This window comes from Rhodococcus sp. D-6, from assembly GCF_040256695.1.
Lineage (GTDB): Bacteria > Actinomycetota > Actinomycetes > Mycobacteriales > Mycobacteriaceae > Rhodococcus > Rhodococcus pyridinivorans.
This window is the reverse complement of the sequence record NZ_CP132970.1, coordinates 4,645,505-4,703,175: the sequence shown is the minus strand read 5'-3', so window position 1 is coordinate 4,703,175 and position 57,671 is coordinate 4,645,505. Positions and strand designations below refer to the sequence as shown.

Below are 57,671 nucleotides of genomic sequence, written 5' to 3'. Positions count from 1 at the left end.
GGACAGCAGCCGGTGTCAGTTGGGTGCAGTGGCGCGGCAGTTGGGTCGACACATACAAACTCACCCGCATCCAATTCTCCGCTGACGGCTACAGCCGTGTTCTTCGGTTGAAAGATGCCCACGGCAACGAAATCCACTCGTTCAAGATCAGCGAGATCCAGCGCAACCCCGACCTGTGGGACCTCGTCTACAACGGCATCCTCCACTCCGTCGCGTCCGGCAACTGCGACATCGACGCCAAAACCCGCCACATCCTGAAGATCCCCTACGAACTCGGGCCACGCCCCACCCGAAGCGAACGCATCAGAGGACGACGCCGCAGATGGTGAACCCCATCGATCTACCACCGATGCCGGATTCGATCACAGGCGAACCCCGCCCACCCCGGGCGCCCCGCATCTACCACGGCACGGAATACACACCGCTCGACCGCAACCCACGGAACCCACCAGATGCACCGGAGCATCTCGGCCCCGTTCTCGAATGGCTCCAGCCCACCGTGCGCGACCGATACATCGGCGCATTCCTCATAGCGGCAATCTTGGTCGTGTACCTCACCGTCATCAATGGAGACTTTCGCTGGATCCACTGGTGGATCATGTGGGTCATCATCCCTGGAAGTTCACTATTGTTGTTCTTCGGCAAGGGAAACCACTGGACTGCAGCCGGTGCCGCCTGGGTCCAATGGCACGACAGCTGGGTCGATACCTACCATCTCACTCGCATCCGCTTCTCCGCTGATGGGCCCAGTCGTGTCCTGCGACTGAAAGACGCCCACGGCAACAAAATCCAATCGTTCAAGATCAGCGAGATCCAGCGCAACCCTGACCTGTGGGATCTGGTCTACAACGGCATCCTCCACTCCGTCGCGTCGGGCAACTGCGACATCGATGCCAAGACCCGCCACATCCTGAAGATCCCCTACGAACTCGGGCCGCGCCCCACCCGAAGCGAACGCACCAGAGGGCGACGCCGCAGATGATGAGCCCGCCGTACCTACGGCAGTCGTGAGGCCAGCAACTCCGCCAGATGCGTGCCGCGCCGCGTCGTGAGGTCGCTCAGCTGGGTACGGCACGAGTAGCCGTCGGCGAGGATCACCGCGTCGTCGGATGCCGCCTCGACCGCCGGCAGCAGTTGGGTTCGCGCGACCGCCACCGACACGTCGTAGTGCCCGCGTTCGACTCCGAAATTCCCGGCCAGGCCGCAGCAGCCGGCGAGGCGCTGCACGTCGGCACCCGCGCGTCGCAACAGTGCGGCGTCGGCGCCCCATCCCATGACGGCGTGGTGGTGGCAGTGGGGTTGTGCGACGATCCGTGTGCCGTCCAGCGACGGTGGTTCCCAGTCGGCGAGGAGTTCGGCGAGGGTCGTGGTGCTGTCGGCCACGAGACGCGCGGGTGCGGACCCGAGCAGTTCGACTGCGTCGGAACGCAGGACGGCGGTACACGACGGTTCGAGACCGACGATCGGCATGCCGCTGCGGAAGAGTTCGGCGACGGTGCGGCCCAGGATCTTCCGGGCCTGGTCGAGCTGGCCGGTGGTGATCCACGTCAGGCCGCAGCAGCGGGGTTCGTCGGTGAGGTGCACGCTGTGTCCGGCGGCTTCGAGCACGCGCACGGCGGCAACCCCGATCTCCGGGGTGAAGTACTCGGTGAAAGTGTCGACGAACAGCAGCACCGGATCGCCCGTGCGGGATCGTCGCGAGAGGGTGTCGGCGAACCACTTCCGGAAGGTGCGGGGCGCGAACCTCGGTACACGGCGGCGGCGGTCGAGACCGGCGACGGTCAACCCGAGCGGGGCGACCCCCGGAGCGCGGACAAGGGCGTTGACGGCGCGTGGCGCACGGGAGGCGATCGCCGCCCACTGCGGCAGCCTGCCGAGACCGTAGTGACTGACGGGCCGTCGCCGTCCCCGGTAGGTCTGGTGCAGCACTTCGGATTTGAGGGTTGCCATGTCGACCCCGGTCGGACAGTCCGACAGACATCCCTTGCACGACAAGCACAGATCGAGCGTCTCGTGCACTTCCGGCGACTGCCACGACTCGTCGACGAGGTGCCCGTTGAGCATCTCCTGCAGCGCCCGTGCTCGTCCGCGCGTGGAGTCCTTCTCCTCGCGGGTCGCGAGGAAGGACGGGCACATCACTCCGCCGGTGCCGGTATTGTCGGCGCGGCACTTGCCGATCCCGGTACACCGGTGCACTGCCTGCGTGAAGTCGCCGCCGTCCTCGAGATAGCGGAAGGCCAGGCCCTCCCGGATCTTCCCGGCCGCCGGGACGCGCAGGTCGGCGTCGACGGGCCGCGGGTCGACGAGCACGCCGGGGTTGAGGACGTTCTCCGGATCGAAGACCGACTTCACAGCCCCGAACAGTGCGAGCGCGTCGGGTGAGTACATCACGGGCAGCAGTTCGCTCCGGGCACGCCCGTCGCCGTGCTCCCCCGACATCGACCCGCCGTATTCGGCGACGAGTTCAGCTGCCTCGAAAAGGAATTCGCGGAACAGACCCGGAACCTCGAGGGGGATGTCGAGGCGGATGTGGATGCAGCCGTCGGCGAAGTGCCCGTAGGGATAGCCGGTGACGTCGTATCCGGCAAGCAGTTCCTCGAAGTCGCGGAGATAGTCGCCGACGCGGTGGGCAGGGACGGCGGCGTCCTCCCATCCCGCGTGCGCGGGCAGTCCCTTCGGACTTCTCGCCGACAGGCCGGCTCCCTCCTCCCGGATACGCCACAGCGCAGCGGCACGCGCCTGGTCCTCGACGTGCAGGGCGTCGGTCGCGGCGGCGGCCTGCGCGAGTGCCTTCGCCCGGCCGCGCACCTCGTCGGCGTCGTCACCGGCCAGTTCGACGAACAGCCAGGCCGCACCCGACGGCAGGGGCGGTACCGCCTGCGGTCCGCGCCGGTGCCGGACGATGTCGACGATCCGCGAGTCGAGCCCTTCGCACGCCGTGGGCCGGAAACCCAGTAGTCCGTGCGCGGCGTTGCCGGCAGCGACGATGTCTGGATAGCCGAGCACGACCATCGTGCGGACGGCAGGGTCGGCGACCAGCTGCACCGTCGCCTCGGTCGTGATCCCGAGGGTGCCCTCGCTACCGACGAACAGCTTCCGGACGTCGAAACCGTTCTCCGGCAACAGATGCTCGAGTGCATAACCCGACACCTGCCGGCCGAAGCGACCGAATTCGGTGCGGATGGTCGCGAGGTCGCGGGCGACGATCTCCCGCAACGGTTCCAGCACCGGATCCTCGCCGGGCAGCGTCAGCGGGTGCCCGGTGCCGGTGAGCACTTCGAGCGCGACGACGTTGTCGGATGTGCGGCCGTAGCCGAGCGCCCGCGCCCCGCACGCGTTGTTACCGATCATCCCGCCGATCGTGCACCGGTTGTGGGTGGACGGATCGGGGCCGAAGCGCAGACCGTGCGGTGCCGCGGCGCGCTGCAGTTCGGCCTGCACGACACCCGGTTGCACCCGCGCGGTCCGGGTCTCTGGGTCGACGGAGAGCACCCGGTTCAGGTGACGCGAGAAGTCGATGACCACGCCAGGCCCGACAGCGTTGCCCGCGAGCGAGGTGCCGGTGCCGCGGGAGGTGAGGGGGACACCTTCCCGGCGGCACACGTCGAGGGTCGTGGCGACGTCGTCGATCGATCGGGCGCGCACCACGGCCTGTGGCGGGACGCGATAGAGAGAAGCGTCGGACGAGTACAGCGCGCGCGTGGTCGAGTCGTCGCAGACCTCCCCGATGCCCGCCGCGCGCAGAGCGCGCCCGATCGGGGTGGAGGTCCTCATAGACAGCGATGCTAGTGGCGGGAGGCATCGCTCCGGACGTGGTCGGACAGAACCGCGGAGTACCCGCGAGTGGTGCGAGCGGAGCGGCACGCGCCGGCCCCGTGACGGGACTCGCCTAGCATCGACCCTTGTGCCAGCCGATACCGCTTCGCCCGGGAAAACCGATTCGTCCGACCCGACATCGCGCGTCCGCACAGCGCGGATCGTCGCGATCGTGTCGGGACTGCTCGGGTTCGTGCTGGCTCTGACCCTGCCGTTCCTGCCGGTTCGGCAGGAGACCGGCGAACTGGAGTGGCCGCAGAACGGCAGCATCGACAGTGTCGAGGCGCCGCTCGTCACCTACGCCCCGCTCACGCTGCGGGTCAGCGTGCCGTGCGCTGCGGCAGAGCAGGTCGGTTCCGACGGTGGCACGCTCGTCTCGACCATCCCGTCCGGATCCCCCGACGCGACGGCGGAGGGCCTGGTGATCCGCGCGGTACCCGGTGAGGACGGCGCCCCCCGCACCGTCGAGGCCGTCCTGCGCAACTCGGTGCTCGTCTCGGCGCCGCTCGACGAGCCGTGCACAGCGGTGACCGTGGCATCGAACTCCGAACGCACCGCCGCCGAGATCGTGGGCGCGGACCCTCCGGTCGCGATCGAGCTCGAAGGTGACGAGCGGCCGCAGATGGTCGGTGTCTTCAGCGACCTCACCGGCGCCGCGACTGCGTTCGAACCCGACGGTGACGACTCCACCGAGCGGTTGTCGGTGCGCGCCGAGCTCGACTCGCGGTTCACCTCGACCCCCACGGTGCTCAAGCTCCTCGCGATGATCGTGTGCGCGCTCACGACGCTGGTCTCCCTCGTCGCTCTGCATCGACTCGACGGGATCGACGGGCGCCGCGCGCGCCGGTTCCTGCCGGCCCGCTGGTGGCGGTTCACCCTCGTGGACGCGGTGGTCGTGAGCACTCTGCTGCTCTGGCACATCATCGGCGCGAACACCTCGGACGACGGCTACATCCTCAACATGGCGCGGGTGTCCGGCGACGCCGGATACATGGCCAACTACTTCCGCTGGTTCGGTGTGCCCGAGGCGCCGTTCGGCTGGTTCTACGACGTGCTCGTCGTGTTCGCACAGGTCTCGACGTCGAGCGTGTGGATGCGCCTGCCCACGCTCATCGCGGCGATCCTGTGCTGGATGGTCATCAGCCGCGAGGTCATCCCCCGGCTCGGTGTCGCCGTCCGGCACAGCCGGGTGTCGCTGTGGACGGCCGGGCTGGTCTTCCTCGCCTTCTGGCTCCCCTACAACAACGGTCTGCGCCCGGAGCCGATCATCGCGGTCGGTGCGCTGCTGACCTGGTGTTCGATCGAACGCGCCATCGCGACCGGGCGCATGCTGCCCGCCGCGATCGCGGTCCTCATCGCGGCCTTCTCTCTCGCCGCCGGCCCGACCGGCCTGATCGCGGTGGCCGCGCTCGTCGCCGGGATGCGCCCGCTTGTGAAGGTTCTTATCGCGCGCCGACATCTCGTCGGTGTCGTCGCGCCCCTCGCGCCGATCCTGGCGTCGGGCACCGTCGTGCTCATCGCCGTCTTCGCCGACCAGACGCTCGCGTCGGTCCTCGAAGCGACCCGCGTGCGTTCGGCCGTGGGCCCGAACGTGCCGTGGTTCGACGAGCGACTGCGGTGGGACGCACTGCTCACCGTCTCCCCCGACGGTTCGCTGGCCCGCCGGTTCGGCGTGTTCGTGATGCTGTTGTGCCTGGTCGTGTGCGTCATGCTGATCCTGCGCAAGGGCCGCATCCCGGGCACCGCTATCGGACCCTCGCGGCGCATCCTCGGCATCGTCTTCGCGTCGTTGCTGCTCATGATGCTCACGCCGACGAAGTGGACACACCACTTCGGTGTGTACGCGGGCCTGGCCGCGTCGGTGGCTGCGCTCGCCGCGATCGGAGTGGGCTCGGTCGGCATCCGATCGGCCCGCAACCGGGCGCTGTTCACCGCCGGGGTGCTGTTCGTCCTGGCGATGGCCTTCACCGGTTCGAACGGCTGGTGGTACGTCTCGAGCTACGGCATCCCGTGGTGGGACAAGCCGCCGTCGATCTCCGGTTACGCCTTCTCCACGGCACTGCTCGGCCTCACGGTGCTCGCCCTGCTCCTCGCCGCGTGGTTCCACCTGCGCGAGCCGTTCACCACGCCGCGACCCGACCGCAACGGCAGGGTGCGGGCCCTGGCGTCGGCCCCGCTCACGCTGGTCGCGGCGGCGGTGGTGCTGTTCGAGGTGCTGTCGCTGCTCAAGGGCGCGGTCTCGCAGTACCCGGCCTATTCGATCGCCAAGTCGAACGCGGCGGCCCTCACGGGCAACTTCTGCGGACTCGCCGACGAGGTGCTCGTCGAGTCCGAACCGAACGCGACGATGTTGCAGCCTCTCGACGGTGATGCGGGCGAGGCCCTGGGTGCGGGCACGGCCGTCGGTTTCACCCCGAACGGCGTGGCCCTCGACCTCACCGCCGACGCGGAGACCACCACGACCGGTGGCGCCAACACCGTCGACAGCGAGGAGGGCGGCACCACCACATCCACCAGCGCCGGCACCGAGGGCGGTCGCACCAGCGACGAGGGCATCAACGGCAGCACCGTGAAGCTGCCCTTCGGCCTCGACCCGCAGACCACGCCCGTCCTCGGCAGCTACCGCTCCGGCGTGCAGCAGTCCGCCGAACTCGAATCCGGCTGGTACGCGCTGCCGGAGCGCACCGACGAGACACCGCTGCTGGTCGTGACCGCGGCGGGGCGCGTCCGCTACGTCGACCCCGACGGTGTCATCACCCCCGGTCAGGACGTGCTGCTGGAGTTCGGTTCGTCATCCGGGGACGACGTGACGCCGCTGGCCACGCTCGCCCCGATCGACATCGGCCCGTCGCCGTCCTGGCGCAACCTGCGCGTGCCGAGCGACGCGATCCCGGCCGACGCCGACGCCGTGCGGATCGTCGTCGACGACGGTGACCTCTCCCCCGACCAGTGGGTCGCGGTCACGCCGCCGCGGATGCCGCGCATGCAGACCCTGCAGGAGGTCGTCGGATCCGACGCCCCGGTCCTCATCGACTGGTCGGTGGGTCTCGCCTTCCCGTGCCAGCGACCCTTCGGGCACCGCAACGGTGTCGCCGAGGTCCCCGAGTACCGCATCCTCCCGGACCGGGTCGGGGCCGACGCGACGAACGGCTGGCAGGACGACATCGGCGGCGGACCGCTCGGCTGGATCCCGCTTCTGTTGAACGCCGAGGCCGTCCCCACCTATCTGAACCACGACTGGGATCGCGACTGGGGATCGCTCGAGCAGTACCGTCCGATCGACCCGGATGCCTCCCCCGCGGAGGTCACCACCGACGTGACGACCCGCTCCGGCCTGTGGTCGCCGGGCCGCATCCGTGACGGGGTCCCCGTCCTGCTGGAGTAAGGGCGAGTGCCGTCACACCACGTCGCCGGATACCATCGACTCCCGTGCCCGACGACGTGACGACCTCACCCGCGCCCGCTCCGACCGCCCCCCGGTCGATGGGCGAGGACCTTCGCATTCGGTACCGGACTGCGCGACTCGTCGCCGTCGTCGCCGGGTTGCTCGGCATGATTTTGGCGCTGGCCACACCGTTTCTCCCGGTCCGCGTGACCGAGGCGACGATGTCGTGGCCGCAGGACGCGGCGGCGACCGACGTCGAACTGCCGCTGATGTCGCAGGTCCCCCTCCAGCTCCGCGCCACCGTGCCGTGCAGCGCCGTCGCGGAGATGCCCGGCGACGGCGGGATGCTGCTCGCGACCGCCCCCACCAACGGGCAGGACGCCGCCCTCAACGCGATGTTCGTGCGGGTCGGCGCCGAGAACGTCGACGTGCTCGACCGCAACGTGGTGGTCGCGACCGCGCCGCGCGCCGACGTCGAGTCGGGTGCGTGCAGCGAACTGCAGATCTTCTCCGACTCCGAACGCACCACCGCCGAGTTCGTCGGCCTCTCGGACGAGAACGGCAACCCGCGGTCGGGTGAGCTCACCGGCGACCTGCGGCCGCTCGTCGTGGGCGTGTTCAGCGACCTGCCGACCGCGGTTCCCGGCCTCGACGTCACCGTCGATGTCGATTCCCGGTTCACGTCGTCGCCGACGCTGGTCAAGTCCCTCGCGATGGTCCTCGCGGTGCTGTCGACGGCACTCGCGCTCGGCGCGCTGGCCAAGCTCGACGGCACGGACGGTCGCGGTCACCGCCGCTTCCTGCCGTCCCGCTGGTGGAAGTTCACCGGCGTCGACGTCGTCGTGGTCCTCACGCTCGTCGGCTGGCACTTCTTCGGCGCGAACACCTCGGACGACGGCTACCTGCTGACCATGGCCCGGGCGGCGGAGAACTCCGGCTACATGGCCAACTACTTCCGCTGGTTCGGTGTCCCCGAAGCTCCCTTCGGCTGGTACTACGACGTGCTGGCGGCGTTCGCGAAGATCTCCACGGCCAGCCCATGGATGCGCATCCCGGCACTGATCGCCGGAATCCTGTGCTGGATGGTCATCAGCCGTGAGGTGGTGCCGCGTCTCGGCCGGGCCGTGCGGCACAACCGCATCGCACTGTGGACCGGCGGACTGGTCTTCCTCGCCTTCTGGCTGCCCTACAACAACGGTCTGCGGCCCGAGCCGATCGTCGCGCTCGGTGCGCTGCTGACCTGGTGCTCGATCGAACGCGCCATCGCGACCGGTCGTCTGCTGCCCGCCGCGACGGCGGTGTTCATCGGCGCCTTCACCCTCGCCGCTGCACCGACCGGCCTGATGTGTATCGCCGCGCTCATCGCCGGCATCCGGCCGATGACGCGGATCATCGTGCGCCGCCACCGCGAGGTCGGCACCCTGCCACTGCTCGCCCCGATCGGCGCCGCCGGGATGCTCGTGCTCGTCGTGGTGTTCTCCGACCAGACCCTCGCCGCGGTCCTCGAGGCGACCCGCGTGCGCACCATCATCGGCCCCAACGAGGAGTGGTGGAACGACTTCCTCCGCTACTACTACCTGATGGTGCAGACCGTCGACGGGTCGCTGCCGCGCCGCTTCGCGTTCCTCACGATGCTGCTGTGCCTGTTCACGACGCTGTTCGTGCTGCTGCGCCGCCGCCGGATCCCCGGCGTCGCCGTGAGCCCGACCTGGCGTCTGCTCGGCATCGTCTTCGGCACGATCTTCTTCATGATGTTCAACCCCACGAAGTGGACCCACCACTTCGGGGCGTACGCAGGCATCGCCGGATCGCTCGCGACGGTCACCGCCGTCGTGGTCTCCGCGAGCGCATTGCGGTCGCGGCGCAACCGCACGATTTTCCTCGCCGGAGTGCTGTTCGTCCTGGCGGTGTCGTTCGCCGGCATCAACGGCTGGTGGTACGTCTCGAGCTACGGCGTGCCGTGGTTCGACAAGACCGTCTCGCTGAGCGGCTACCAGTCGAGCTCGCTGTTCCTGGTCCTGTTCGGTCTCGCCCTGGTGCTCGTCGCGTGGCAGTACCTCCGCGAGGGCTACGCACCGCCGCCGGAGTCGCCCGAGACGAAGAAGGGCCGGCGGATCCGCGCCCTCGCGGCTGCGCCGCTCACGGTCGTCGCCGCGGTGATGGTGCTGTTCGAGGTGCTGTCGCTGCTCAAGGGCGCGGTGTCGCAATACCCGGCGTACTCGCTCGCTCGCTCCAACATCGGGGCGGTCGCCGGGCAGACCTGCGGTCTCGCGAACGACGTGCTCGTCGAGGCCGACCCCAACGAGGGACGCCTCGAACCGATCATCGACCCCGCCGATCCGCCGGCAAACGACGACCCGCTCGCCGGTGCGGCGCCGCGCGGTTTCACTCCCGACGGCGTGCCGTCCGACCTGACCGCCGACTACGTCGAGGTCAAGCCGGGCCAGGGCAACACCGACAACCAGAGCGTCGGCCCGACCTTCGAGACGGGCGCGGGCGGCGGCACCACGGGTGGTTCCGGTGAGCAGACCGTCAACGGCAGCACCGTGCGTCTGCCCTTCGGGCTCGACCCGTCCGTCACCCCGGTGCTCGGCAGCTACCAGGAGGGTGTGCAGGAACCCGCCGCGCTCACCTCCAGCTGGTACGCCCTTCCCGGGATCACCGACGAGACGCCGCTGGTGATCATCTCCGCGGCCGGTCGCATCTGGTCGTACGACGACACCGGTGCACTGACCTACGGCCAGTCGCTGCTCGTCGAGTACGGCACCCGCCAGGCCGACGGCAGCGTCGAGGCGAAGGGCACCTACCTGCCGCGCGACATCGGCCCCGCACCGTCGTGGCGGAACCTGCGTGTGCCGCTCGCCGACCTGCCCGACGACGTCGACGCCGTCCGCATCGTCGCCAACGACCCCAACCTCACCGGCGACCAGTGGCTGGCGTTCACGCCGCCGCGCGTCCCCACCCTCGAGCGGCTCGACGCCCAGCTCGGTTCCGAGCAGCCGCTCCTGCTGGACTGGGCCGTGGGTCTGCAGTTCCCGTGCCAGCGGCCGTTCGACCACTGGGCCGGTGTGGCCGAGATGCCGAACTACCGGGTCCTCCCCGACCGTCCGCTCGCGGTGTCGTCGACCGACACCTGGCAGTCGGCCGACAACGGTGGCCCGCTCGGCTTCGCGGAGGTCCTGGCGCGACCCGAGCAGGTGCCCACCTACCTCGAGAACGACTGGGGGCGCGACTGGGGTTCGGTGGAGCGGTACGTGCGCTTCTACCCGAATGCGCAGCCGGCCGAACTGACCACCACCGAGGTGACGAGGTCCGGGTTGTGGAAACCCGCGCCGATGCGCGTCTACGAGTGACGGGGGCCGGTCGGATCGTCGCCGTGGTGACCGCCCCCGGCTTCACGTACCTGCCCGGTGTCGGCAGCTGGACGGTTCCCTGATCTTCCGGCCGCGACAGGGTCGGGGCATCCCAGAATCGGGTTTCGGTTATCTAGAATGAGCGGGTGACCACCGAGAATTCAGCTGGGTCGACCCTGTCGCCCCGCGCCTCCGAGGCCGTGAAGCGAAGCCTGACGCCCCGACAGAAGGCCGCGAGCCGCGACGTCGACACCCTGATCCGGTGCGGACGCGAACTGCTCACCCGGGGCGAACCCGCGCGCGTCGCCGACATCGTGGCCGCCGCGGGACTCTCCAACGACGCCTTCTACCGCTACTTCAAGAGCAAGGGCGATTTCGTCGACGCCGTCGTCGAAGAGGGCGGACACCGACTCGTCCGGTATCTGCGTCACAAGATCGACAAGGCCGCCGATCCCGAGGCCGCCCTGCGCGCCGGCATCGCGGCCGTCCTGAACCAGGCCGTCGATCCCGAGATCGCCGCCGCCACCCGCAACGTCGTGTCCTCCGCCGGCGGCCGGTCGCATGCACCGAAGGTGCGCGAGGACCTGGAGAAGGCGGTCGCGGAGGTGCTCACCGGTCCCATCGCCGATCTGGGATCGGCCGACCCGCAACGGGATTCGCTCACCACTTCGATCCTGCTGCTCGCGGTGATGGAACACCTGTTGTGGCGGGACGCGTCCACCTTCGACGCCGACGCAGAGGTCGAGCAGATCGTCGGATACGCGAGACGGGGCCTGCGCACGTCCTAGTGCACAGACCCCGTCGGCGCGGGTTCTCCGGCTGTTCTACAGCGGCAGCAGGTGATGCTTCCGCGGGTTCTTGAACACTTCCTTGTCGCGGAGGAGGGTGAGCGCCTTACGGATCTCGAGGCGGGTCGTCGACGGCTCGATCACCGCGTCGACGTATCCGCGCTCGGCCGCGATGTACGGCGTGGCCACGTGCTCGTTGTAGAAGTTGATGAGCTGCTGGCGCACCGCGGGAGCGTTCTCGCCCGCGGCCTCGATCTGCCGGCGGCCGATCACCGCGACAGCCGATTCGGCACCCATCACGGCGATACGCGCGGTGGGCCACGCGAAGTTGATGTCGGCGCCGAGCTGCTTCGAACCCATCACGGCGTAACCGCCGCCGTAGGCCTTACGCACCACGACGGTCACCTTCGGGACGGATGCCTCGACGTACGAGAACAGGAAGCGGCCACCACGCTTGATGACGCCGATCTTCTCCTGCTCGACACCGGGCAGGAAGCCCGGGGTGTCGACGACGAACACGAGCGGGATGTCGTAGGCGTCGCAGACACGCACGAAGTGCGCGGCCTTGTCGGCAGCGGCCGCGTCGAGCGCACCCGACAGGTACAGCGGCTGGTTCGCCACCACGCCCACCGCCCGGCCGTCGACGCGGGCGTAGCCGGTGATGATGTTCGGCGCGGTCTGTGCGCGGACCTCGAGGAACTCGCCGTCGTCGAAGATCTTCAGCAGGATGTCGTGCATGTCGTAGCCGGAGTTGTCGGCGTCGGGCATGAACGTGTCGAGTTCGAGATCGTCGGGCGTGATCTCCGGTTCGAGACCGGGATTGATGATCGGAGGCTTCTCCTGCGCGTTGGACGGCATGTAGCTCAGGTACTGCCGCACCCACTCGAAAGCGGCCTTCTCATCCGGCGCGACGTGGTGCACGTTGCCGTACTCGGCCTGCTGACGGGCACCGCCGAGCTCCTCGAGGCTCACGTTCTCACCGGTGACCGCCTTGATGACGTCCGGGCCGGTGACGAACATGTGGGCGCCTTCGGTGGCGACCACGACGTCGGTGTTGATCGGCGCGTAGACCGCACCACCGGCGCAGTTGCCGACGATCACCGAGATCTGCGGGCACAGACCCGACAGCGGCTCGTGACGCTTGCCGATCTCGCCGTACCAGGCGAGCGAGGTGACGGCGTCCTGCACGCGGGCACCACCGGAGTCGTTGATGCCGACGACGGGGCAACCGATCTTGAGGGCGAAGTCGAGGACCGCGGCGACCTTGCGGCCGAACATCTCACCGACGCTGCCGCCGAAGACGGTCTGGTCGTGGGAGAACACCGCGACCGGGCGGCCGTCGACCGTGCCGTGCCCGACGACGACGGCGTCGCCGTACATCGCATCGTCGCGGCCCGGCATCTTCATCAGCGCGCCGATTTCGACGAAGCTGCCCCTGTCGAGCAGCATGTCGATGCGCTCGCGAGCGCTCGGGATGCCCTTCTTCGCGCGCTTGGCGATCGCGAGTTCGCCGGCAGGCTCCTTCGCGATCTCCAGCTTCTCGCGCAACTCGGCCAGCTTCTGTGCCGTGGTGCTCACTTCTTCGTTCAGCTCCTCGAGGCCTCGATGTCGGCCAGCTTGCGGGTCAGGTCTTCCCCCACCTTCGAGATGTACGGCTCGTCGACGATCTGCAGGTGATCGCCGCCGACGTGCACGACCTCGAGATCCGCGACGACCTCGCCCCACCCACCGTCGGGCTGCCGGGTCCCGAAGGCCGGCTCGAGATCGATCGCGTCGTCGTGATACTTGTCGGCCATGTACAGCACGACCTTGCCGTCGTAGGGCAGCAGCTCCGCGGTCTGGATGGCGCGGTTGTCGAGCCACGACGTGCGCTGGTGCTCGATGATGCCGCCGGGGATCTGCGCCCCGCTCAGCTCGAGCAGACCCATCAGGATGCCGATCTGCTCCTCGTCGCTGCCGGCCTCGGCCAGCAGGTCGTAGGGCAGCGGCGCGTCGACCCCGTAGGTCTTCTTCGCGAACGCCGAGTAACGCTGCCAGCGCTTGCGGATCTCGTCGGGCGTGTCCTCGACCTTCTCACCGGCCATGACGGTGTCGATGAGGCCGACGAGACGCACGTCCTTGCCCTCCTCGCGGAGCAGACGGGCCACCGCGTAGGCCAGGACACCGCCGAGCGACCAGCCGCACAGCACGTACGGGCCGTCGCCCTGGATCTCCTTGATGAGCGGCAGGTACGCCTGTGCGCGGGTGTCGATCGGGCCCTCGGTGCGCTCGAAACCGAACACCGGGGTGTGCGCGGGCAGGCGGCGCAGCAGCGGCTCGTACGCGACCGTCGAACCACCCGCGGGGTGAAAGACGAAGACCGGCACGGTGTCCGATCCCTCGGCGCGGGGCCGCAGGGTGCGCACGAGTCCGTCGATGCGATCGGCGGATTCGAGATGCTGACGGACGGTCTCGGCGAGCTGCTCGACGGTCGGGGCGGAGAGCACGTCGTCGACGGTGATCTCACCCTCGGCCCGCTCGGTCAGCCGTGCCGCGAGCTTCTCGGCGACATCGCGGTCGAGCTTCGGCAACCGGTTGAAGATGCCCTTGGCCGACTTGCCCGTGACCACGGCCCACGAGGCGAAGGTCAACCGTTCCGCGGCGTCGCGCGGCGGCACGTCGACACCGCTCGACTCCTGCTCGGACTCGGCCGTCTCGGGCGCGGTCTGTGCTTCGGTTTCGGCTTCGGCTTCGGCTTCGGCGAGAATCTGCTCGGCCTCGCCCACCGCGGTGGTGTCCTCGACCTCGGGAAGATCGTCCTGCTCCGCAGCGGCGGCGCGTTCGGCTGCCTTCTCGGCGGCCTGCTGCTCGGCGAGCTGCGCGACCTCCTCGCGGTTCTCGACGGCGTATCGCAGGTACTTCGCGACGTCGCGCAGGCTCGCGTCCTTGACCGCCGACAGCTGCAGCTGCGGGATGTCGAACTCGTACTCGACGCGGTTCTTGATGCGGACCGCCATGAGCGAGTCGAGGCCCAGCTCGATGAGCGGGATCTCGGCGGGCAGATCCTCGGGCGCATAACCCATGGACTCGGCGACGATCAGCGTCAGGCGGTCGTCGAGGCTCTGCGATCCGTTGGGATCCCACTGGTCGCCGAACGACTCGACGACCTCGGGAAGCTCCTCGGCCTGCGCGGCCGGCTTCGCGGCCACCGCGACGGGCGCGGGCAGCGGCTCACCGGAGGTGACGACACCCTCGTGGACGAGCGTGAAACCGTCGCCGGTGTTCGCGTGCACCTGCAGTGACGCGCCACCCGGGTGCCGGGTGAGCGTCGTGGTGAGGGTGCCGGTCGCGGGGACGTCGGTGTGCGGGATGGACGCGGTGAGCGTGACATCGGACAGCACCTGCGAGGCCGCCGCGACGACCAGCTCGGCCGCATCGGTGACGGCGGATGCCTGCACCTCCCACACGTAGCGGCCGTCGGGCAGTGCGACCCGGGCGCCGGGCGCGCGGCCGCTGCCGGAGGTGCCGATGCTGGCGTCGACCCAGTACGGCTTGCGCAGGAAGGCGGTGCGCGGCAGGTCGGCGTAGCCGCCTTCCGGCAGCAGCGTCCTCAGATCGACGGACTGCCCGTGCACGTACAACTGCGCGAGCGCGGTCAGCACACCGAGGGACTCGTCCTCCTTGCGCTTGAGCGTCTGGATGAACTGGCCGTCCTGCACACCGGCGTCGAAGGCCGTCGCCGCGACCGACATGAGCGTCGCGGGGTTGGCGTTGAGCTCGACGAAGGTGGTGTGCCCGTCGGACAGCGCCTGCCGGATCGCCTGCGTGAAGTACACGCTGTGGCGCATGCCCTTGGTCCAGTACTCCACGTCGTGGATGCCCTCGTGACCTGCGCGGTAGAGGGTCTCCTGATCGACCGACGAGTACAGGTCGACCTTCAGGCGGTGCGGTTCGATGCCGGCGAGCTCGGCCGCGAGCTCGCCGAGGATCGGATCGACCTGCGAGGTGTGGCTCGCACCCTTGGTCTGCAGGACCCGGGCGAACTTCTCCTCGGCCTCGGCACGCGCGACGATCGCGTTGACCTGCTCCTGCGGGCCACCGATGACGGTGTGCGTCGGCGCCGCGTAGACGCAGACCTCGAGCTGCGGGAAGTCGGGCAGCACGTCGGTGATCTCGGCGGCGCTGTACTCGACGAGCGCCATGAGGCGGATGTCGTCGCCGGTCAGGCCGGATTCGGCCTCACCCATCAGACGCGAACGCGAGCAGATGACGCGCACGGCGTCCTCGAGCGAGAGTCCGCCCGAGATGTAGGCGCCGGCGGCCTCACCCATCGAGTGGCCGACGACCGCGGCGGGCTCGACACCGTGGTGGCGCAGCAGCGCGGCGAGACCGATCTGGATCGTGAAGATGCCGACTTGCGCCGTCTCGACGTCGTAGTCCTGCGCGTCGTCGAGGAACTTCTCCTTCATGGAGTAGCCCGACTCGTCGTAGATCAGCTCGTCGACCTCGTCGACGGCCGCCGCGAAGACAGGGTTCTCCAGGTACAGCTGCTTGGCCATTTTGCGGTGCTGGGCACCGAAGCCGGAGAGCACCCACACCGCGCCCTTGGAGGCGGGAGCGTCGGCGGTGAACACGCCCTGCGCGGGCTTGCCGGCGGCGACGGCACGCAGACCGGCGATCGCCTCACCGTGGTTGCTCGCCACGACGATCGCGCGGGACCGGCCGTGGTTGCGACGAGCGAGCGTGCGGGCGACGTCGGCGAGCGGCGTCGTGCTGCCCTTCTCGGTCTCGAGCCAGTCGGCGAGATCGGCGGCGGCACGGCGGCGACGCGACGGCATCGCAGCGGAGACGGCGAGCAGGACGGGCAGCTCGCGGGCCTGCTCGGTGGTCTCCGCGGCGGGGATCTCCTCCGGCAGGACCTCGACCTCGGCCTCGGACGCTTCGAGCCCCTCGGGGCCGGTGTACTCGCGCACGACGACGTGCGCGTTCGTGCCACCGAAGCCGAAGCCGGACACACCGGCGACGGCGCGACCGGTGTAGCGCGGCCACTTCGCGCCCTCGGGGATGACCTTCAGGTGCGCGCTGTCGAACGGGATGTACGGGTTGGGCGCGGTGTAGTTGAGCGTCGGGGGCAGCTGATCGTTCTGCATCGCGAGAACGACCTTGATGAGACCGGCCGCACCCGCGGCGGACTCGAGGTGACCGAAGTTGGTCTTGGCCGAACCGAGCAGGACCGGCTTGTCGTCCTCGCGGCCACGACCGACGACGCGGCCGAGCGCGTCGGCCTCGATCGGGTCGCCGAGCACCGTGCCGGTGCCGTGCGCCTCGATGTAGTCGACACCGGACGGCAGGATCTGCGCGTCGCGGTAGGCGCGGCGCAGCACGTCGACCTGCGCTTCGGGGTTGGGAGCGGCCAGGCCGTTGGAGCGGCCGTCCTGGTTGACGGCCGAACCGGCGATCACCGCGAGGATGTCGTCGCCGTCGCGCTCGGCGTCCTCGAGACGCTTGAGAACGACGAGACCCCCGCCCTCGGCGCGGATCATGCCGTCGGCGTCGGCGGAGAACGCCTTGATGCGGCCGTCGGGTGCCATGACGCCGAGTTCGTCGAAGCCGAGGGTGCCGGCCGGGGCCAGCAGCATGTTGACGCCACCGGCGAGGGCGACGTCGGCTTCGCCGTTACGCAGCGCACGTACGGCCTGGTGCACGGCGACCAGCGACGACGAGCACGCCGTGTCGAGCGTGACCGACGGGCCGTGGAAGTCGTAGAAGTACGACACGCGGTTCGCGATGACCGCGGTGGAGGTGCCGGTGAGCGCGTAGGGATGCGCTGCGGACGGATCGCCGACCGCGAGGAGCATGTAGTCGCTCGCCGAGCTGCCGATGAACACACCGACCGAGCCGCCCTTGAGGTCGCTCGGCGGGATGTGCGCGTGCTCGAGTGCTTCCCAGGTCAGCTCCAGCGCGAGGCGCTGTTGCGGGTCGACCATCTCGACTTCGCGCGGCGACATCGCGAAGAACTCGGCGTCGAAGCCCTTGACGTCGTCGAGGTAGCCGCCCCTGGTGTTGGCGTTGCGGATCGACTCCCACACGGCGGGATCGTTCTCGAACTCCGACCAGCGGCCCTCGGGCAGATCGGAGATGCCGTCGCGTCCGGACGCGAGCAGCTCCCACATCTGTTCGGGGGTGTCGACGTGGCCCGGCAAACGGGTGGACAGACCGACGATGGCGACGTCCTTCGAACCCGCCGCGGCACCGACCGTGTACAGGGCGGAGTCGTCCTCGGCGGGTGCCTCGGGCTCACCTTCGATGATGCGCGTCGCGAGCGACGCGATCGTCGGGTGCTGGTAGGCGATCGTCGCGTTGAGGGTGACACCGAGGAGTTCCTCGATCTCACCCGCCATGGCGACCGCGTCCCGGGAGGACAGCCCGAACTCCTCCATCGGACGATCGTCCGAGATCTGGGAGACCGGCTGCCCGGTCGCGTCGGCGATCCAGTTGCGCAGCCATTCGCGCAGCTGCGCAACCGTCATTTCAGTGTCAGACATCAACCCACCACGCTACCCGGGAAAGAGGACATTCGTTCTTACACGCTGTCCGGGAAGGCCTGCTGCTGGTAACCACCACGCAGCGTTCCCTCGACATATGCGGTCTTGCACGCCCGACGCGCGATCTTTCCGCTGGACGTACGGGGGATCGAACCGGCCGGCACGAGCAGCACGTCGCGGGCGGTGACACCGTGCCGGGACGAGATCGCGGCACGTACCGCGTCGGCGATCGGCTGCGGATCGGCCTTGCCGGCGCCGGGAGCGCGCTCGGCGACGATCACGAGTTGCTCCGACGAATCGTCGGCATCGAACTGCAGGCCGGAGGCGTCGTTGTCGAACACCTCGCGCGGCAGCTGGTTGGCCGGCACCGCGAACGCCGCGACGAAGCCGGGACGCAGCGCGGAGCTGGCCTCCTGCGCCGAGAACTCGAGGTCCTGCGGGTAGTGGTTGCGGCCGTCGACGATCACGAGGTCCTTGACGCGACCGGTGATGTAGAGCTCGCCGTCGATGTAGACGCCGTAGTCGCCGGTGCGCAGCCACTTGCTGTCGTCCGGGGTGCCCTCGGCGTGGCTGCCCTCGGCCAGACGCTTGGTGATGCGGTTGTGGAAGGTGTTGTCGGTCTCTTCCTTGCGACCCCAGTAGCCGATGCCCATGTTCTCGCCGTGCAGCCAGATCTCGCCGACCTGCTCGTCGGGCATCTCGGTGCCGGTCTCGGCGTCGACGATCGCGGCCCACTGGCTGCGTGCGACGTAACCGCAGGAGACCTGCGGGATGGCGTTCTCGGCATCGGGCTCGACGCGCATGACCCGGCCCGCGTTGAGTGCGGTGCGGTCGACGTAGATGACCTTCGCCTCGTCGCTGTGACGGGTGGAGGAGACGAACAGGGTGGCCTCGGCCATGCCGTAGGACGGCTTGATCGCCGTGCGAGGCAGACCGTAGGGCCCGAATGCCTCGTTGAACTTGCGCATCGACGACGTGGTGACCGGCTCGCTGCCGTTGATCAGGCCGATGACGTTGCTCAGGTCGAGTTCTTCGCCCGGCTTGGGGACCGCGCGTGCCGCAGCGTGCTCGAACGCGAAGTTCGGGGCGGCGGCGAAGGTGCCGGCACCGTCGGAGACGGCGGCGAGCTCGCGGATCCAGCGGCTCGGCCGGGCCACGAAGGCACGCGGGCTCATGATGGTGATGTACTTGCCGCCGACCGCGGGCAGGATCACCGTGAGCAGGCCCATGTCGTGGAACAGCGGCAGCCAGGTCACGCCGCGCGACGACTCGTCGAGCTCGATGGAGTCGGCCATCTGGATGACGTTGGTGAGCACCGAGCGGTGAGTGATCTCGACGCCGGCGGGAACGCGGGTCGAGCCGGAGGTGTACTGCAGGTACGCGATGTCGTCGGTGCCGATGGGCGGCCGGTTCCAGGACTCGGCGACCGAGTCGGGGATGGCGTCGACGGCGATCACGCGGGGACGCTGCGCAGCGGGGAGCGGGCGGAAGAACTGCCGCACGCCGGCCGCGGACGAGGTGGCGGTGAGGATCGCGCTGGGGGTGCAGTCGCCGAGAACGGCGTGCAGGCGATCGGTGTGGCCGGGCTCGTCGGGATCGAACAGCGGCACGGCGATGGTGCCGGCGTAGATCGCGGCGAAGAAGGACACGACGTAGTCGAGGCCCTGCGGAGCGAGGATCGCGACGCGGTCGCCGGGAGCGGTGACCTGTTGCAGGCGCGCGGCGATGGCCTTGATGCGCACGCCGAACTGATCCCAGGTCAGCTCGTGCACCTCGCCGTCGCGTTCCCGCGAGTAGTCGATGTACCGGTAGGCGAGGTCGTCACCGTTTGAAGCGAAGTTCCCCTCGAGGTGATCGAGCAGGGTCTGCCCTTCAGGCAGCCTGATCCGCCCGTTCTCATCGATGAACTCTTCGAACCCGACGCTCAATTCCTTCTCCCTGTCGAAGCGATCCCACAACCACTCGACATGGTTGCGCCACTAACTTTTCCTCCGCGCCGGCGGATCGTCGTACCGATACCGCCCCCCACGGCTTCCGGCGGTCCGTTCCTCGAACGTGTCCATCGACCCCAGATCACGAATATGTTACAGATCGGCATCACGCGCACCCACGCAAAGTGCGGTCGCCGGGAAGAACGCTTCCCCTCGCACACGGGAAACACAAAGATACGACATGGTCGTCTTCACACACACATTCCGCGCCCGTCGAACGAGACGAGCACACGATCCGATTGTGTGCGAGGGTTTTTCGACGCCGACACCGACCGACGGTGCAACCCGCCGCCCTCTGCTGCCCAGGATCGGCGCCCCGGTACGTACGCCCGACCGAGGCGAGAGCTCGTGACAAGGATCATTCCCGGTCGCGGGCCGTCGCTACGCCCCCGGAGGGGGCCGGCCGTTCGCCGTGCCGTCACTGGCACCATGAACCTCTTCTCCTGTGGCAGTCGTCGTGCGCCACGATCCCGGACGGCCGGGCCGCAGCCGAGGGATGAGTCTAAAGGCAGCCCGTCTTTCGAGTGTACCGGGTGGTGAGATCGGACACTACCGGCGAGTAATATGTGGGAGGGTTCACTCGGGCCCGAACCTCCCCCGCGTGCAGCGACGGCCGCACCTCATTCTTCTGCGGGTTCCGGTGCGGCATCGATCTTCTCCGCCGCCCAGTTCACGATCCACTGCGTCGCGGTCGTGCCGTTCTCGTCCACGACGTAGGTGTTGTACATCGCGTGGATCGGGTTGTTGACGTACTCGAGCAGGCGCGGAGCGGCCGACATCCAGTTGGCGGGATTCAGCGCGTTCGGTGGTGCGTCACAGATACTGTCCGTGGGCGCGCAGATTTGGATCGTGCGGTCGTCGAGCTCCCCGAAGCCACCGGGACGCGCGCCGGTCATCGTGATCCCCGGCAGCCGCAGGCCGTCGAGCGACAATTCGGCGCCCACTCCGGCGACGGGCGCACCGATGTCGGTGCCCGAGACCCCGTCGCGGCGACCGTCGGCAACGAGTGCGACACCGAGCACCCGGTCGGCGGGGACCGGGCCGTTGCCGGCACCGATCTGCGCGGCGACGTCGCCCACGATCACGGCGCCCTGCGAGAAACCGGTGAGCACGTAGGTGGTCAGCGGGCACTCGGCCGAGCGTCGCGCGAGGATGTCGGTGGTGGCCGCGAATCCCTCACTGCGGCTGTTGTTGTAGGACTGCTGGCCGTCCGGCGGGATCGCAATGGGGTTCGAGAACTGCGCGACGTACGGCACCGTGTAGACATCGGCGCGTTGGGCGTCGAAACGCTCCTGCAGCGGCCTCGTCACGTTGAGCATGAGCGAGTACGGGTTCGCGGCCGGAGCGTACGGATCGTCGCCCACCGCGGACTCCCAGGTGCCCGGCACCGCGACGACCTGCACGTCGGGGCACGAGGCCGGCTGCGACTGCGGCTCCTCCGGCCCGGGCGGGGTAGGAATCGGCGACGGGATGTCCAGCCGCCCCGCGAGCATGTACCAGAGCACCAGCACGATCGCCAGGACGAGCAGCGCCCCCACGACCACGATCCTGCGTCCGCGACGCTGCTTCGTCCTGACCATTCGTGCTGTCCCCGCGTTCCCTAGTTGCAGTACGTCTCGCCGGCGACGGCGATGTACGTGTCGGCCGTCGAGGAGGCCTGATCCTCCGACAACTCGACACCACCGGCTGCAGCATCACTACCCACGAGCGCGGTCACGAACACCTTGATCTCCTCCGGCGACCCGCCCTGCGCCTGGGCGCTGCAGATGTAGTCGGCGATGTTCACCGCGCCGGTCTCGTCGCTGGGCTCGACGCCCTCGGCGCGGAGACCGTCGAGGAAGGCCTGTGCGCCGGGCGTGGGAGCGGGTGCCGCGCCCGTGTCCTCTCCGGCATCGTCGTCTCCGGCAGCGGGCGAGGACGGAGCCGGGGACGCCTCGCTCGTCTCGGTCTCGCCCGTGGTCTCGGCCCCGGCCGCGCCGGGGGATGTCTCGGCCGCGGAGGTCGATGTCGACGCCGAGGTTTCCGTGGCGGCAGACGTCGTCGGCGTGTTCGTCGCGGTGGAGTCGTCGCTTCCGCACGCGGAGAGAACGGCCGTGGCGGTCAGTGCCGCAGCGAGGGCGCCGAGGACTCGGGTCGAGCGTGAGCGGGTCCGTGCAGGCATGTGGTGGGGTCCTCACATCCGGGATGTCGGTCGAACTTGGTCAGATGCGCCCCAGGCTACAGAGCGGCCCGTGCGGCCGGTAGGAGCGTCCCTCCTCCCCCGGTTACACGGGCCGACCCTGCTGTCGTTCGGTTACGGCTGCAGCTTGACTTCGTCGCCGTCGAGGGTGATGAAGCCGTTCTGAAAGTTCTGCTGGACACCCTTGCCGTCCACGGCCGGGAACTCGTCGCTGATCGGCAGGCCCAGACGTCCTTCGGCACCCTTCTCGGCGAGCCACGCCTCGAGGATCTTGCCGCGGACCGGCCAGGCACCGGTGAGCGGGCTCCAGTAGATGTTGCCGTGCTGGAACTCGTTGAAGCGACCGTCACGCCCTGCGGGCTGCTCGCTGGCCGTCGGGTAGCCCAGGACTCCCGTCTCGTAGCCGAGCTGGGAGTACTTGTCGAGGATCATGCCCTGCACGCCGTGGGCGCCGGTGTCCTCGCTCCAGTACATGGCGCCGATCTCGAAGCCCTGGACCGCGCCGCGGCCGTCGGGGGTCGCCGCCTCGTCGAGGATCGGGTAGCCGAGCGGTCCGCCCTCCCAGCCCTGGTTCTTCCATTCCTCGAAGATCTTTCCGCGGACCGCGTGGGCGCCGTGCTCGGGCGTCCAGTAGATCGCGCCGTTCCGGAAATGGTTGAACCGTCCGCGTCCGTCGGGTGCGACGCGTTCCTCGGTGGTCGGATAGCCGAGCTGCCCGGCCGGACCGCCGACACCCTGGTAGGCGCCGCCGATCGCACCCGCGACCGGCACCGTCGTGCCGTCGGACGAGAAGACGCGGCCGAAGCGGAAGTCCTGCACCTTGCCACCGGCGACGTCGTATTCACCGGTGAGGCAGTCGCCGAGCCAACCGTTCACGTTCGCCACATCGCCGAAGGCGCCGGTGGGGTTGCACTCGGGCTTGTCGACCTCGACCCCGAGGGTGTTGGCGAGCTGCGGCCACAGCTGGTGCAGTTCGAACTCCCAGTACTTCCACGTGTGGGTGCCCGACGGCCGGTACACGATCTGGGCGGGGATGCCCTGCTTCTCGAGCTTCGTCGCGAACGCCTGCGAGGTGAGGCGCGAGAGGATCTCGAGGCCCATGCCGGCGTAGTTGGTGCTGACCCCGGGGATGCCCGACGGATCGTCGTGGGGGCCGGTGGTGCCGCTGCCGCTCGAGACGTACAGGCTCACGCCCTTGAGCTTGTCGGCGAGCAGGTAGGGATCGTGCGACTCCCAGCCCTCGGAGCCGGGCGCACCCCACATCGCCTCGGAGTCGAAACCACCGGCGTCCTGCATCGCGTAGTGGATGGCCTCGGGCATGCCGAGGGTGGTCGTGGTGAGGATGCCGGACAACGACGCCGCGAACTGCGCGAAGCCCGGGTTGCGGGCGGGTAGGAACATCGCGGCGGTACCGCCCATCGACAGGCCGACGACGCCACGCTTGTCGGTGGTACGCCAGTCGCGTTCGAGCAGCGGAGGGAGCTCCTTCGTCAGGAAGGTCTCCCACTTGTAGTTCTGTCCGTTGTTCTGATCGATCCAGTCGGAGTAGAAGCTCGACTGGCCGCCCACCGGCAGCACGACGTTGACGTTCTTGTCGGCGAAGAAGGCCTCCGCATCGGTCTCGAGCGTCCACCCGTTCTCGTCGTCGCGCGCGCGCATGCCGTCGAGCATGAACACCGACGGGAACTTCGCGTCGGGCTTGCTGTTCCAGTCGCGCGCGAGCAGCAGCTGCACCTGGATCGGCGTCCCCATCGACGGCGAGTCGATCCACAGAGCGACGCGGCGATCGGTGAGCCAGTCGACAGAGCGGACGGTCGCACCGGCAGTGCTCGTCGGGCCGGACTGGGCGATGAGCGGATCGGCGGTGGCCACCGAGACAGTGGTCAGACCTGCGGCGACGGGCGCGACGAGGGCTGCGGCGATCAGTGCGAGCGCACGGGATCTTCTGCGCCGCGCACCCGCGACGCGAGCCGCTCTCCTGCTCGGACCCGTCCGTCGCTCACCGTGCTCGAGCTCAGTTCGCATCTGCATCGCTCACTTTCTGCGTTGCCGGATTTCCTGCCGAAGTGCGGCTTCGGGTGGACCGCGACGGCGGCAGTGGCAGGGCGCCCCGGCTGGGTATGCCGACTCGGGATACCGGAGTCCCGGATGTTGTTTCTACACCGGCGGCACCCGGAATCGCGGGTGCCGCGCTGTGACAGGTGAGCAAATTGTTGCAGAAAGTTACGACGCCGCCCACTCACCGGATCGGTGAGCGGGCGGCGTCGTTGCTAGCAGTGCGTACCGGAGATCAGAACGCGTTCAGCGCCTCGAGGATCTGCGGGCGTGCCTTCCACAGCTGATCCTCCCAGTACTTCCATGCGTGCGTGCCGCGCGCCGGGAAGTCGAAGGTAGCCGGGATGCCGAGCGTCGCCAGCTTGAGCTGGAACGCGCGGGTCTGGGCGAGGGACAGCGCCTCGAGCGCCATGCCGTTGGCGGTGTTGTAGTAGCCGACGAAGCCCTGCGGGTTGTCGTGCTCACCGGGCAGACCGCTGGCGGCCGAGATGTACAGCGACAGACCCTCGAGCTTCGGAGCGAAGACGAACGGGTCGTTGCGCAGCCACGCCGGGCTCCACGGCGGGCCCCACATCGAGTCGACGTTGAAGCGGCCGGCGTCGAGCATCGCCACGCGGATGGCCTCACGCATGCCGGGAGCCGACAGGTTCAGGTAGCCGGACAACGACGACGCGAACTTGAACTGGTCGCGGTGGTAGGCGGCCAGGGTCAGGGCGGCGGAACCGCCCATCGACAGGCCGAGAATGCCGTTGTTGTTGCGCGACACGCCACGGGTGGCGAGATAGTCGGGCAGCTGCTCCGTCAGGAACGTCTCCCACTTGTAGGTGATGTCCTGGCCGTTCAGGTTGGACGGCGCGTACCAGTCGGTGTAGAAGCTCGACTGTCCGCCGACCGGCATGATCAGGCTGACGTTGTCGTTCGCGAACTGCTGCAGGGCGTTCGTCTCGAACGTCCAGGCGTTCGCGTCGTCCCGAGCGCGCAGGCCGTCGAGCATGTAGAGCGCCGCGTCGCCACCGCGCGCAGCCCACTGGATCTGAACCTTGATCGGGCCCATGTCGGACTCGACGAAGACCTCTTCGAAGCCCCCTGCAGGCGCGCGGTGCGAGACCGGCGCTCCCTGCGCCGGCGCGGCGACGGCGGCGGTGGTTCCGACGAGGCCGGCAGCCACGGGGAGGACCAGAGCTGCGGCGGCGGTGCCGAGCAGTCGCCGTCGAAGGCCCTGCCTCAACCTCGGGACAAAACGCATGAACAATGCTCTCTTTCTCGTCTGCGGCGTCCGCGTTCGCGTCCCCCGGATTCCGGCGATGACGACCGCGGAAGGCCGCCCCAAGTCACACTGCGGTCAAAACTGTAAAGGACCGCGTGATCTCTGACAAACCCTGGTTTCAACAGCTCTTGGGCACCTCTTGACCTATAGGTCAAGCACGCGCTGCCGGAATGTTACCCATCCGTGATGCGTCGTGATCCTATCGAGACAGTCGAAGGGGGCCAAGTTGATCTCGGTGTCCGGCCGTCACCCCCGCGGCGGTGGCATCGGCAGGTCACAGCGCTGGATCTCGTACTTCGGCACCCGTTCGATCCGGTACGAGGCGTAGTCGAACGCGTTGCGCAGGTTCCTCTTGAACAGTGCCCACGTGAGTTCGGCGCTCGAGGAATCGATCATCTCCCGGGTCTCGGGACAGGTCAGCGCGGTCTTCGCCATCGCGACCCAGTCCTCGTCGAGATAGCCCGGCATCCACGGATGGACGTCGACCATGCCCGAATCGGCGACCACCCAGTCGGGGAACAGGATCTTGTCATGGCCGATCCGGCCGTCCTCGAGGCGCTCGGTGTGCGCGGCGAGCGGGTAGGCCAGGCCCATCTGGTCGACGACCCGCACGTCCAGACCGGTGTTCATGCTGGTCATGCCCAGGTTCAGGAAGAACACCGTGTGCCCGGCACCGCCCGGTGGGATGGGCTCGGGTGGCGGCACGACGTCCCACGCGTCGAAGGAGGGGGTCGGCAGCAGCAGCCCGCCGTTCGGGGTGTTCGCGATGGCCTCGACCATGGCCCGCATACGTGGGTAGTCGAGATAGTCCTCGGCCAGGATGGGATGCAGATGCCCGGTGTTGAGGGCGTAGAAGGCGCGCTCGTCGACGATGCCGGATCGGCCCACCACGGCGCCCTCGGTCATGCCGGTCGTGTTGGCCGCGGCGGCCGTCCACACGACGGTGCCCAGCCACAGCACGGCCAACGCACCCGCGACCTGCGTCGGCCGGTTGTTGCCGAGCTCCGCCCGGTCCGGGATCCGCAGCGGGACGACGGCGACGGGCAGGAGCAGGCAGAACAGCGGCGGCAGGAGGACGCGGCCGTGCATGAAGTCGCCGCCCACACGCAGCGAGTACAGCGCGAGCAGCACACCGGAGCCGAGGAACAGCACGACGACGGCGGTCGGCGTGCGCAACAGCTTCTGCGCCCAGGTCAGCATGGCCCGCACGTCGCGCGGATCGGGACGCGCCGCCGCTGCGGTGAGGCCCACCACCTCACGGCTGGTCGCGAGGACGAGCGCGGCGAGGACCGCGAGGACCAGCAGCGGCAGCCACAGCAGGTACGGCGAGACGAGGTTGCCGAGATATTCGAGGCCCTGCGACCACTTGGCACCACCGGCGTCCTTGGCGACCGCGGTGTTGGGATAGGGCAGTCCGTAATAGCCCATGCGCCAGATCTGGTAACCGATCGGGATCATCCCGGCGACCGCGACCATCGCGACCCGGATGCGCAGGTCGAGGCCGGGCGCGAGGAACAGCATCGCGAGTGCGAGCACCGCGACCAGCGCGAGTTCGGGTCGCACGAGCGGGCCGAGTCCGGCGACGAACGCCGTGGCGAGGATCTGCCCGGTACCCGGGAGCGATCCGTCCCCTCCCGGCGTGGGGGTCGCCCACCGGGCCATGAGCAGCCACAGCAGGCCGAGCCAGCAGATCACCAGGCAGGACTCGAGGCCCGAGGTGGCGAAGTCGCGGGCCGGGGGCACCGCGATGTAGACGAGGACACCGGCGGGCAGGAGCAGCACGGTGCCCGTGGTGGCGCGCAGTCGCCACCGGTACAGGCGTGCGGCGCCGAGCATGGCGAGGACGATCGCGCCCGTCGACAACACGAGCGCGATCGTGAGCACCACGTATTCGAGGCGGAGGCCGGTGAGCCATCCGCCCGCGTAGACGATGTACGTCCACGCGGTGGAGGTGTTGGCCTCCACGCGCTCCCCCGCGTTGAACACCGGCCCGTTGCCGGCGAGGAGGTTGCGCACGGTTCGCAGGACGATGAGACCGTCGTCGGCGATCCAGCGCCGCTCCCACGCTCCCCAGAACATCAGGAACGCGGAGACGACCACACCCGCGGCGAACACACCGCCGGTGAGGCGGTCACGCCGAACGGGCCCGACCGTACTGGACGGTCCGGCCTCGGTGTCGTGGACGCCGCGCACGACGTCAGAAGAGGTAGACAGCACCGCCGACCACCAGGATCCACACCACTGCGAGCAACTGCAGCACCCGGTCCTTCAGGGCGATCTCCTCGGGTTCGCCGGCTTCACCGCCGTCGACGTCGACCGCGTAGCGCAGGATGGCGACGACGAACGGGACCATCGAGATGGCGTACCAGTTGGAACCGGCCACGTTGTCCTGTTCGAACGCCCACAGGCCGTAGCAGAGCACGACCGCCGTCGCCGCGACGGTCCACACGAACCGCAGGTAGGTCTCGGTGTAGTACTCGAGCGACTTGCGGATCTTCGCGCCGGTGCGGGTCGCGAGGCGCAACTCGGCGTACCGTTTGCCGGCCGCCATGAACAGCGACCCGAACGCCATGATCAGCAGGAACCACTGCGACAGCGGGATCTCGGCGGCCACGCCACCGGCGATGGCACGGATCAAGAAGCCCGACGAGACGATGCAGATGTCGAGCACGGCCTGGTGCTTGAGCCCGAAGCAGTACGCGAGCTGGATGCCGATGTACACCGCCATGACGACGGCGAGCTGCCAGTTCGCGATGAACGACAGCGCGATCGAGCCGACGAGCAGCACCGTCGCGAGGATGTACGCGAGTCGCACCGGGAGCACGCCGGCCGCGATGGGCCGGAACCGCTTGGTGGGGTGTGCACGGTCGGCTTCGACGTCCATCGCGTCGTTGACGAGGTAGATGCCCGAGGCGGCCATACAGAAGACGACGAAGGCGAGCGCGACGGGCAGCAGCACGTCGACCTGGGTGACCGAGCCGGCCGCCATCGGGGCCGCGAGCACCAGGACGTTCTTCACCCACTGTCGGGGACGGACCGCCTTGACGATCCCGGCGCCCAGGCTCTTGGGCGCCTCCTTGACGGGCGCCGGTTCCTCGCTCATCGATCTCCCCACTTCGTCTCTGCCCGCGCCACGACGGCCGCGGACGCCGCACCGAGTGCCGCACCCGCCAGTACATCCGTCGGATAGTGCACGCCCAGCACGAGGCGGGACAGCATCATGGGCGGCACGAGCACCGCGGGAAAGGGTAGCCCGGTGGTGCGGGCGAGTAGCACGGCCGCCGCAGTCGTGGACGTCACATGCGACGACGGGAAGCTCAGCCGGCTCGGCGTGGACACGTTGACCTGCACCGTCGGGTCCACCGGCCGCGGACGGCGCACGACCCGCTTGATGACGACGGACGCCGCGTGGGCACCGAACGCGCCGACCGCCACGCTCGCCCATCTACGGCGACGGGGACGGTCGACGAGGGCGCCGGCGGCGCCGATCGCGATCCAGCCGAGAGCGTGCTCACCGAAGTGCGACATGCCGCGGGCGATCGTCGTCGCTGCGGGTACGGCACCGGCGGTGGCCTGGACGGTCTGCAGCACCCGCACCTCGGTGCCGGTGCTCTTCCAGTGACGTGCAGCCGCAGTGCCGGGGTCAGTTGCCGATTCCGAAGACACGCTCCCACTCCTCCTTGCTGGTCAGGGCGGGAACCGCGTCCCGGTACCGCTTCTTCATCTCGGGGAACCGGCGCGCGAGTTCGCGTCGCAGCCTGAGCGCCTCGGTGAGCAGGGCCTGGGCCTGAGCACGGTCGCGCTTACGGTAGACGACACCCCGACCGTCCGCCGTGGTGACCGTCACGCCGTCGACCTGCGAGAGCAGGAACCACCGCGCGTCGATGGTGGGCACGTTCAGCTGCGGCCGCTCGTGGTGCTCGCGGTTCTCGGGGCGCACGTTGTGCAGCACACCCTTCGCGAGACGCCTGACCTTCGCGACCGCACCCTCGGGCAGTCCGACGGCCCCGACCTCGGCGCCGGATGCCATCGGCAGTTCGGTCGACGACGGCAGCACCACGGCGTCGGGGAAGTTCTTCCGGAGCGCGTGCACCTCGCCAAGGGCACGCGGCAGCAGGTCGAACAGGTTCTCCGGACCGGCGAGGAAGTCCTCGATGGCCTTGTTCTGGATCGCGACCGTCGAGTACTCGAGACACACGAGATGCTTGATCGTGGCCTTGATCGTGTCGAGCACCATCGGCTTGGCGTCGCCGTGCTGGTGCAGCGCGGCCACGACGAGCCGGTTGCGCAGATGGAAGTACGCCTGCCAGTCGATGGCGTCGTCCTTGTCGCTCCACGCCATGTGCCAGATCGCGGCGCCGGGCATCGTCACCGTGGGGTAGCCGGCGTCCCGTGCCCGCAGGCCGTACTCGGCGTCGTCCCATTTGATGAACAGCGGCAGGGGCTGGCCGATCTCCTCCGCGACGACACGCGGGATCATGCACATCCACCAGCCGTTGAAGTCGACGTCGATGCGTCGGTGCAGGAGCTTCGAGTTCTCCCGGTCGCGCAGCGGCTTGGTGGAGAAGTCGTGGTCGTACTCGACGTTCGGCGCGGCACCCCACATGAAGTTCGAGCGGTGGATGACCTCACCCATGGTGTGCAGGTGGCTGCGTTCCTGCAGGTTGAGCATCTGCCCGCCGACGAGCATGGGCTTCTTCGCGAATCGCGACAGGGCGAGCGCGCGCAGGATCGAGTCGGGTTCGATCTCGATGTCGTCGTCCATGAACAGGATGTACGGGCTGGAAGTGGTCTTCAGCGCCTCGTACATGATGCGGCTGTAGCCGCCGGAGCCACCGAGGTTGCCCTGGTCGTGGATGACGAGACGGTCGCCGAAGGGTTCGGCGGCCTCCGCGAAGTCGGCCTCGTCGCGAACCTTGCGGGTGCCCTGGTCGGGGATGATGACGGCGTCGACGACGTCCATCACCAGCGGGTCGGACGCGAGCGCACGCAGCGCCTTCACGCAGTCGGCGGGGCGGTTGAAGGTCGGGATGCCCACTGCGACCGAGGCGTGTCCGGGCGCCTCGACAGGTGCGTACCAGCCGGCGGCGTGCAGCGTGACCTCGCTGTCGGTGGTGACGTCGAACCACAGCCAGCCGCCGTCCTCGAACGGCCCCAGGTCGGCTTCGATCTCGACGACCGTGTCGGACCCGCGGAACTCGCGGCCGGTGACGTGGATGCGGCTCGAGTCGGCCTTGCTGCGGTACAGGTCGACGCGGCCGTGGCCGGTGAGTTCGAGTCGCAGCACCACCGAGCCGAGCGTGCTCCAGCGACGCCAGTAGCTCGCCGGGAAGGCGTTGAAGTAGGTGCACAGCGACACCTCGGACTCGGCGCCGATCGCCAGCGTCGTCCGGCTCGTCGCGTGGGCGCGACGCGCGTTGGTGGGCGACTCCTCGAGGTAGAGCGTGCGCACGTCGAGGGGCTCGCCCGGGCGCGGCAGGATGATGCGCTGCAGCAGCGACCGGCCGAGCAGTTCGTCCTCCGTGGCGGGGGTACTCGCCGCCTCGTGCTTCGCGACGGCCGCGTGCTTCGCGGCGCTCACGAGGCGTCCCCGGCGATGGGCGCTCCCGAGTCGAAATGCGGGGCGAGGACGTTGTCGAACATCGACAGCGCGCTCGCGATCGCCATGTGCATGTCGAGGTACTGGTAGGTGCCGAGCCGGCCACCGAAGAGCACCTTGTTGTCCGCGGCTTCCTTCTTCGCGAGGGAGCGATAGGCGTTGAGTTTCTCGCGGTCCTCGGGGGTGTTGATCGGGTAGTACGGCTCGTCGTCGTTCTCGGCGAAACGCGAGTACTCACGCATGATGACCGTCTTGTCGGTCGGGTAGGTGTCGCGCTCGGGGTGGAAGTGCCGGAACTCGTGGATGCGGGTGTAGGGCACGTCGGCGTCGTTGTAGTTCATGACCGGGGTGCCCTGGAAGTCGCCGGTGGGCAGCACCTCGGTCTCGAAGTCGAGGGTGCGCCATCCGAGCCGGCCCTCGGAGTAGTCGAAGTAGCGGTCGAGCGGGCCGGTGTAGACGACGGGGGCTTCCGGGCTCGCGGCACGGACCTCATCGCGCACCTCGAACCAGTCGGTGTCGAGCCGGACCTCGATCCGCTCGTTCTCCGCCATGTTCTCCAGCCACGCCGTGTACCCGTCGACCGGCAGGCCCTCGTAGGTGTCGTTGAAGTAGCGGTTGTCGAAGGTGTAGCGGACGGGCAGCCGGGCGATGTTGCCGGCGGGCAGTTCCTTCGGGTCGGTCTGCCACTGCTTGGCCGTGTAGTCGCGGACGAACGCCTCGTACAGGGGGCGGCCGATCAGGGAGATCGCCTTCTCCTCGAGGTTCTTCGCCTCGGCGGTGTCGATCTCGGCGGCCTGCTCCTTGATGAGGGCGCGTGCCTCGTCGGGGCTGAAGTACCGGCCGAAGAACTGCGACACCAGTCCGAGACCCATCGGGAACTGGTAGGCCTGGCCCTTGTGCATCGCGAACACGCGATGCTGGTAGCCGGTGAAATCGGTGAACTGGTTCACGTAGTCCCACACCCTCTTGTTGGAGGTGTGGAACAGGTGGGCACCGTACTTGTGGATCTCGATTCCGGTTTCCGGTTCGGGCTCGGAGTATGCGTTGCCACCGAGGTGGTGGCGACGCTCGATCACGAGCACTCGCTTGCCGAGCTGCGTGGCCGCGCGCTCGGCGATCGTCAGTCCGAAGAATCCGGAGCCGACGACGATCAGGTCGTACTCACCGGTGGAGGGCTGGGGCGCTGATGCAGCAGTCACGGGAGACCAGGGTATGCGACTCCGTCGCGGAGGTGCCCTCTCGGTCCGGGCGGACCGAGAGGGCCGTCACACTCACACGTAGTAGGTGAGCGCGTCACGGACGAATTCGGCGCCCTCCCGTCCTCCGTAGTTCGCTGCGAAACGCTCGTCCTCGACGTACATGTCGGCGAGACCGAGCACGTACTCCCGCGGACTGCCCGCCGCAGTGCCGCCTCCCGGGGTGCCCGGAATCGACGACAGCCAGGCGACGTGCCGCCGCGCGAGGTCCTGCGCTTCGGGGCCCGCCGGGTCGAGACCGGCCCGGGCCGCCGCGATCCAGTCATGGTTCAGCTGCTCGACCTGCTTCATCCAGTCGTGCCTGGCGGCGTCGTCCATGCCCCGCCACCAACGATCGCCCGAGTCGTAGGCGTCCTTGCCCCACCGTTCGATGACCTCGTCCCGGTACTGCGTGTGGTCGAACCCGTCGAACACTTCGTCTGCCACGAGTTCCTCCCCTCTCTCCGTCTTCGCCAAGGTGGTGCGCACCGCCGCGATACGGCGGTCCAACTGCCGGCGCTCGTGTTCGAGCAGGTCGAGGTGGGTGCGCAGTGCGCTCGCGGTGTCGTCGTGACCGGCGAGCACGCCGCGGATGGCGGGCAGGGCCAGTCCCAGATCGCGGAGCAGCAGGATGCGCTGGAGACGCACGAGTGCGTCCTCGTCGTAGAACCGCATGCCGTTGCTGCCGGTGCGGCTCGGATGCAGCACCCCCACGTCGCCGTAGTGCCGCAGTGTGCGGCTGGTGACACCGGCGGCGCGTGCCAGTTGCTGGATCGACCATTCCCGCACGTGCCCACCTCCTTCTTTCCGGCTACGCCCAGCGTGCATCTTGACGTTGCGTCAATGTCAACCATCGTCGTCGCGGTGCCGGAACGCCACCGGCCGGTCGCCCTGTTCGGGGCGACCGGCCGGTCGAGATGTGCCGTCGGGTTACTCGGCGCTACCCGTGCTCGGGAACCAGTCCTTCAGGAAGCTCGCGTCGATGACCTGAGCACCGAGGTCCGGTGTCCACACGATCGCGCCGCCGGTGAAGATCCGGAACTTGCCGATCTCGTCGGGCAGCATCAGCTCGGGGCCGATGGGCGAGCCGAGCACGCTGTCGACGCCGCCGAGGTCCAGATAGGCCTGCTCGATGGGCGAGGTGCCGGTGCCGCTGCCGAAGGGATCGGTGCCGGTTTCGGGGCCGGGTTCGGGTGCCGGAGTGATCTCCGGGGCGTCCTCGTCGATGCCTTCCTTGACGGTGAACCAGTCGGAACGCAGTCCCAGCTTGGTCCGTGCCTCGGCGCCCGTCGTTTCGATGGTGCGGTCGGAGCCGACTACGCGGACCCGGGTCACGCGACCGCCTTCGGGTCCGAGATTGTTGCGGGAGAGCACCTCGAATGCCTGGAGGTCGCCGACGCCGAACTTGCTGCCGATCTCGGCCGCGGTGAAGGTCTTGGCCCATTCGCGGTTCGGGGCGACCTTGTCACCCTCGTCCTCGACGGGCGGGAAGGTGCCGCCGGCCGAGTAGCCGCCGGTGGAGGCGGAGAACTCGCTGCGCACGACCTCGCCGTCCTTCATCAGGACGGTTCCGCGGGTGGTGCGCACACCGTCGTCCGTGCGCGGATCCTCGACGCCCGACCCGCCGTAGACCTGACAGTCCGTGGTGTCGCAGGTCTGCCACTTCTCGTGACGCTTCTCGGCGAGGGCGTAGGACCGCGCGGCGATGGCCTGCGCCCGCAGCGCCTCGGCACCACCGGTGTCGGCCCAGGCGGGCAGCGCCTCGGCGGGGACCACGCTGCGCAGGTAGTCCTCGACGTGGAGGCGGTTGACGGTGCGCGGGGCGGTGCCGTCGAGCACCACACCGAGGGCACCGCGGTAGGTCTTGTCGTCCGAGCACATCGTGAGGTGTTCGTTCGCGGGACGGTCCTCGGCGAGGTCGATCGGGTCCACCCACGGCAGGTCGGTGGCTGCCTGCCACAGCACGTCGCCGCTGCAGCCCTCGGTGACGACGACGTTCGCGCCGCCGTCCGGGGTGGGTGTCAGGTGCGCGGCCTCGCCGGGCGCGAGTTGCTTACCGGCGACGATCATGCCGGTGTCGGAGTAGACGTCGAGGGTGTGGTCGTCGCGCGCCATGAGACGGACCGCGATCATCGCGTCGTCGACCGTGCCGAGTTCGGTGCCGCCGTAGTAGTGGCCGATGATCCGCTCGGCGGTCCACCCGTCCTGGGCGTAGCCGTAGGCACCCCACTGCCCCATGCCACGACCGTGGCCGTGACCGAAGCCACTGAACGTGAAGGGCGTGTCGGCCGAAACCGCTTGCACGACACCTGGTGCCGCCTGGTTGCTCTGGACGAGCGCGCCCACGCCGGCTCCGACGAGCAGCGCGGGAGCGACCCCGATCGCGGCGGCACGGGCGACGGAGGGACGCCATCCGTTGCGCAGCGGCCTGCCGAGGATGATGCGCCGCCTCCGGATCTTGCCTCTGCGCCCGATGGACTGTCGTGACATGACGTTGCTCCCTCGTTGTCGCTGTAGGCGCGAACTCGTGATCCGCGATATCGGACAATTTCGACCGATCCTCAAGCTCAGGTTGAGGCTTAAGGTTTGCTGCGTCTAGTGTGACAAGAGTGACGGAGCTAGGCAACAAATGTCACAGAAGCAACACAAGAATCACGAGTTACAGAACTTTCGTGTCCGAACCGGGCCACGGAAGCGACACGTAAGGGACGATCCGAAGTCGGAACCGTCCGCTGGAGCACCAACGACAGGGAGTAGCAAACAGTGCCGCATCGCCGCCCCAAGCCGTCGATCGTCCTGGGTGCCGTCGCCGCCCTGGCCGTCGCGACGCCCTTCGCCGTCACCGGGCTGACCAGCACCGCTCCCGAGATCCGGAATGCCAACGACACCGTCGAGGCAGTGGCACCCGATATCGCGGAAGTCGTGCTCGCCTCGGTGCCCGACCTGATCATCCCGCTCGAGGAGCTCACCGGTCTCAACCTGCCGGACCTCAGCCTGAAGGAGATCGTCGACGGGCTCCCGCAGATCACGACTGCTCCCGACCCGAACGGCGGACTCGTCCAGCGCGTCGGTGCGACCGTCAAGGAACTCACCCGCGACACCCCGTTCAGCCTCGTCGCGCTCGCCGCCGAGGACGTCGCCGCCACCGACGCGCTCATCCGCGCGCAGCAGGACGACGGCAGCTGGGGTCCCTGGACCGCGACCGAGCCGATCGAGACGCGCGCCGACGACGCCACCAGCGAGGGACGCACGGGCACGGAGCCGATCTACGTCGGTGCCACCCGTGCGGTGCAGGTGCTGCTGACGCCGCGTCCCGGCCCCGAACCGAATCTCGCCGGCGCGGAGGCCCCGCCGGCACCCGAAGCCCCCGCTCCCACTCCCGAGGCACCCGCCCCGGAGGCACCGGCGCCCGAAGCTCCTGCTCCTGCAGCCCCGGCGGAGGCCCCGGTCCCCGCCGACGAGGCACCCGCGCCGGTCGCTGCACCCGCAGCCGATGCACCCGACCTCGGATACGTGCCCGCGTCCTCGTCCAAGCCGCTGCGCGAGAACCCGCTGCAGGCGGCCGCCGAAGCGGTCAGTGCCGTGCTCATCTCGCCCGGCAGCAGCGAAGCGGACGCGCGACTCGAGGACATCGCGAGCCCGCTCGGTAACTCCGGCCTGAAGGTGATCACCCGCCAGCAGTGGGGCGCCGACGAGTCGATGCGCTGCCAGACCCCGACCTACGACGACTCCCTCGGTGGCGCGACCGTGCACCACACCGCGGGCAGCAACAACTACTCGAAGGCCGAATCGGCCGAGATCGTGCGCGCGATCTACGCGTACCACGCACGCACGCTCGGCTGGTGCGACATCGGATACAACACCCTCGTCGACAAGTACGGCCAGATCTTCGAGGGCCGCGCCGGTGGTCTCGACCGCAACGTCCAGGGCGCACACGCGGGTGGATTCAACGAGAACACCCACGGCATCGCGATGATGGGCGACTTCTCGACCCAGGCCCCGCCGCAGGCCGCGGTGGAGTCGGTCGGCAAGTTCCTCGGCTGGCGTCTGGCCCGCGCGGGACTGAACCCCAAGGGCCGCACCACGATGTACTCCGAGGGCACATCGTTCACCCCCTACCCGCAGGGTGCGGCGGTGGATCTGCCGATCATCTTCGCGCACCGCGACGTGGGCAACACCAGCTGCCCGGGTGATGCCGGCTACTCGCAGATGGGCAAGATCCGCGATATCGCCGTCGCTGCGGCAAAGGGCGGTGGCGGTGGCACTGCCCCGCAGCCCTCGAACCCGTCGCCGTCGAACCCGCAACCCTCGAACCCGCAACCCTCGAACCCGTCGCCGTCCAATCCGTCGCCGAACGTGCCGGACATCAACGTCGGAGCGCTCGCCTCGGGCTCGGCCGGCACCGCCGAAGGTGTCGTCGACGAGCTGATCCGCCTCAGCGGTCACCCGCTGGTCCAGAAGTGGCTCGCCGAGGGCGGCGAACTCGGACGGCTCGGACAGGCGGTGACCTCGATCCTTCCCGCGGTCAAGAGCGGTTTCGAACGAGTGAATTTCGTCAACGGGGCCATCTACACGTCACCGAACGGCGGCACGTGGACGGTACTCGGCGAGATCTACAAGGCGTGGGAGAAGAACGGACTCGACGCTGGTGAGCTGGGGTTGCCCACCAGCGACGAGTACCGGGTGCCGGACGGTTGGCGTTCGGACTTCGAGTTCGGCTCGCTGATCTTCAACGAGGTCACGGGTGTCGTCACCAAGGTGCTGCGCGCCTACGACGACGCCTACGACCAGGCGATGCAGGATCAGCCGGCCGACGTCGCAGGACCCGCACCCGAGGGTGCTCCTGCGCCCGGACCCGAACCGGCACCTGCGCCGGAACCGGCACCCGAACCGGCGCCCGCGGGCTGACCCGCAGCGCACCGGTAGGAACGAGTCACCGCCACCACCGTTCGAGAACGCGGGCCACCCCGTCCTCGACGTTGGTGGCGGTGACTTCGTCTGCGACCGACTTCGCGTCCGGATGCGCGTTCTCCATCGCCACACCGTGACGCGCTACCGACAGCATCGGGATGTCGTTGGGCATGTCGCCGAAGGCCACGAGATTCTCGTGGGAGACACCCAGTAGCCGGGCCATCTCCTGGAGACCGGAAGCCTTCGTGACCCCCGCCGCGGAGATCTCGATGAGCCCGTGGGTCGTCGAATAGGTCACGTCGACCAGCCCGTGCAGTTTCGGCACGAGAGCCTCCGCCATCTCCCGGCTGGTCGCGCCGGGGAGCCGGACGAGCAACTTGATGGCGGGCTCACTGATCACCTCGTGCTCGGCGAGTTCGGTGTTGTCCGGATTCAGCCAGGCATGTTCGTAACCGGGAGCGCTGACGAACTGCGGCGTCGCCGCGTCGTGGGCCCGATCCCCCACCCGCTCCGCGGCCAGACCGCAACCGGGAAGCACCGACGAGGCCACCTCGGCGAGCCACGCCAGTTCGTCGACCTCGAGCACCGCGGCGCTGAGCACACGGTCGGTGGAACTGTCGTAGAGCACGGCACCGTTCGCGCACACCGCCATGGGCGCGTAGCCCAGCTCTTCGACGACCGGCGCGATCCAGCGCGGCGGGCGGCCGGTGGCCAGGACGAACGGAACACCGGAGTCGACCACCGCATGTACCGCGGCGCGGGTCCGATCGGACACCTTCTCGGTGTCGTCGATCAGGGTGCCGTCCACGTCCGTAGCCACCAATCCGGGACGCAGCGCGTCCGTGGAAGCAGGACGCACCGCGTCCGTGGAAGCAGGACGCACCGCGTCCGTGGAAGCAGGACGCACCGCGTCCGTGATGTGGTCCCGATACGGCTCTCGACTCGACTGTGCGTTCACTCCGTCATTGTGCCGAAGTACCGCGGTCGCCGCCTGCGTCATCGTTGCCGCTACCGGCAGCACCTTCACGGGCGGCACGTTCGCGGGCCTTCCGAGCGCGACGCTCGGCGGCCGCGGCCTCGTCCAGGGCGGTCGCCTCCTCGAGGGTCGGCGCGGATCCGCCCAGGCGGCGGGGCACCCAGTAGGCACCGTCCTCGTGGATGTAACCGTCCTGGACCCGGTGAAGCATCTTCTCCATGGTCGCGTGGAGCTGCGCGGTCATCTCCGCTGCCGGCTCGAACGGATGGATGGGGGCGCCCACCTCGATGGTGATCGGGGTGTTCGTACGTCCGAGCCGCTTCGGGTGGCCCTTCGTCCACACCCGCTGCGACCCCCAGATGACCATGGGGACCACCGGGACACCGGCTTCGTTCGCCATCCGTGCCGCGCCGGACCGGAACGCCTTGAGTTCGAAGCTGCGGCTGATCGTCTCCTCCGGGAAGACACCCACGAGCTGACCGGCACGCAGCGCCTCCACGGCGAGTCGGTAGGACTCGCCGGCGTCGCCGCGGTCGACGGGGATGTGCTTCATCGCGCGCATCATGGGGCCGGAGATCTTGTGGTCGAAGACTTCCTTCTTCGCCATGAAGCGGATGTACCGCTTGGTGACCCGGGCGGGGATCCCGGCGTAGGTGAAGTCCATGTAGCCGGTGTGGTTGATCGCGATGACCGCACCACCCGTCGCCGGGATGTTCTCCGCCCCGGTGATCGCGAACTTCAGCCCTTGCGCTGCGAAGAGCGTGCGGGCGACACCGATGATGGTCCGATAGAAGGGTTCCACGCCGGTCAGCCTAGCGGGGCCCGGTGGAGGAACGACCGTGATCATCGTCGAAAGGCCACTACTGTGCGCACCCTCGCCCGAAAGCCCGACGTACTCGCATTCGCCGGCCTCGCCGTCGCCGTGGTCCTCACCGTCGCCGGTTGCGAAGGCGACGGGCAGTCCGGCATCCCGACCGAGAGCCCGGAACCGACCGCGGCGGAAACCGTCGAGGAGACCACCCCCGCCGCGACGCCCGCGGTGGTCGTCGGGGACGTCCCCGGTAATCCCGCCGCCACCGCGGCGCTGCAGGCATGGACGAACGACCTCGTCGGCGGCGTCGATGTGGTGGGCAAGTGCTGGACGATCGCCCCGGAACGGGCCCGGCAGATGTACGCCGACGTCGACGCGATCACCGCCGCGGTGCAGCAGCCGGGCAGGGACGGCCAGTACGCGGTGACGTGGTCGGCCGGTGGCATCGACCTGTCCGTCCTGCGCAGCGAGATCGCGTCCGGCTACGCGTGCCCGTACGTGAACCCGACCGGCGCGCCGGGCTACACCGACGAGGACGCCCGCTACGCCGTCGAACGATTCCTCGGACGGGCGATCGGCGCGCCGGTGGATCCGGACGACACCGAGGAGCGGTACCCACTGGTGTGCGAGGCGCGGGGCACGTGGGATCCCTGGGGCACCGGGAACCCCGGAGTGCCGCCGCTGGCCACCGATCCCGACGTCGTCGGCGACCTCGAATCCTTCGACGCCGCGGCCGCTTCCGTCACCCCGGTCTCGGAGGTGTACACGAATGTGACGATTCCGATCGTCGAGGCCGGTACACCCCGTGACCTGGTGGTCCTGCTCACCACGGGCAGCAGCGGGTACTGCCTGGGCGCAGTGGACTGACGGGCGGCGCCTACTCTGGTAGGCGTCGGTCAGCACGTCAGGAGGGTACGAAGTGCAGATCACCAGCGTCGGACACGCCGGTTTCCACATCCAGACCGAAGCGGGGTCCATCCTGTGCGATCCGTGGGTCACGCCCGCGTACTTCGCCTCGTGGGTGCCCTTCCCGGACAACACCGGTCTCGACTGGGACGCTCTCGGCAACGTCGACTACCTGTACGTCTCGCATCTGCACAAGGATCACTTCGATCCCGACACGCTGAGCAAGCACGTCAACAAGGACGCGACCGTCCTGCTGCCCGACTATCCGGTACCGGACCTGCGTCGCGAGCTCGAGAAGCTCGGTTTCTCGAAATTCTTCGAGACCACCGACTCCGTCAAGCACCGGCTGCGGCACGGCACTATCGAGGTCGCTCCGCAGGCTCCGCTCTCGCCGGGCGATCTCGACATCATGATCATCGCGCTGCGTGCGCCGGCCGACGGACCGATCGGCGACTCGGGCCTGATCGTCTCCGACGGTGAGTCGACCGTGTTCAACATGAACGACGCGCGGCCGATCGACATGGACGTCATGCACGAGGCGTTCGGGAAGATCGACATCCACCTGCTGCAGTACTCGGGCGCCATCTGGTACCCGATGGTCTACGACATCCCGAAGAAGACCAAGGCCAACTTCGGCAAGCAGAAGCGCCAGCGCGGCATGGACCGTTGCCGCAGCTACATCGACCAGGTCGACGCGACGTGGATCGTGCCGTCGGCCGGTCCGCCGGTCTTCCTCGACGACGACCTGCGCGACCTCAACGACGACCACGGCGACGAGGGCAACATCTTCCCCGACCAGCAGGTCTTCCTCGAGCAACTGCGCATCCACGGCCGCGAGGGCGGTCTGCTCATGATCCCGGGTTCGGTGGTGGATCTGAAGGGCAGCGAGCACATGACGCTCACGCACCCGATCCCCGACGAGCAGGTCGAGGCGATCTTCACGAACAAGGCCGCCTACATCGAGGACATGGCGCAGCGCTTCGCTCCGGTGATCGCGGCGCAGAAGGCGGCCTGGGCTCCCGCCGAGGGCGAGCCGCTGCTGCCCGCACTCAAGGCGAAGTTCGAGCCGATCATGGCGCAGTCCGATCTCATCTGCGACGGCATCGGTTACCCGGTGGGTCTGGTGATGGGCGACGAGACCGTGGTGCTCGACTTCCCCAAGCGCGTCGTGCGCGAACCCATCGAGGGAGAAGGCAAGTACCGCTACGGTTTCCGTATCGCTCCCGAGCTCGTGCGCACGGTTCTGCGCGACGACGAGCCCGACTGGGTCAACACGATCTTCCTGTCCACCCGGTTCACGGCCTGGCGCATCGGCGGATACAACGAGTTCCTCTACACCTTCTTCAAGTGCCTGACCGACGAGCGCATCGCGTACGCCGACGGCTGGTTCGCCGAGGCGCACGACGACTCGGCGTCGATCGAGTTGGGCGGCTACGAGATCCAGCGTCGCTGCCCGCACTTGAAGGCCGACCTGTCGAAGTTCGGTGTCGTCGACGGCACCACGCTGACCTGCAACCTGCACGGCTGGCAGTGGGATCTCGAATCGGGCCGCTGCAAGACCTCGAAGGGTCACGAACTGCGCAGCACCAAGCTGTGATCCGCATCCGGTAGTCACCGCTCCCGTTCGGTCCCGGCGGGTCGCGCCGCGGGCAACAGCCTCGGCGCGACCACGCCCAACCCGACCAGCGGGAGCACCGTCACCGCGACCAGCGCCGCCATCGGCAACCACAGCGAGCCGATCGCGTAGGCGGCGAAGACCGCCACCGACAGCACCTCGCTCGTCAGGCCGACGACGGACGAGACGGTCGCGCGGGCACGACCGGACATCGTGTCCTGCAGGCGCGCCTCGGCGACGATCGCCGTGTTGTGCAGCGCGCCGTAGCCCACACCGATCGCCGTGAATCCGGCGATCCCCCCGGCGAGTGCACCACCGGCGATCAGTGCCGATCCGACGATCACGACGGCACCCATGGTGCGGCCGCTCATCGTCGCAGTCCGTCCGGCGGTCGCGGCACCGACCACCTGTCCGACGGCCGTCAGCGCGACCAGCACCGGCACGAATCCGGTCTCCGCTCCCGATTCGCGTGCGAGGAGAGCGAAGTACTCGTCGAAGGCGAGGCAGGCGAGCAGGGCGGCCGCGAGGACGACCGATCGTCGCACCACCCGGTCGGTGCGGATTTCGGACGTTCCCGCGCGCAGCGACGACATGTAGCGGACGAGGACGGTGTCGCCTCTGCCGGCGATCTCATCGGCCTCCTCCACCTTCGGTGCGGCGGGAAGCGTTCCCACGAGCGCGATGTCGACGACGGTGATCGCGACCGACACCCAGCCCACGAGCGCGTAGCCGCCGATTTCGAACAGCGGTGCCGCCGTGAGGATCGCGACGAAGACACACGTCATCTCACCCGCGTTGGCGTATCCCATGATCGCCGCGTACCGGTGTTCGCACCCGCGCGCGGCGAGTTCGTCGTACACGAGGGCCTCGAAGGTGCCGGATTTCATCGACTCGCTGATGCCCCATAGGACGAAACCGAGCGCGAATCCCCAGTAACCGGGCCACACCAGCCACATCGTGAACGCTGCCGTGAGCAGGGCTCCGCTGCCGAACAGCAGACCGCGACGGGAGACGGTGTCGGCCCACGCACCCGACGGCACCTCGGAGACGAAGGCGACCACCGACCACAGGACGAACAGCGAGGAGATGGAACGGGTGTCGAGACCGTGATCCTCGAACAGCAACGCGTACAGGCCGTAGAGCGGCACGAACTCACGGACGGACGCGTACGCGACCACCCGCGCGGACAGCGAGGTCACCGGATCGGATCAACATCGACGGCGCATGCAACGAGAATGGCACGCCCGGCTCCACATGTCACCCCTCCGGAGGTGGGATACGGTCGGTCATCGTGAGCACGGACGAGCAACAGCAGCGGCAGCGTACCTACACGTGGGAGGACCCGGCACCGACGTCGGCGGCCAACCGCGACATGCACGGACTCGACTTCCTGCGCGGGCTGATGGACGGGACGATCCCGCACCACCCCACCTCCCGCACGCTCGGCTTCACCGTCACCGATGCCGGCGAGGGCTTCGCCGAGGTCACCCTCGAGCCGCAGGAGTTCCACGCCAACGCGGTGGGCAGCATCCACGGCGGCGTGCTCGCTACCCTCTTCGACACCGCGATGGGCTTCTGCGTGTCGAGCACCCTCGAGGCCGGGGTCGGGTACACGACCCTCGACCTGCAGGTCCGCTACGTGCGTCCGGTGCAGACCGGCAAGGGCGTCATCCGTGTGCAGGGCTTCTGCGAGCACACCGGACGTCGCACGGCGACGGCGCGCGGCGAGGCCCGTGACTCCGAGGGCCGCCTGCTCGCGACGGGTTCGACCACCTGCCTGATCCTGCGCTGACAGTTCTCAGGCGCCGGGTTCGAGCACCTCACGTCCCACGAACGGGACGAGAGCCTCGGGCACCTTGACCGAACCGTCGGCCTGCTGGTGGTTCTCGAGCAGCGCGACGAGCCAGCGGGTGGTCGCGAGCGTGCCGTTGAGGGTCGCGGCGGTCTGCGGCTTGCCGTTCTCGTCGCGGTAGCGGATGTTGAGGCGACGCGCCTGGAAGGTCGTGCAGTTCGACGTCGACGTGAGCTCGCGGTAGCGCTCCTGCGTGGGCACCCAGGCCTCGCAGTCGAACTTGCGGGACGCCGACGACCCGAGATCGCCGGCGGCGACGTCGATGACGCGGTACGGCACGTCGATGGCGGCGAGCATGTCGCGCTCCCAGGCCAGCAGACGCTCGTGCTCCGCCGCGGCCTCCTCGGGGCGGCAGTAGACGAACATCTCGACCTTGTCGAACTGGTGCACGCGGATGATGCCGCGGGTGTCCTTGCCGTAGCTGCCCGCCTCGCGACGGAAGCACGACGACCAGCCCGCGTAGCGCTTCGGCCCCTTCGACAGGTCGAGGATCTCGCCCGAGTGGTAGCCCGCGAGCGGCACCTCGGAGGTGCCCACGAGGTAGAGGTCGTCCTCCTCGAGTCGGTACACCTCGTCGGCGTGCCGGCCGAGGAAGCCGGTGCCCTGCATCACCTCGGGGCGCACGAGCACGGGCGGAATCATCATGGTGAACCCGTTCGCGGTGGCCTTCTGGGCGGCCAGCTGCAGCAAACCCAGCTGGAGCAGCGCGCCGTAACCGGTGAGGAAGTAGAACCGGGCACCGGAGACCTTCGCGCCGCGCTCCATGTCGATGAGCCCGAGCGACTCGCCGAGCGCGAGGTGGTCCTTGGGTTCGAAGTCGAAGGTGGGCAGCTCGCCGACGGTCTCGAGCGTGACGAAGTCGTCCTCGCCGCCGGCGGGCACGCCGTCCTGCACGACGTTGGAGATCGCGAGGTGCGCGCGATCGAAGGCCTCCTGCGCGGCGTGCTGCTCGGCCTCGAGTTCCTTGACCTTCGCAGCCAGCTCCTTGGCGCCGTCGAGCAGCGCGGGGCGCTCCTCGGGAGACGCCTTGCCGACCTTCTTGCCCAGGGCCTTCTGCTCGGCGCGTGCGTTGTCGCCGGCGAGGACAGCGGCGCGACGGGAGGCGTCGGCCTCGAGCAGCACGTCGACGAGGCCCGGGTCCTCTCCCCGCATGCGCTGCGACTCGCGGACGGCGTCGGGATTCTCGCGGAGGAACTTGAGGTCGATCACGGAATCGAAGCCTACCGCTGCCAGAGTTCCAGGTAGTCGTCGCGCCCGAACATCTTCGCTGTGTCCTCCGCGGTGGGGTGCCCGTGACGCGGGTCGGCACCGGCCTCGGCGAGCACCCGCACCACTGCCTCGACGCCCTTGAAGACCGCCCCCGAGAGAGGCGACTGGCCGCGGTCGTTGAGCCGGTTCACGTCGGCTCCCCGCTCGACCAAGACCTGTACGGCCTCGGCATGACCGTGGTAGGACGCCAGCATGAGCAGCGTGTCGCCGGTCTCGTTGGTGAGGTTCACCGGTACTCCGGCGTCGACGTACGCGGTGAGGGTCTCGACGTCTCCCTGGCGGGCGGCGTCGAAGGTCTGCTTGGCGATCTCGAGAATCTCGGGATCGATCGGGTCGTCGGCCATGAGCCGAAACTACCTGCGTCCACTCGAACAGGCATGATGGAAGTGATGGCCGAAGACAACAAGCCCAAGCCCGACCGGCGCCCGCCCTCGGCGCGGTTGACCCGACGCGCCCTCGTGCTCGTTGCGGCCGGTGCCGTCCTGGCGGCGATCGCGACGTTCGTCGTCGCGGGGTTCCAGGGCGCCGGCGGCGGGGACGACAGCGCCGGCGCCAACATCAGCACGACCGGCGCGGTCGCGGGGGAAGCGTTCGGTACCGCCACCACCGGCGATTGCCTGACCTGGAGTGCTCTCGACGCGAGCGACCTCGCGAAGGTCGACTGCGCCGAGACGCATCTGTTCGAGGTGGTCGCCGACATCGACCTGAGCCTGTATCCCGGCACCGAATGGGGACCGGGATCACGCTTCCCGTCGGTCACGCGCTTCACCGAGCTGCGCGACGAGCAGTGCGCACCCGCCGCGATGGACTATCTCGACGGCCGGTTCGACCCGCACGGCAAGTTCAGCATCGGCCTCATCAACCCCGGCGAGGCGGGCTGGGCGGCCGGCGAACGCACGCTGCGGTGCGGTCTGCAGTTCTCGTCGACCACCGGCAACCTGCTCCCCATCAAGGGCCGGGTCGCCGATCAGGACCAGTCGCGGGCCTGGGACGTCGGCGTCTGCATCGGCATCAACAACGGTGTGCCTGCCGACCCGGTGGAGTGTTCCAAGCCGCACGCCTTCGAGGTCGTCGCGGTCGTCGACCTCGGTGGGCAGTTCCCGGGCGGTCTGCCGAGCATCGAAGACCAGGACGGCTATCTCGAGGAGACCTGCACGCGCCTGGTCAACGAGTACCTCGGCGAACCCGAGGCTCTGCGCAACAAGACCCTCACGTTGTTCTGGGACAACCTCGACTACGACAGCTGGCTCGCCGGCAGCCGCAAGGTGAACTGCTCGATCGGCAAGCAGGTCGAGGGGGGCGGATTCTCGTCGATCACCGGCAGCGCCAAGGGCGACATCCTCATCGACGGCCAGCCGCCCGTGCCGCCGCCGCCCGTGCCGGAAGGCCGGTCGCTGCCGACGCCGCTGCCGGGCGCCGTTCCCCTGCCGGGGTCGTGACGTGCCGGTGCACATGGAGGACGAGCACTTCGAGGAGCTCGTCTCGGAAGCGCTCGACGAGATCCCCCGCGAACTCGCGCGGGCGATCGACAACGTCGTGGTCCTCGTCGAGCCCCGCCACGAGGAAGAACCCGACCTGCTGGGTCTGTATCAGGGCGTCGCGCTGACCGAGCGCGACAGCCACTACGCGGGATCGCTACCGGACACGATCACGATCTACCGCGACGCGATCCTCGACATCTGCGAGAGCGACGACGACGTCGTGCACGAGGTACTGGTCACTGTCGTCCACGAGATCGCGCACTATTTCGGAATCGACGAAGAGCGCCTCCACCAGCTGGGCTGGGGCTGAGGCGCTCTTCGCGATCGGTACCGGGTGCTACTTGTTGCGGGCCGCGGTCGCCTTGTCGAGGCGGGGTCCCTTGGCCTTGCGCTGACCGAAGTGCGGGCTGAGCGTCGACACGACGAACATGATGACGGTTCCGACAGCGACGACGGCCACGGTGAGCCACACGACGATGACGCCGAAGAGTTCCAACATGCCCGGTTACCTCCACAGTCGATGTCACTTCGAGGCAAACGGCACACGTCCGCCCCGGGGGTCACCCTACCGTCCGCGTTCCGCCGGGTGACGACCGACTCCGCCCGCGCTCCGATGGGGGACTCAGAGGGTGGTGAAGTGCTCGAGCTTCGGCGCTCCCGCCAGGAGGGGTCCGAGTTCGGTGATGGCACCCTCGCCGGCGCGGAACTTGCGGTAGGCGGCGTCGTGCTCGGCCGAGCGCCACTTCTCCACGACCACCCAACGGGCCTCGTTCTTCTGATCCACAAGGATCTCGATGCCGTCGCATCCGTCGAACTGTCGCGTCTCGTCGAGCACGCGGGTCATGACCTTCTTCGCGTCGTCGAGGGAGTCGGCCTTGAATTCGAGTTCGAGCAGAGCGGTGAGCGCCATGGGAGACCTTCCGTGATGTGCGAGGTGACTGCTCTCATCACATTTCCCCATGGATGAGAACTGCGCAATACCTCTGCGGAAACAGGATTATCGGGAGGCCGAGGCGAGAGCGGGAAGGACGTGGTGCTCGAGCAGCGGCGCGAGATCGTCGGGCAGCGGAAGGGCCGCCGGGTCGAGCCAGCGCGTCTCCGCGATCTCCGCGGCGGCGCCGGCGACCTCCACGAGCGGGTGTTCGTAGACGGTTCCTTCGAGCCGGTAACCGGGCTCGTTGGCGGCCTCGGCGTCGAAGACCCCGACGAGACGCAACGACGACAGATCCAGTTCGGCGCCCAGTTCCTCGGCGCACTCGCGCACGGCGGTCTCGGCGGGGGTCTCCCCCGGATCCGGCTTTCCTCCGGGCAGCATGAACCGCGACGTGTTCCGCTTCCGCACGGTGAGCACCTCACCGGCGGCGTTGCGGAGAACGACGGCGCTCACTCTGATCACACGGTCACGAATCGCGGGGTGCTGGTTCACCGGACCAGCTTAGGACCGGTCAGAACATGCTGTAGCCACCGTCGATGAGCGTCGTGCTGCCGGTCTGGAAGGACGACGCATCGCTCGCGAGATAGACGGCGATGCCTTCGAAATCCTCCGGGGTGCCCCACCGGCCGAGCGGCACACGGCCGATGACGTTCGAGTTGAAGACGTCGGACTCCTGCAGCGGACCGGTCATGTCGGTGGCGATCCGGCCCGGCAGCACGCTGTTGACCCGGATCCGGTGACGCGCGAACTCGACGGCACAGCCGTTCGCGAGCGTGAGCACCGCGGCCTTACTCGCCACGTACGGCTGGTTGCGTCCGGCGCCCTGCAGCGCACCGAGGCTCGACGTGACGATCATCGAACCCCCGGTGCCCTGCTCGACGAGCACACGCGAGGTCTCCCGCATCGTGAAGAACGCGCCGTCGACGTTCGTCGCCATGACGGCGCGGTACCGCTCGGTCGTCGACTCGTGGAACTTCTGCAGCGACGACCCGATGCCGGCGTTGACCACCACGATGTCGAGCCCACCGAAGTCGTCGACGGGCGCCGCGACACCGTCGGTCACGGCCTGCTCGTCGGAGACGTCGACCGTGCGGGTCGCCACACGGCCGGCGAACCTCCCGATGTCGGCCGCGGCCTTCGCGAGCTTGTCCTCGCTCCGGCCCCACAGGGTGACGTCGGCGCCGGCACGGGCGAGACCCCGGGCCATGCCGAGACCGATCCCCGCGGAACCACCCGTGACGAGAGCGCGCTTGCCTGTGAGGTCGAAGATCGAATCCCTCTTCCCTGAAACGATTACGCGTACCCGGCAGCGATGTCGCGGCCGATGATCTCCTTCATGATCTCGGTGGTGCCACCGTAGATCGTCTGGATGCGTGCATCGACGTAGGCGCGCCCGATCGGGTACTCCATCAGATGCACGAAGCCGCGACCCTCGGTGCCGAGGAGGTTCCCGGCGGGGACGCGGGCGTCCTCGAAGACGAGCTCGGCGGTGTCCTGTGCGGCGAGACCGACCTTGTGGAGTTTGCGGCCCCTGCCGAAACCGGGGGTGTCGCGCTCGACGACGATGAGCGAGAAGCCCTTCGACCCCGCGTTCGGATCCGTGCGGCACACCACGATGACGAGATCGGATTGGATTCCGTTGGTGATGAACGTCTTCTGTCCGTTGATCACCCACTCGTCACCCTCGCGTACGGCGGTGGTCTTCACGCCCTGCAGGTCGGATCCGGCGCCCGGTTCGGTCATGGCGATCGCGCCGATTCGTTCGCCGGTGGCGAGTGCCGGCAGCCAGCGCGCCTTCTGGTCCTCGGTGCCGAGGTGGAGGATGTACGGGATCGCGATGTCGTCCTGCAGTGCGAGTCCGGCGCCGAATGAGGTCGTTCCGGTGCGCGCGATCTCCTCCTGCACGATGTGCCGGAAGCGGTAGTCGGTCACGCCCGAACCGCCGAACTCCTCGGGTACCCCGAGGTCGACGATGCCGGACTTGCCCGCGGCGATCCACGCCGACCGGTCGACGAGGCGCTCCTCCTCCCACCGCTCGTAGTTCGGTTCGATCTCGCGGGCGAGGAACTCGCGCACGGTCTCCCGGTACGCCTCGTGATCGTCGTCGAAATGGGTGCGTTTCATGGCTTCCTAGGCGTTCACGCGCGACATCATGCCGCTCAGACGCTCCGCGATGAGACTCTCGGCGTCGGCGACGATGCGCTCGACCAATTCCCCCGCGGTGGGGATGTCGTGGATGATTCCCTGGACGGTACCGACCGTCCAGATGCCGGCCTCCGGATCGCCGTTCTCGTAGACGAGGCGGCCGCGGGCACCGCCGACGAGTTCGCGCACGTCCTCGAACTGTCCTCCGCGGTCGAGGATCTCGACGACCTCGCGACTGACGGTGTTGCTCGCGACGCGGGCGGTGTTGCGCAGCGGACGGAAGATGAGCTCGGTGTCGGTCTCACTCGCCGCGACGATGGCTTCCTTGATGGTGCGGTGGATCGGCGATTCCTCGGTGCACATGAAGCGGGTGCCCATGTTGATGCCGTCGGCGCCGAGCGCGAGGGCCGCGACCAGACCACGACCGTCACCGAAGCCGCCGGAGGCGATCATCGGGATGGTGATCTTCTCGGCCGCGGCGGCGATGAGCACGAGGCCGGGGACGTCGTCTTCACCGGGGTGCCCGGCGCATTCGAAACCGTCGATGCTGATGCCGTCGACACCGATGTCCTGCGCCTTGACGGCGTGCCGGACGCTGGTGCACTTGTGCAGCACCTTGATTCCGGCAGCGTGGAAGTCGGGCAGGTGCGGCGCGGGATTCGATCCGGCCGTCTCGACGATCTTCACACCGGAGTCGATGATGACCTGGCGGTACTCCTCGTAGGGCGGCGGGGTGATCGCCGGCAGGATCGTGAGGTTGACGCCGAACGGCTGGTCGGTGAGCTCGCGGGTGCGTTCGATCTCCTTAGCGAGATCCTCGGGGGTCGGCTGCGTCAGAGCGGTGATCATGCCGAGCGCGCCGGCATTGGCGACCGCTGCGACGAGTTCGGCACGGCCGACCCACTGCATCCCTCCCTGCACGATGGGATGGCGGACGCCGAAGGTTTCGGTGAAGGCGGTGGTCAGCACGGCATGGACTCCTTGCGTGGAGGTGGTTGGAAAGACTCTCAGGCGGCCGGGTGGTGACCCACGACCCGCAGTGCGATCACGATGTACCGCTGGGCAATCCGAGCGGGAGTGAGGGGACCGCCGAGCTGGTACCAGCGGACGATGGACTGGAACATCCCGAGGAGGGCGCGCACGGCCTCCTCGACGTCGTCTACGTCGAACACCTGCTGTTCGACGCCCTCGCGCACCAGGTCGAGCATCATCAGCTCGAGACGCTTGCGGGTCGCGGCGTAGGTCCGGCGGTTCTCCGGGGAAATGTGGCGTACTTCGGAATCCAGGCCCGAACGCTGTGCACGGTGGGTCATGTTCAGCACGATCGCCTCGACGGCGTTGACGAAGCGGGCGACCGGGTCGTCGCCGCCGTCCGCGACCGCGGCCGACACACGGTCGATGAGGTCGAGGACGGCGGCGTCGAGCAGCGTGACGAGAACGGCTTCCTTGTTCTCGTAGTGGTAGTACAGCGCGGGCACCGTCACGCCGACCCGGCCGGCCAGGTCGCGGACGGTGGTGCCGTGGAAGCCGTTCTCGCTGAATGCTTCCAGGGCGTGTTCGAGGATGGGGTCGAGCCCCAGAGGCTGGAACTCACGCCAGTCCGCGCACGGCACGTCCGCGTGGGGCGTGTCGGATTCCTCGGCCTCGTATGCCGGGGTCATCGACCCCCTCCTCTCACAGTCGGTGCTCGGGTCAGCGCGGAGCCATGCGGCTCGGATCAGCGCGGAGCCATGCGGATCGCGCCGTCGAGGCGGATGACCTCGCCGTTGAGCATCGGGTTCGAGACGATGTGCGCGGCGAGGGCACCGTACTCGGACGGATCGCCGAGGCGGGCCGGGTGCGGCACCTGTGCGCCGAGCGAGGCCTGGGCCTCCTCCGGCAGCGAGCCGAGCAGCGGGGTCTTGAACAGGCCCGGTGCGATGGTGACGACGCGGATGAGCAGCGACGCGAGGTCGCGGGCGATCGGCAGCGTCATGCCGACGACACCGCCCTTGGACGCCGAGTAGGCGGCCTGTCCGATCTGGCCGTCGAAAGCGGCGACGGAAGCGGTGTTGATGATGACGCCGCGCTCGCCGTCGATCGGCTCGGTCTTCGCGATGCGCTCGGCGGCGAGACGGATGACGTTGAACGTGCCGAAGAGGTTGACATCGACGACCTTCTTGAACGCGTCGAGCGGGAAGGCACCCTTCTTGCTGACGGTCTTGATCGCGTTGCCGATGCCGGCGCAGTTCACCGCGACACGCACGGGTCCGAGCGACTCGGCGACGTCGAGGGCCTCGGTGACGGCGGCCTCGTCGGTGACGTCGGCGGCGACGAAGCGGACGCGGTCGCCGAGTTCCTTGGCGATGGTCTCACCGTTGGACGACGGCAGATCGATGATGACGACCTGGGCACCGTCGTTCAGCAGGGCCTTGACGGTGGCGAGACCGAGGCCGGAGGCACCACCGGTGACGACGGCGACGCTGTCGTTGACGATCATTGATTACCCTTTCGAGAGTGGTTGCGGTTCGGAGATCTTCGAGACTTCGAGAAGTCAGAGACGTTCGATGATGGTGGCGTTGGCCATGCCCGCGCCCTCGCACATCGTCTGCAGGCCGTAACGACCGCCGGTGGCCTCGAGGTGGTTGACGAGGGTCGACAACAGACGGGTGCCCGACGAGCCGAGTGCGTGGCCGAGCGCGATCGCGCCACCCCACGGGTTGAGCTTGGCCGGATCGGCACCGAGTTCGTGCGCCCAGGCGAGCGGCACGGGCGCGAACGCCTCGTTGACCTCGTAGGCGTCGATGTCGTCGATGCCCAGACCCGCGCGGGCGAGCACCTTCTGCGTGGCCGGGATCGGGGCGGTGAGCATGAAGACCGGGTCGTCGCCGGCGACGGAGAACGAGTGGAAGCGGGCGCGCGGGGTCAGGCCCAGCTTGTTCGCCATCTCCTCGCTCATGATGAGCGCGGCCGACGCACCGTCGGTGAGCGGCGACGAGTTGCCGGGGGTGATGACCCACTGCGCCTCGGGGAACCTGCCGGCGTACTCCTCGGTGTAGAAGGACGGCTTCAGGCCGGCGAGGCCCTCGGCGGTGGTGGAGGCGCGCAGCGTCTCGTCGACGGTGTGCTCGACCTGCTCACCGGCTGCGTTCTCCACGGTGATCGGGACGATCTCCTTGTCGAACCCGCCGGCCTCGTGGGCGGCGGCGGCGCGCTGGTGCGACTGCGCGGAGTAGGCGTCGAGCGCGTCGCGGTCGAACTTCCACTTCGCAGCGATGAGCTCGGCCGAGATGCCCTGGTTGACCAGGCCCTCGGGGTAGCGGGCACGGATGCTCGGGCCGTGGGTGTCCTTGCCGAGAGTGGCGGTGCCCATCGGGATGCGGCTCATCGACTCGACACCGCACGCGATGACCATGTCGTAGGCGCCGGCGATGACGCCCTGGGCGGCGAAGTGCGCGGCCTGCTGGCTCGATCCGCACTGGCGGTCGATGGTGGTCGCGGGCACCGACTCGGGGAAGCCTGCGGCGAGGAGCGCGGTGCGCGAGATGTTGAGGGACTGCTCGCCGACCTGGGCGACGCAGCCGCCGATCACGTCGTCGACCTGCGCGGGGTCGATGCCGTTGCGCTCGACGAGCGAGCGCAGGACGTGGGCGAGGAGTTCGACGGGGTGGGTGCCGGACAGGGCGCCACCCGGCTTGCCCTTACCGACAGCGGTACGGACGACGTCGACGATGACAGCGTTGGTCATGACGATCCTTTCGAAAGTGCAGCGTGCAGGCCGGAGACGTTCCCAGCGGCGTACTTATCGATCGCTAAAAGCTCTACCACGGACTTAGCGCTCGGTCAATGATCTCTGAGAGCTAGCGCACGCTAAGCCACTCTGATAGTGATGGATCACGACCCGAGTCGAGGAGACGCCCGTGCGCGCAGCGCAATTGACCGAACACGCCGGCCCCGACGCCGTCCGCGTGACCGACATCCCCGAACCCGAGGCAGGCGATTCGCTCGTCCTCGTCGACCTACACGCCGCCGGCGTGTCCTTTCCCGATCTATTGCAGACGACCGGCGGCTACCAGATGGTCCGGCCGCTGCCGTGCGTGCTCGGCGCCGAAGGAGCGGGCATCGTCCGCAGCGCACCCGAGGGCAGCGGCCTCCCCGCCGGACAACGCGTCGCCGTGCTGTCCATCGACGGATCGTGGCAGCAGACCGTCGCACTGCCGCGCGAGCTGGTCTTCCCGCTGCCCGACAGCGTGTCGCTGACCGCGAGCGCCGGGATGCTCATGAACTACTTCACCGCGCACTTCGCGCTCGACGAGCGCGCCCGGTACCGGGCGGGTGAGACCGTCCTCGTCCACGGTGCGCCGGGTGGACGGGCCGTCGTTCTCGGATTCACCGGCGGCAGCATCCCCACCGTGAAGGTCAATCGCCTTCTGCTGAAGAACATTTCGGTCGTCGGCGCGGGGTGGGGCGAGTACCTCCGCACCGACCCCGGCTACCCGGCGCGGCAGTGGGCCGCACTCGAACCGCTGTTGCGCGACGGGACGCTCGTCGTCCCCGAACCCACCCTCCATCCCCTCGACGAAGCTCCGGCAGCACTGCGTTCGCTCGAGAACCGTTCCGCGACCGGCAAGGTCGCGCTCGACCTGACGTCCCGACCCTAGGAGAACAGCCATGACCGACGACCTGCCCGGTGTCGACACGACCGTCGACGACGGCGTCCTGCGCGTCACCCTGAACCGTCCCTCGCGGATGAACGCCGTGAAGACCGAGACGCTCGAGGCGATCGCCGATGCGTTCGAGAAGTACGCCGACGATACCTCCGTCCGGGTCGCGGTGCTCACCGGCGTCGGTCGCGCGTTCTGTTCCGGCGCCGACCTTTCCGGTCGTGACCTGAGCGCTCCGCCCTCCGCCGACACGATCGACGCCGCCAACCGCGCGGTTGCCGCGATCCGGGTGTTCCCCCGGCCGGTCGTCGGAGCGATCAACGGCGCGGCCGCGGGTGTCGGCGTATCGCTCGCTCTGGCATGCGATCTCACCGTCGCAAAGGAGTCGGGATACTTCCTGCTGGCCTTCACCCGGGTCGGTCTGATGCCGGACGGCGGGGCGTCCGCGCTCGTCGCCGCGTCGATCGGTCGCGCGCGGGCGCTGAGGATGGCCCTGCTCGCCGAGCGACTTCCGGCCGGCGAAGCGCTGGCCTCCGGACTCATTGCGGACGTCTACGCGGACGACGAATTCGACGGTGCGGTAGAGACTCTCGTGCAGCGACTCGCCGACGGCCCGTCGACCGCCTTCGCCTCGACGAAGAATGCGATCAACGACGCGACGCTCACCGAACTCGACCATGCCTTCGCCCGCGAGCGCGAAGGGCAGCTCGTCCTGCTCGGCAGCGCCGACTTCACCGAGGGCGTGACGGCCTTCCAGGAGAAGCGCACCGCGAACTTCCGTCGCTGAACCGTCGGCGATTCCGGTGGATCCGGCCCCGCTGAGCGGGGTCGGATCCACCGAAGTCGTTTCAGGAGTCGGGGATCACGCGTTCGACGGCCGCCCGCACCAGTTCGGCGACACGGTCCTCGTCGACGATCCCGGGGAGGGTGAGCCGGTCGAGCACCAGCCAGTTCAACGCGAGATAGAGCAGCACGACGGCGTCCTCACCGCCCGGCAGGCCGGAGTGCCGGTAGTTGGCGATGTTGAAATCCAGGTCGGCGCGCACCCGCTCGGTGAGCAGGGCCTGCAGTTCGGGCCGCCGGGTGGCTTCGAGACGTAGTTCGAGGAGCGCGAGATAGCCGGCGCGGAACCGGACGAGCCGGTCGACGACCTCCGTCATCAGCTCGATCATGGATTCGCGGGTCTGCGGCGCCTGCGACTGCGCCATGACCTCGTCGGCGGGCAGGAGCCGCTCATAGTAGCGGTGACCCACCTGCACGAGCAGGTCGTCGCGGTTGGCGAAGTAGTTCGACGCCGTCCCCGTCGGGACCCCGGCCTCCTTGTCCACCGCGCGGAAGGTGAGCCCGCGCGCGCCGTCGCGCGCCAGCACCTCGATCGAGGCATCCAACAAGGCCTGTCGCCGTTCCGGATTCGTGCGAACCACTTGACACCACTCCATATGTAGTACTACGTTCAAACCACTTCACTCATAGTACTACGAATGGTGGTCGAAGATGCGAAAGCTCGTCTACTACGTGGCAGTGACCCTCGACGGCTACATCGCCGGCCCGAACGGGGAGTACGACTTCTATCCGATCTGCGACGACATGGCTGCGGCGATGAGCGCGAGATATCCCGAAGCCGTTCCCACCGCGCTCCGCGAACAGGTCGGCATGCCGGTCGACACGCCGAACAAGGAATGGGACACGGTGATCATGGGGCGCGGTGCCTACGAACCCGGTCTCTCGCTGGGACTCACGAGCCCGTACAGCCACATGCAGCAGTACGTCGTGTCCCGCACTCTCGCGCCGGTCGACGATCCGCAGGTTCGGATCGTCGACACCGACCCGGTCGAGCTGGTCCGAAAGCTGAAGGCGGAAGAGGGGCTCGACATCTGGCTCTGCGGTGGCGGCAACATCGCAGGGCAACTGGTCGACGAGATGGACCGGCTGATCTTCAAGAGCTATCCGGTGCTCGCGGGCGACGGCATCCCGGCACTGTCGGGCAACTTCGTCCCCACGCGATTCGACGTCACCGCGCGGGAGGAGTTCAGCAACGGCACGCAGGTCACCTGGTTCGAGCGTCGCTGAAATTCGAGCGCCGCCGAACCTCGACCGACACCGGATCCGGCCGTCAGACCCCGACGGTCTTGAGCGCGATACCGACGTACTTCTGCGCGACGGCCTCGGGGCTGAGCGTGCCTTCCGCGTGGTACCAGCGCGGGATCGACTGGCACATGCCGAGCAGTGCACGCGTGGTCTCGGCGGGATCGTCCACGTCGAACACGCCCGCGGCGACGCCCTCTTCGACGATCTGGCGCACCAGCTGCTCGACGCCCTTTCGCACCGCACGGTAGCGCTGGCGGTTCTCGGGGCTCAGGTAGCGGGCCTCACCCTCGAGCGCGGCGAGGCGGGCCCGCAGGGTCATACGCAGAACGATCGCCTCGATGACGTTGGACAGCCTGCGCACCGGGTCGCCGTCGGCGTCCTCGGCGGCGGCGTGGGCTCGGGAGAGCACGTCGCTGGTCGAGAGCTCGAGAAGGGCGATGAGCAGCCCTTCCTTGTTCTCGTGGTGGTAGTAGAGCGCCGGGACGGTGACGCCGACGCGGCGCGCGATTTCCCGCACCGAGGTGCCGTGGAAGCCGGTCTCGTAGAAGGCGTCGAGGGCAGCGGTGAGGATGGGACTGAGCTGCATCGGTTCGAGGATGCGCCAGTCCGGGATCGCCTCACCGTTGGTGAGGGTGTCGGCCCCGTCGCTCGAAGCACCCATGAAACCGCACCTACCTACCGATCGCTACTTCATACGGACGCCCCGAGGATACCCGTACGTTTTGCGCTCGAAGGATCGAAAGGTGGGCGGTATCACCCCATCGGGTCGTCGGCACCACCGCGCGCGGTGTCGTGGAAGGGCGCGAAGAAGGTCCCCCAGCGCGCGCACTCCCAACCACCGCCGGCCACCGGCACCAGCTCGACCGTCTCGGTGTTGGCCAGGTGGTTGGTGATGGCGAAGCCGGACGGCACCTTCCCCAGATAGGCGGCGACGAGTCGAATGGCGGCGCCGTGACTGACGACCACGACGTCGCCCGAACCGGCGTCGAGATAGTCGCTGCGCAGCGACTCGAGGACGGGCAGGTACCGGTCGAGCACGTCGATCGCCGACTCACCGCCCGGGACCCGCGCCCGCAGGTCGCCGTTGTGCCATTCCTCGTAGACCTTCATGAACAGCTTGTGCGACTCCTCGTCGCTGCGGTCCTCGAGCTCGCCGACCTGCACCTCGTGCACGCCCTCGCGGACGACCGCGTCGAGCGACACCGCCGGTGCCGCGTGCTCGGCCGTCTGCCGAGCGCGGAGCGCCTGCGACGCGACGAGCAGCGACGGCGTCCGCTCGACGAGGTTCTTCCCGAGCGTGCGGGCCTGTTCGACGCCGAGCTCGGTGAGCTCCGCCCCGGGAAGTTTCGTGTCGAGCCTCCGGGCGACGTTCGCCACCGTCTGGCCGTGCCGGGCCAGGATCAATCTGCCGCTCACCGTCAGTCCTCTCCGCGCCGCAGTCGGTCGAGCCACCGCGCATCCTCGTCGTCCGACACGGGTGGGACACCGTGTTCGGACACAGCGGGCCACGATCCGAGGAAGCGCACCTGCGCGAAGCGGTACAGTCCCTGCAGCGCCTCGGCGACCAGCGCGTCGTCGATGTGACCCACACAGTCCAAGTGGAAGAAGTAGGTGCCGTATTCCCTGCGTGTCGGCCGGGACTCGATGCGCGACAGATCGATTCCGCGCGTGGAGAACTCGGTGATGGCGCGCACCAGCGAGCCGGGCTCGTTGGGGAGTTGCAGCACCACCGAGGTGCGGTCGACACCGGTGCGCTTCGGCACGGGCCGCGGCCGCGTGATGAGCACGAAGCGGGTGCGGGCGCCCTCGAAGTCGGCGACCTTGTCGGCGAGGACGGACAGGCCGAGC

The 57,671-nt window shown here is 68.6% G+C and carries 47 protein-coding genes (2 of these 47 running past the window's edge); 14 read left to right on the top strand and 33 right to left on the bottom strand.

The window, feature by feature from the left end; all coding sequences use genetic code 11:
• Together RBB84_RS22125 and RBB84_RS22120 are read left to right on the top strand one after the other, a co-directional pair.
• Positions 1 to 329: the end of a hypothetical protein gene (locus tag RBB84_RS22125; protein ID WP_252173540.1), read on the top strand. Its footprint begins 334 nt before the window's first position; only the last 329 of its 663 coding nucleotides appear in the window; its start codon lies off the left edge, out of view; it ends in the stop codon at positions 327 to 329.
• Positions 323 to 982 (top strand): hypothetical protein, encoded by a 660-nt coding sequence (locus RBB84_RS22120; RefSeq protein ID WP_252173539.1) that lies wholly within the window; start codon positions 323 to 325, stop codon positions 980 to 982. Before RBB84_RS22125 ends, RBB84_RS22120 begins: the two co-directional genes overlap by 7 nt.
• Before the next feature lie 14 nt (positions 983 to 996).
• Here the strand turns inward: RBB84_RS22120 and RBB84_RS22115 are convergent, their stop codons facing one another.
• Positions 997 to 3,774 (bottom strand): FAD-linked oxidase C-terminal domain-containing protein, encoded by a 2,778-nt coding sequence (locus RBB84_RS22115; protein WP_350246858.1) that lies wholly within the window; start codon positions 3,772 to 3,774, stop codon positions 997 to 999.
• Between the two features lie 130 nt (positions 3,775 to 3,904).
• Here RBB84_RS22115 and RBB84_RS22110 point away from each other — a divergent pair, with 130 nt between their 5' ends.
• The 3 genes from RBB84_RS22110 to RBB84_RS22100 all read left to right on the top strand — a co-directional run bounded on the left by RBB84_RS22110 (position 3,905) and on the right by RBB84_RS22100 (position 11,342).
• On the top strand, positions 3,905 to 7,201 hold the full coding sequence (locus RBB84_RS22110) for an arabinosyltransferase domain-containing protein (RefSeq protein WP_350246857.1): 3,297 nt from the start codon (positions 3,905 to 3,907) through the stop codon (positions 7,199 to 7,201).
• A gap of 44 nt (positions 7,202 to 7,245) precedes the next feature.
• Positions 7,246 to 10,554, top strand: a complete 3,309-nt coding sequence (locus RBB84_RS22105; RefSeq protein WP_350246856.1) for an arabinosyltransferase domain-containing protein — start codon at positions 7,246 to 7,248, stop codon at positions 10,552 to 10,554.
• 146 nt (positions 10,555 to 10,700) lie between these two features.
• Positions 10,701 to 11,342: a TetR/AcrR family transcriptional regulator gene (locus RBB84_RS22100; RefSeq protein ID WP_247848279.1), complete on the top strand. Its 642-nt coding sequence runs from the start codon at positions 10,701 to 10,703 to the stop codon at positions 11,340 to 11,342.
• A 36-nt stretch (positions 11,343 to 11,378) separates the two neighbouring features.
• On the opposite strand, the gene RBB84_RS22095 is transcribed toward RBB84_RS22100, so the two are convergent.
• The 14 genes from RBB84_RS22095 to RBB84_RS22030 all read right to left on the bottom strand — a co-directional run bounded on the left by RBB84_RS22095 (position 11,379) and on the right by RBB84_RS22030 (position 34,682).
• The gene (locus tag RBB84_RS22095) at positions 11,379 to 12,920 is read right to left on the bottom strand and encodes an acyl-CoA carboxylase subunit beta (protein WP_350246854.1); all 1,542 of its coding nucleotides are present in this window, start codon (positions 12,918 to 12,920) and stop codon (positions 11,379 to 11,381) included.
• An 8-nt stretch (positions 12,921 to 12,928) separates the two neighbouring features.
• Positions 12,929 to 17,851, bottom strand: coding sequence for a polyketide synthase Pks13 (gene pks13, locus RBB84_RS22090; RefSeq protein WP_350247713.1), 4,923 nt, complete (start codon positions 17,849 to 17,851; stop codon positions 12,929 to 12,931).
• Between the two features lie 53 nt (positions 17,852 to 17,904).
• Positions 17,905 to 19,794, bottom strand: coding sequence for a long-chain-fatty-acid--AMP ligase FadD32 (gene fadD32, locus RBB84_RS22085; RefSeq protein ID WP_006553446.1), 1,890 nt, complete (start codon positions 19,792 to 19,794; stop codon positions 17,905 to 17,907).
• A 683-nt stretch (positions 19,795 to 20,477) separates the two neighbouring features.
• Positions 20,478 to 21,437 (bottom strand): cutinase family protein, encoded by a 960-nt coding sequence (locus tag RBB84_RS22080; RefSeq protein WP_024102678.1) that lies wholly within the window; start codon positions 21,435 to 21,437, stop codon positions 20,478 to 20,480.
• A 20-nt stretch (positions 21,438 to 21,457) separates the two neighbouring features.
• Positions 21,458 to 22,018 (bottom strand): DUF732 domain-containing protein, encoded by a 561-nt coding sequence (locus RBB84_RS22075; protein ID WP_033097843.1) that lies wholly within the window; start codon positions 22,016 to 22,018, stop codon positions 21,458 to 21,460.
• Positions 22,019 to 22,150: 132 nt separating this feature from the next.
• Entirely contained in the window at positions 22,151 to 24,067 is a 1,917-nt protein-coding gene (locus tag RBB84_RS22070) for an alpha/beta hydrolase-fold protein (protein WP_024102676.1), read from the bottom strand.
• Positions 24,068 to 24,326: 259 nt separating this feature from the next.
• The gene (locus tag RBB84_RS22065; protein WP_006553442.1) at positions 24,327 to 25,337 is read right to left on the bottom strand and encodes an alpha/beta hydrolase family protein; all 1,011 of its coding nucleotides are present in this window, start codon (positions 25,335 to 25,337) and stop codon (positions 24,327 to 24,329) included.
• 267 nt (positions 25,338 to 25,604) lie between these two features.
• Entirely contained in the window at positions 25,605 to 27,551 is a 1,947-nt protein-coding gene (gene zomB / locus RBB84_RS22060; RefSeq protein ID WP_082921075.1) for a flagellar motor control protein ZomB, read from the bottom strand.
• Positions 27,552 to 27,555: 4 nt separating this feature from the next.
• A complete protein-coding gene (locus tag RBB84_RS22055; RefSeq protein ID WP_033097846.1) occupies positions 27,556 to 28,461 on the bottom strand; it encodes a decaprenyl-phosphate phosphoribosyltransferase in 906 nt (301 codons plus the stop codon).
• Entirely contained in the window at positions 28,458 to 28,955 is a 498-nt protein-coding gene (locus RBB84_RS22050) for a phosphatase PAP2 family protein (protein ID WP_248690889.1), read from the bottom strand. Before RBB84_RS22050 ends, RBB84_RS22055 begins: the two co-directional genes overlap by 4 nt.
• A gap of 46 nt (positions 28,956 to 29,001) precedes the next feature.
• On the bottom strand, positions 29,002 to 30,939 hold the full coding sequence (locus RBB84_RS22045; protein WP_082921076.1) for a glycosyltransferase: 1,938 nt from the start codon (positions 30,937 to 30,939) through the stop codon (positions 29,002 to 29,004).
• Positions 30,936 to 32,156 carry a UDP-galactopyranose mutase gene (gene glf, locus RBB84_RS22040; protein ID WP_006553437.1) on the bottom strand — a complete coding sequence of 407 codons (1,221 nt, stop codon included), beginning with the start codon at positions 32,154 to 32,156 and terminating at the stop codon, positions 30,936 to 30,938. Before glf ends, RBB84_RS22045 begins: the two co-directional genes overlap by 4 nt.
• A 72-nt stretch (positions 32,157 to 32,228) precedes the next feature.
• Positions 32,229 to 32,981 (bottom strand): MerR family transcriptional regulator, encoded by a 753-nt coding sequence (locus RBB84_RS22035; protein ID WP_228044816.1) that lies wholly within the window; start codon positions 32,979 to 32,981, stop codon positions 32,229 to 32,231.
• Positions 32,982 to 33,122: 141 nt separating this feature from the next.
• Positions 33,123 to 34,682, bottom strand: a complete 1,560-nt coding sequence (locus tag RBB84_RS22030; RefSeq protein WP_024102671.1) for a SpoIID/LytB domain-containing protein — start codon at positions 34,680 to 34,682, stop codon at positions 33,123 to 33,125.
• 273 nt (positions 34,683 to 34,955) lie between these two features.
• Here RBB84_RS22030 and RBB84_RS22025 point away from each other — a divergent pair, with 273 nt between their 5' ends.
• Positions 34,956 to 37,100 (top strand): N-acetylmuramoyl-L-alanine amidase, encoded by a 2,145-nt coding sequence (locus tag RBB84_RS22025; protein ID WP_024102670.1) that lies wholly within the window; start codon positions 34,956 to 34,958, stop codon positions 37,098 to 37,100.
• 25 nt (positions 37,101 to 37,125) lie between these two features.
• Here RBB84_RS22025 and RBB84_RS22020 read toward each other — a convergent pair whose 3' ends face one another.
• On the bottom strand, positions 37,126 to 38,103 hold the full coding sequence (locus RBB84_RS22020; protein ID WP_350247711.1) for an HAD family hydrolase: 978 nt from the start codon (positions 38,101 to 38,103) through the stop codon (positions 37,126 to 37,128).
• Positions 38,066 to 38,881, bottom strand: a complete 816-nt coding sequence (locus tag RBB84_RS22015; protein ID WP_006553432.1) for a lysophospholipid acyltransferase family protein — start codon at positions 38,879 to 38,881, stop codon at positions 38,066 to 38,068. The genes RBB84_RS22020 and RBB84_RS22015 overlap by 38 nt, the downstream gene beginning before the upstream one ends.
• Positions 38,882 to 38,944: 63 nt before the next feature.
• Between RBB84_RS22015 and RBB84_RS22010 the strand changes: the two genes are divergently transcribed.
• Complete coding sequence (locus tag RBB84_RS22010) at positions 38,945 to 39,757, top strand: hypothetical protein (RefSeq protein WP_350246849.1); 813 nt, start codon at positions 38,945 to 38,947, stop codon at positions 39,755 to 39,757.
• Positions 39,758 to 39,809: 52 nt separating this feature from the next.
• Positions 39,810 to 41,393 (top strand): Rieske 2Fe-2S domain-containing protein, encoded by a 1,584-nt coding sequence (locus RBB84_RS22005; protein WP_019290360.1) that lies wholly within the window; start codon positions 39,810 to 39,812, stop codon positions 41,391 to 41,393.
• 14 nt (positions 41,394 to 41,407) lie between these two features.
• Here the strand turns inward: RBB84_RS22005 and RBB84_RS22000 are convergent, their stop codons facing one another.
• Entirely contained in the window at positions 41,408 to 42,610 is a 1,203-nt protein-coding gene (locus RBB84_RS22000) for an MFS transporter (RefSeq protein WP_033097850.1), read from the bottom strand.
• 92 nt (positions 42,611 to 42,702) lie between these two features.
• Between RBB84_RS22000 and RBB84_RS21995 the strand changes: the two genes are divergently transcribed.
• Positions 42,703 to 43,203, top strand: coding sequence for a PaaI family thioesterase (locus RBB84_RS21995; RefSeq protein WP_006553428.1), 501 nt, complete (start codon positions 42,703 to 42,705; stop codon positions 43,201 to 43,203).
• Positions 43,204 to 43,209: 6 nt separating this feature from the next.
• On the opposite strand, the gene serS is transcribed toward RBB84_RS21995, so the two are convergent.
• Positions 43,210 to 44,472, bottom strand: a complete 1,263-nt coding sequence (gene serS, locus RBB84_RS21990) for a serine--tRNA ligase (RefSeq protein ID WP_064256855.1) — start codon at positions 44,470 to 44,472, stop codon at positions 43,210 to 43,212.
• Between the two features lie 11 nt (positions 44,473 to 44,483).
• Positions 44,484 to 44,876: an ankyrin repeat domain-containing protein gene (locus tag RBB84_RS21985; protein ID WP_006553426.1), complete on the bottom strand. Its 393-nt coding sequence runs from the start codon at positions 44,874 to 44,876 to the stop codon at positions 44,484 to 44,486.
• Positions 44,877 to 44,921: 45 nt separating this feature from the next.
• On the opposite strand from RBB84_RS21985, the gene RBB84_RS21980 reads away from it, so the two are divergent.
• Both RBB84_RS21980 and RBB84_RS21975 read left to right on the top strand, forming a co-directional pair.
• Positions 44,922 to 45,971 carry a septum formation family protein gene (locus RBB84_RS21980; RefSeq protein ID WP_024102665.1) on the top strand — a complete coding sequence of 350 codons (1,050 nt, stop codon included), beginning with the start codon at positions 44,922 to 44,924 and terminating at the stop codon, positions 45,969 to 45,971.
• Between the two features lie 13 nt (positions 45,972 to 45,984).
• The gene (locus RBB84_RS21975; protein WP_033097890.1) at positions 45,985 to 46,323 is read left to right on the top strand and encodes a metallopeptidase family protein; all 339 of its coding nucleotides are present in this window, start codon (positions 45,985 to 45,987) and stop codon (positions 46,321 to 46,323) included.
• A gap of 27 nt (positions 46,324 to 46,350) precedes the next feature.
• Here RBB84_RS21975 and RBB84_RS21970 read toward each other — a convergent pair whose 3' ends face one another.
• The 9 genes from RBB84_RS21970 to RBB84_RS21930 form a co-directional block, all read right to left on the bottom strand.
• On the bottom strand, positions 46,351 to 46,512 hold the full coding sequence (locus tag RBB84_RS21970) for a hypothetical protein (RefSeq protein WP_016933301.1): 162 nt from the start codon (positions 46,510 to 46,512) through the stop codon (positions 46,351 to 46,353).
• A gap of 123 nt (positions 46,513 to 46,635) precedes the next feature.
• Positions 46,636 to 46,923 (bottom strand): antibiotic biosynthesis monooxygenase, encoded by a 288-nt coding sequence (locus RBB84_RS21965; protein ID WP_024102663.1) that lies wholly within the window; start codon positions 46,921 to 46,923, stop codon positions 46,636 to 46,638.
• Positions 46,924 to 47,010: 87 nt separating this feature from the next.
• Positions 47,011 to 47,409 carry an NUDIX domain-containing protein gene (locus RBB84_RS21960; RefSeq protein ID WP_170318549.1) on the bottom strand — a complete coding sequence of 133 codons (399 nt, stop codon included), beginning with the start codon at positions 47,407 to 47,409 and terminating at the stop codon, positions 47,011 to 47,013.
• Positions 47,410 to 47,458: 49 nt separating this feature from the next.
• Positions 47,459 to 48,154, bottom strand: coding sequence for an SDR family oxidoreductase (locus RBB84_RS21955; RefSeq protein ID WP_350246845.1), 696 nt, complete (start codon positions 48,152 to 48,154; stop codon positions 47,459 to 47,461).
• A gap of 86 nt (positions 48,155 to 48,240) precedes the next feature.
• Complete coding sequence (locus RBB84_RS21950) at positions 48,241 to 49,071, bottom strand: acyl-CoA dehydrogenase family protein (protein WP_350246844.1); 831 nt, start codon at positions 49,069 to 49,071, stop codon at positions 48,241 to 48,243.
• Between the two features lie 6 nt (positions 49,072 to 49,077).
• Positions 49,078 to 50,061 carry a nitronate monooxygenase gene (locus RBB84_RS21945; RefSeq protein WP_350246842.1) on the bottom strand — a complete coding sequence of 328 codons (984 nt, stop codon included), beginning with the start codon at positions 50,059 to 50,061 and terminating at the stop codon, positions 49,078 to 49,080.
• A 38-nt stretch (positions 50,062 to 50,099) separates the two neighbouring features.
• On the bottom strand, positions 50,100 to 50,753 hold the full coding sequence (locus tag RBB84_RS21940; RefSeq protein WP_006553419.1) for a TetR/AcrR family transcriptional regulator: 654 nt from the start codon (positions 50,751 to 50,753) through the stop codon (positions 50,100 to 50,102).
• A gap of 56 nt (positions 50,754 to 50,809) precedes the next feature.
• Entirely contained in the window at positions 50,810 to 51,571 is a 762-nt protein-coding gene (locus tag RBB84_RS21935) for a 3-hydroxyacyl-CoA dehydrogenase (RefSeq protein ID WP_019290368.1), read from the bottom strand.
• A gap of 54 nt (positions 51,572 to 51,625) precedes the next feature.
• Positions 51,626 to 52,819 (bottom strand): thiolase family protein, encoded by a 1,194-nt coding sequence (locus tag RBB84_RS21930; RefSeq protein ID WP_350246840.1) that lies wholly within the window; start codon positions 52,817 to 52,819, stop codon positions 51,626 to 51,628.
• A 172-nt stretch (positions 52,820 to 52,991) separates the two neighbouring features.
• Here RBB84_RS21930 and RBB84_RS21925 point away from each other — a divergent pair, with 172 nt between their 5' ends.
• Together RBB84_RS21925 and RBB84_RS21920 are read left to right on the top strand one after the other, a co-directional pair.
• Complete coding sequence (locus tag RBB84_RS21925; RefSeq protein WP_350246838.1) at positions 52,992 to 53,732, top strand: alcohol dehydrogenase catalytic domain-containing protein; 741 nt, start codon at positions 52,992 to 52,994, stop codon at positions 53,730 to 53,732.
• Between the two features lie 10 nt (positions 53,733 to 53,742).
• Positions 53,743 to 54,522, top strand: coding sequence for an enoyl-CoA hydratase (locus RBB84_RS21920; protein ID WP_350246837.1), 780 nt, complete (start codon positions 53,743 to 53,745; stop codon positions 54,520 to 54,522).
• 61 nt (positions 54,523 to 54,583) lie between these two features.
• Here the strand turns inward: RBB84_RS21920 and RBB84_RS21915 are convergent, their stop codons facing one another.
• The gene (locus RBB84_RS21915; RefSeq protein WP_060652305.1) at positions 54,584 to 55,159 is read right to left on the bottom strand and encodes a TetR/AcrR family transcriptional regulator; all 576 of its coding nucleotides are present in this window, start codon (positions 55,157 to 55,159) and stop codon (positions 54,584 to 54,586) included.
• Positions 55,160 to 55,229: 70 nt separating this feature from the next.
• Between RBB84_RS21915 and RBB84_RS21910 the strand changes: the two genes are divergently transcribed.
• A complete protein-coding gene (locus RBB84_RS21910) occupies positions 55,230 to 55,805 on the top strand; it encodes a dihydrofolate reductase family protein (RefSeq protein ID WP_350246835.1) in 576 nt (191 codons plus the stop codon).
• Between the two features lie 43 nt (positions 55,806 to 55,848).
• On the opposite strand, the gene RBB84_RS21905 is transcribed toward RBB84_RS21910, so the two are convergent.
• The 3 genes from RBB84_RS21905 to pheA form a co-directional block, all read right to left on the bottom strand.
• Positions 55,849 to 56,484: a TetR/AcrR family transcriptional regulator gene (locus RBB84_RS21905; protein ID WP_006553412.1), complete on the bottom strand. Its 636-nt coding sequence runs from the start codon at positions 56,482 to 56,484 to the stop codon at positions 55,849 to 55,851.
• Between the two features lie 92 nt (positions 56,485 to 56,576).
• A complete protein-coding gene (locus RBB84_RS21900; RefSeq protein WP_024102656.1) occupies positions 56,577 to 57,239 on the bottom strand; it encodes a histidine phosphatase family protein in 663 nt (220 codons plus the stop codon).
• Positions 57,240 to 57,241: 2 nt separating this feature from the next.
• Positions 57,242 to 57,671, bottom strand: partial view of a prephenate dehydratase gene (pheA, locus tag RBB84_RS21895; RefSeq protein WP_350246833.1) — the 3' portion only. Its footprint extends 497 nt past the window's final position; only the last 430 of its 927 coding nucleotides appear in the window; its start codon lies off the right edge, out of view; it ends in the stop codon at positions 57,242 to 57,244.

Bases quoted from the DNA above. Each gene is read 5' to 3' on its own strand.
- RBB84_RS22120 (WP_252173539.1), top strand. From the start codon at position 323: ATGGTGAACCCCATCGATCTACCACCGATGCCGGATTCGATCACAGGC.
- RBB84_RS22115 (WP_350246858.1), bottom strand. From the start codon at position 3,774: ATGAGGACCTCCACCCCGATCGGGCGCGCTCTGCGCGCGGCGGGCATC.
- pks13 (WP_350247713.1), bottom strand. From the start codon at position 17,851: ATGACGGTTGCGCAGCTGCGCGAATGGCTGCGCAACTGGATCGCCGAC.
- RBB84_RS22080 (WP_024102678.1), bottom strand. From the start codon at position 21,437: ATGGTCAGGACGAAGCAGCGTCGCGGACGCAGGATCGTGGTCGTGGGG.
- RBB84_RS22075 (WP_033097843.1), bottom strand. From the start codon at position 22,018: ATGCCTGCACGGACCCGCTCACGCTCGACCCGAGTCCTCGGCGCCCTC.
- RBB84_RS22070 (WP_024102676.1), bottom strand. From the start codon at position 24,067: ATGCAGATGCGAACTGAGCTCGAGCACGGTGAGCGACGGACGGGTCCG.
- RBB84_RS22065 (WP_006553442.1), bottom strand. From the start codon at position 25,337: ATGCGTTTTGTCCCGAGGTTGAGGCAGGGCCTTCGACGGCGACTGCTC.
- RBB84_RS22055 (WP_033097846.1), bottom strand. From the start codon at position 28,461: ATGAGCGAGGAACCGGCGCCCGTCAAGGAGGCGCCCAAGAGCCTGGGC.
- RBB84_RS22030 (WP_024102671.1), bottom strand. From the start codon at position 34,682: ATGTCACGACAGTCCATCGGGCGCAGAGGCAAGATCCGGAGGCGGCGC.
- RBB84_RS22020 (WP_350247711.1), bottom strand. From the start codon at position 38,103: ATGACGCAGGCGGCGACCGCGGTACTTCGGCACAATGACGGAGTGAAC.
- RBB84_RS21985 (WP_006553426.1), bottom strand. From the start codon at position 44,876: ATGGCCGACGACCCGATCGATCCCGAGATTCTCGAGATCGCCAAGCAG.
- RBB84_RS21980 (WP_024102665.1), top strand. From the start codon at position 44,922: ATGGCCGAAGACAACAAGCCCAAGCCCGACCGGCGCCCGCCCTCGGCG.
- RBB84_RS21975 (WP_033097890.1), top strand. From the start codon at position 45,985: ATGGAGGACGAGCACTTCGAGGAGCTCGTCTCGGAAGCGCTCGACGAG.
- RBB84_RS21970 (WP_016933301.1), bottom strand. From the start codon at position 46,512: ATGTTGGAACTCTTCGGCGTCATCGTCGTGTGGCTCACCGTGGCCGTC.
- RBB84_RS21965 (WP_024102663.1), bottom strand. From the start codon at position 46,923: ATGGCGCTCACCGCTCTGCTCGAACTCGAATTCAAGGCCGACTCCCTC.
- RBB84_RS21955 (WP_350246845.1), bottom strand. From the start codon at position 48,154: ATGGCCCGGGGTCTCGCCCGTGCCGGCGCCGACGTCACCCTGTGGGGC.
- RBB84_RS21950 (WP_350246844.1), bottom strand. From the start codon at position 49,071: ATGAAACGCACCCATTTCGACGACGATCACGAGGCGTACCGGGAGACC.
- RBB84_RS21940 (WP_006553419.1), bottom strand. From the start codon at position 50,753: ATGACCCCGGCATACGAGGCCGAGGAATCCGACACGCCCCACGCGGAC.
- RBB84_RS21935 (WP_019290368.1), bottom strand. From the start codon at position 51,571: ATGATCGTCAACGACAGCGTCGCCGTCGTCACCGGTGGTGCCTCCGGC.
- RBB84_RS21930 (WP_350246840.1), bottom strand. From the start codon at position 52,819: ATGACCAACGCTGTCATCGTCGACGTCGTCCGTACCGCTGTCGGTAAG.
- RBB84_RS21920 (WP_350246837.1), top strand. From the start codon at position 53,743: ATGACCGACGACCTGCCCGGTGTCGACACGACCGTCGACGACGGCGTC.
- RBB84_RS21910 (WP_350246835.1), top strand. From the start codon at position 55,230: ATGCGAAAGCTCGTCTACTACGTGGCAGTGACCCTCGACGGCTACATC.
- RBB84_RS21905 (WP_006553412.1), bottom strand. From the start codon at position 56,484: ATGGGTGCTTCGAGCGACGGGGCCGACACCCTCACCAACGGTGAGGCG.